The sequence below is a fragment of the Actinomadura rifamycini DSM 43936 genome, assembly GCF_000425065.1.
GTDB lineage: Bacteria > Actinomycetota > Actinomycetes > Streptosporangiales > Streptosporangiaceae > Spirillospora > Spirillospora rifamycini.
Genome location: NZ_AULB01000014.1, coordinates 115,022 through 172,391 on the forward strand (window position 1 = coordinate 115,022; position 57,370 = coordinate 172,391).

Here is a 57,370-nt window from a genome sequence, read left to right on the forward strand (position 1 = left end):
CGGGAGGAGGTCGACCCGGACGTCGAACTGCGGCGGGCGGTCGCGCCCGAGCTCACCCGGCGCGAGGTCGATGTGCTGACCTCGCTGTGCCGGCCCGCCCTGTCGGACGAGGCGTTCGTCGCGCCCGCCACCGCCCGCGACATCGCCGGTGATCTCGTGGTGACGGAGGCGGCCGTCAAGCAGCACCTGCTGCGCCTGTACCAGAAGTTCCGTATTCCCGAGGGTCCCAACCGCCGCACCCGGCTCGCCAACGAGGTCATCGCGATGGGCCTCGTCCGGCCGCTGCCGCCGGTGCACGTCCCGCAGGGCCGCCCGCCGATGGACGGCGGACGCCCGCCGGGCGTCCGGCCCGAGGCGCGCCGCCCGGCGCACGGCACCGCGCACGTCACCCGTCCGGCACCCAGCGCGGCGGGGAGGCGCGCCAGCTAGCGTTCACGGCCGCCCTCCACCGGCAGCGCAGCGCGGAGGGCGGCCGTGTTCCCGATCAGAGGGAGCGTTCCGCGGCTTCGACGACGTTCGCGAGGAGCATGGCGCGGGTCATCGGGCCCACGCCGCCGGGGTTGGGCGCCACCCAGCCGGCGACCTCGCGGACGTCGGCGGCGACGTCGCCGGCGAGCTTCCCGTCGACGCGGGAGACCCCGACGTCGAGGACGGCGGCGCCGGGCTTCACCATGTCGGCGGTGATCAGGCCGGGGACGCCGGCGGCGGCGACGACGATGTCGGCGGCGCGGGTGTGCGCGGCGAGGTCGCGGGTGCCGGTGTGGCAGAGGGTGACGGTCGCGTTCTCGGTGCGGCGGGTCAGCAGCAGGCCGAGGGAGCGGCCGACGGTGATGCCGCGGCCGACGACGGTGACCTCGGCGCCCTTGAGCGGGACGTCGAAGCGGCGCAGCAGCTCGATGATGCCCTTCGGGGTGCAGGGCAGCGGGCCGTCCTGCATGAGGACGAGCCGGCCGAGGTTCGTGGGGTGCAGGCCGTCGGCGTCCTTGGCGGGGTCGATGCGTTCGAGGACGCGCTTGTCGTCGAGGCCCTTCGGCAGGGGGAGCTGGACGATGTAGCCGGTGCAGGCCGGGTCGGCGTTGAGCTCGGCGACGGCGCGCTCCACCTCGTCCTGGGAGGCGTCGGCCGGCAGGTCGCGGCGGATGCTCTCGATCCCGACCTCGGCGCAGTCGCGGTGCTTCATGTTGACGTAGGAGTGGCTGCCGGGGTCGTCCCCGACGAGGACGGTGCCGAGCCCCACCGACACGCCCCGCTCGCCGAGCGCCGCGACGCGCTCGGCGAGGTCCGCGCGGATCTCCGCCGCGGTCGCCTTGCCGTCCAGAATCTGTGCCGTCATGCGTGTGCCTCCGCGCTGATCTCGGCTGATCTCGGCCACCCAGGCGCGCGGTGTCCGGACTGTCGATCGCTCCCCGGTGGTGATCCACCTTGCCCGCGCCAGTCGCGAACACCCATGGTAACGGGCCATTGGGGCACGGAAATCGCCGCCGAGTGGCTCTCGCGGCGGGGGCGCGCGACGCCTAGCGTCCGAGGCATGGAGTGGTTCGACGTACCCGTTCTGACCGGACGCCACGTGCGGCTGGAGCCGCTGGCGATGGAGCACGCGGACGGGCTGTTCGCGGCGTCGGGCGACCCGGAGGTCTGGCGGTGGCAGAGCGCGCTGCGGCCGCGCGACGCGGCGGACATGCGGGCGCTGGTGCGGCGGGCGCTGGACGGGCGCGACCGGGGCCTGCGGCTGCCGTGGGCGCAGATCGACGCGGCGACCGGCGAGGTGGCGGGGACGACGTCGTACTACGAGGTGTCGCCGAAGGACCGGGGCCTGTGCATCGGGTACACGTGGCTCGGGGCGCGGTGGCAGCGGACGGGGATCAACACGGAGTCGAAGCTGCTGCTGCTGGAGCGGGCGTTCGAGGAGCTGAAGGCGATCCGGGTGGGGTGGCACACGCACGCCCGGAACGAGCGGTCGCGGGCGGCGATCGAGCGGCTGGGCGCGTCGTTCGAGGGCGTCCACCGGAAGCACCGGGTGCGGGCGGACGGGTCGGTCCGGGACACGGCCGTGTACGGGATGACCGACGACGACTGGGCCGTGGCGGGCCCGGCGCTGCGCGCGCGCCTGCGCGGTTAGGCGTTGCGGTCAGGCGGTGCGGTCAGGCGGTGCGGTCAGGCGTTCTCGTCTTCGGAGCGGCGGGCGATGACGCGGTCGGTGCCGTGCCAGCCGAGGCGGGCGGCGAGCATCGCGGCGAGCGCCGCGGCGACGAGCCCGATGACCTGCCGGGCGTCCAGCAGGAGGGCGTTCGCCTGGGAGACGGCGCTCAGCATGAGCATCGTGAGGGTGTCCATGGTGCCTTCCGTGGGGGGCCGGCAACGAGGCTACCTGCGGCGGAACGTAAAACGGCCCGGCGGCGGGGGCCGCCGGGCCGTTCGGTGCCGTCAGTGGAAGAAGTGCCGGACGCCCGTGAAGTAGAGGGCGATCCCGGCTTTCTCCGCCGCCTCGACCACCTTGTCGTCGTTGACGGACCCGCCGGGCTGGACGATCGCGCGGACGCCCGCGCTCGTCAGCACCTCCAGGCCGTCCGGGAACGGGAAGAACGCGTCGGACGCGCCGACCGCGGCGGCCGCGCGCTCCTCGCCCGCGCGCGACACCGCGAGCTTGGCGGAGTCGACCCGGTTGACCTGGCCCATCCCGACGCCGACGGTGGCGCCGTCGGCGGCCAGCAGGATGGCGTTCGACTTGACGGAGCGGACCGCGCGCCACGCGAACGCCAGGTCGCGCAGGGTGGCCTCGTCGGCGGCCTCGCCGGTCTTCAGCTCCCACCCGGACGGGTCGTCGCCGGGGGCGTCGACGGCGTCGACGCCCTGCAGGAGCAGGCCGCCGTCGATGCGGCGGTACTCGGTCGCGCCCTTCGGGGCGTCCGGGCAGACGAGGAGGCGGACGTTCTTGAAGCGGTCCTTGAGCACCGCGACGGCCTCGTCGTCGAACCCGGGGGCCACGACGACCTCGGCGAAGCTCTCGGTGACCTGCCGGGCCATCTCCGCGGTCACCGGGCGGTTCGCCGCGATGACGCCGCCGTACGCCGACAGCGGGTCGCAGGCGTGCGCCTTGCGGTGCGCCTCGGCGATGTCGGCGCCGACCGCGATGCCGCACGGGTTGGCGTGCTTGATGATCGCGACGGCGGGCTCGGCGAAGTCGTACGCGGACCGGCGCGCGGCGTCGGTGTCGACGTAGTTGTTGTACGACATCTCCTTGCCGTACAGCTGCTCGGCGCCCGCGAGGCCGGTCTCGCCCGGCGCGCGGTACAGGGCGGCGCGCTGGTGCGGGTTCTCGCCGTACCGCAGGGTGTTCGACCGCTCCCAGGTGGCGCCGAGGAAGTCGGGCCACGCGGTGTCGCGGGCGGTGTCGTCGGGCGCGTAGTCGCCGGCGAACCAGGACGCGACGGCGACGTCGTACGACGCGGTGTGCGCGAACGCCCGGGCGGCGAGGCGGCGCCGCTCGTCCAGGGTGAACCCGCCGGCGGCGACGGCGGCCAGGACGTCGGCGTACCCGGACGGGTCGACGACGACGGCGACGCTCGCGTGGTTCTTCGCGGCGGCGCGCACCATGGTCGGGCCGCCGATGTCGATCTGCTCGACGCACTCGTCGGGCTTCGCGCCCGAGTTCACCGTGTCGGCGAACGGGTACAGGTTCGCGATCACCAGGTCGAACGGCTCGACGCCGAGGTCGTCGAGCTGCTGCAGGTGGTCGTCCTTGCGCCGGTCGGCGAGCAGGCCGGCGTGCACCCTCGGGTGCAGCGTCTTGACCCGCCCGTCCAGGCACTCGGGGAAGCCCGTGAGCTTCTCCACTTTCATGACCGGCACGCCGGCGGAGGCGATGCGCCCCGCCGTGGAGCCGGTGGAGACCAGCTCCACCCCGGCTTCGTGCAGGCCCCGGGCGAGGTCTTCCAGCCCGGTCTTGTCGTACACGCTGATCAGCGCGCGCTTGATCGCCACCCGACTCACTCGGCCGAGCTCCCCTCGTTCATGGACGGACTGTCGGACGCGTCCCTGCATGTGGTGCATTTCATGGAGACCCGCCTGCCCTTCGCGGTCCAGCCGTCGCGGGCGAGGCGTCCGACGACGTCGACGATCAGCCTGCGCTCGACCTGCTTGATGCGCTCGTGCAGGGAGTCTTCGTCGTCATGCCAGCCCACCTGCACGGCCTCCTGGGCGATGACGGGTCCGGTGTCCACGCCTTCGTCGACGAAGTGCACGGTACAGCCCGTCACCTTGACCCCGTACGCCAGGGCGTCCCGAACGGCGTGGGCGCCGGGGAAGGACGGCAGCAGCGCGGGGTGCGTGTTCACGGTGCGCCCGCCGAACGCCGCCAGGAACCGGGGCCCGAGGATCTTCATGAACCCGGCGGACACCACCAGGTCGGGCTCGTGCCCGGCGATCGCCTCGGTGAGCGAGGCGTCCCACTCCACCCGGGTCGGGAAGTCGGCGACGCGGCGGACGAAGGTCGGCAGCCCGGCCCGTTCCGCGCGTTCCACGCCGCCCGTCCCGGGGCGGTCCGCGCCCACGGCCACCACCTGCGCCCCGTAGGCTGGATCCGCGCACGCGTCGAGCAGCGCTTGTAGGTTGGTCCCCGCACCGGAGACGAGGACGACGAGCCGGGCGGACACCATGACTCCCTGGGTGGACGGTGGGGTTGTTTCGGCCACCACGAAGCCTATCGGCCCTGTTCGATGCCCCAGGTGCGCGGCGCCCAGGATCGACAGCCCCCAGGCCAGGAGGAACGAGTGAGCGAGCAGCCGGGACCGCCGGCCCCTGAGGACGACCGTCCGGACGGCCGCCCCGCGGGCTCGTCTTCGGCGGGGGCCCCCGCCCCGGCGCCGGCCGGCGGCGAGCCGGGGGAGGCGGGGACGCCCGGACGGCCCGACCTGCCGGAGCGGGCCGGCGGCGCGAGCCCCTGGGGGGCGCAGGAGCAGCAGCAGGGGCACCCGCAGAACCCGTGGGGGCAGCCGGGGCAGCCGGGGCGGCCCGGAGGGCCGCAGGGGAAGCCGGGGCCGCGGCCGGGCGAGCGGAGCAGTTGGCGGTCCCTGTGGCTCGGCGGGCTCGCCCTGTTGACCGCGTTCTTCTTCTACCCCCTGGGCCTCGTGCTCGGCATCGCGGCGATCGCCGTGGGCGTCCGGTCCCGGCGGGCGGCCCGGCGCGAGCACGGTTCGGCGCCGGGGGCCGCGGCGGGGATCGTCCTCGGGTCGATCGGGCTGGTGCTGGCGTCGCTGTCGGTGGCGCTCACGGCGTTCCTGTGGACGGAGCTGAGCGGCTACCAGTCGTGCGTGAGCACGGCCAATACCGGCATCGACCGGCAGACGTGCCAGGACGAGTGGTTCCCCCGCATCGAGGACAAGATGGGGCTGCCCGAGGGCAGCATGGACGAGTACGGCGACCTGCTCTGAGTCACTCGGGGCGGGGGTCGTTGCGCAGCACGTAGATCGCGCCGCCCCGGTTCTCGGTCCGCTCGGGGACGGGTCCGGTCCCGGGCTCCGCGCGGGGCGCGGGGACGGGCTCGTCCGGTTCCTCGTCGACGATGTGGCCCTCGACGACGACCGTGCCCGGTTCGGGCGCGGCGGCGGGCTCGTCCGCGGGCGGTCCGGGGTCGGGCGCCCGCCGGCGGCGGCGCGGCGTGAGGACCGGTTCGGCCTCCTCGAACTCCAGCGGGCCGGGCGCGTACGGGGAGCGCGGCGCGGGCTCCGGCGGCGCGGCCGGGACGTCCGGCGCGTCCTGGACGGTCGGGGCGGGCGCGGCCGGCGGGGCCGCGGCGGCGGCCGCGGCGGGCACGGCGGGCACGGCCTTCGCCTTCGCGGGGCGGGCCGTCCGGCGGGGGCGGCGGCGCGGGACGTCGGCGGTGTCGGCGCGGCGGGTCAGCCGCCAGTTCGCCCACCACGCGACGATCGCGGCGGAGATGCCGACCTCGAGCGTCGCCATCAGCCCCACCTGCCACGGCGAGGGGCCCACGGTCGCCATCCGCTCGCCGCCGAGGGGGCCGCCGGACAGCGCGGCCAGCAGCGCCGCCACGGCGCCCGTGAGGGCGCCCGACACGAATCCCCACAGCGGGGCGGCCTCGTTGGCGTCGCTGGGCGTCGACCGGACGGTCAGCGCGCCGCCCACGGCGCCCGCGACGAACGGGGCGGCGAGGGCCAGCAGGGACGCCGCCGGGGCGGGGCCGGGCTCGGGCAGCGCGGCCAGCGGCGGGAACGCCGGGACGACGTCGAGGAACACGCCGGTCGGGGACACCGTCGTGCCCGCGCCGACCGAGAAGCCGGGCCCGACCGCGTAGGACATGCCCCAGATGACGGCGTTCGGGAGGAACGCGAGCTCGACGAGCAGCAGCAGCGCGCCGCCGACGATGCCGGGGCCGAGCATGTCGTACAGATGCTCGGCGTCCTCCAGGTGCAGGGCCAGCGACACCGCGACGAGCAGCGCGCCGGACGCCAGCAGCACCGCCGTCGAGCCCGCGACGCCGATCACGAGGGAGCGGGCCCGGTCGGGCAGCAGGCGCAGCAGCGCGCCGAGCCCGGAACGGACGCGGCGCCCCCGGGCCTCGGCCGCGACCTGCGCCGCGACCACGGCCCGCGCGGCGCCCAGCCCGCCCGCGACGACCGCGACCGTGAAGCACGCGACGAGCGCCTGCCAGGCGGACGGGCGCAGCGCGGGGCCGGTCGCGGCCAGGGCGAGCGCCCCGGCCAGCGCCGCGTAGGGCGCGGCGAGCGACAACGCGACGCGGGCGACCGCGACGCGGGGCCGGTCCGGCAGCCCGATCCCGCGGATCATCCACGCGCCGCCCCGGTACAGCAGCGCGCCGGGCACGATCAGGACGCCGAGCGGCAGCAAGCCCACGCGTCCGTGCCCGGTGGAGAACCCGGCGTGGTGGGAGATCAGCCAGAAGTTCACGGCCGTCCGGAACACGCCGGGGAGCCCGTCGCCGAACGCGGTGCGGGGCGCGGCGATCCAGCCGACGAGCGTGACCGTGGTGAGCACCGCGAGGCCGATGCCGATGCACCACAGGGCCGCGACGAGCCCGGACACCGGCAGCGGCCGCCCCGTCCCGCCGCGCTGCCGGTCCGTCCCGCCGCGCCGCTTCTCCGGCCCGCCCCGGGCTTGCCGCCGTTCCGCTGCCGGGCGCGCGCCCCGGGACGTCGCGCCGCGCTCTCGGGCCCTCGCATCGCTCACCCGCCCATGCTGGCACCCCCGCCGCGCCGCCCCCGCCCGTCCGCCCGGCGTGTCGCCTTTGTCGTCGGGGACGCGAAAGACGCCCGGGCCGCCGGGCGGCTCGGGCGTCTTTCGTGGTCCGATCGGGTGATCAGAGGTTCTTCATGATGTCCCGCATGAGGCGGGCGGTCTCGCTGGGGGTCTTGCCGACGCGGACGCCGACCTTCTCCAGCGCTTCCTTCTTCGCCTCGGCGGTGCCGGACGAGCCGGACACGATCGCGCCGGCGTGGCCCATCGTCTTGCCCTCGGGGGCGGTGAACCCGGCGACGTAGCCGACGACCGGCTTGGTCACGTTCTGCTCGATGTAGGCGGCCGCGCGCTCCTCGGCGTCGCCGCCGATCTCGCCGATCATGACGATGGCGTCGGTCTCCGGGTCGTCCTGGAACGCCTGGAGGGCGTCGATGTGGGTCGTCCCGATGATCGGGTCGCCGCCGATGCCGACGCAGGTGGAGAAGCCGATGTCGCGCAGCTCGTACATCATCTGGTACGTCAGCGTGCCCGACTTCGACACCAGGCCGATGCGGCCGGGCGTGGTGATGTCGGCGGGGATGATGCCCGCGTTCGACTTGCCGGGCGACGCGATGCCGGGGCAGTTCGGCCCGATGATGCGGGTCTTGTTGCCCTTGGACTCGGCGTACGACCAGAAGAAGGCCGTGTCGTGCACCGGGATGCCCTCGGTGATGACGACGCAGAGGGGGATCTCGGCGTCGACGGCCTCGACGACGGCGTCCTTGGTGAACTTCGGCGGGACGAACACGACGGAGACGTCCGCGCCGGTCTCGGCCATCGCCTCGGCGACGGTGCCGAACACCGGGAGGGTCGTGCCGTCGAAGTCGACGCTCTGCCCGGCCTTGCGGGCGTTGACACCGCCGACGACCTTGGCGCCGGAGGCGAGCATCCGGCGGCCGTGCTTGGTGCCCTCGGAGCCGGTGATGCCCTGAACGATGATCTTGCTGTTCTCGGTGAGCCAGATGGCCATGCTCATGCACCTGCCGCTGCGAGTTCCGCGGCGCGCTTGGCCGCGTCGTCCATGGTGTCGACCTGCTGCACGCCGTTCAGCGCCGCGTCCGTGAGGATCTCGCGGCCGAGCTCGGCGTTGTTGCCGTCCAGGCGGACGACCAGCGGGCGGTTGACGGTCTCGCCGCGGTCGGCCAGCAGCTTGTAGGCCGAGACGATGCCGTTGGCGACGGCGTCGCAGGCGGTGATGCCGCCGAAGACGTTGACGAACACCGACTTGACGTCGGGGTCGGACAGCACGATCTCCAGGCTGTCGGCCATGACCTCGGCGGACGCGCCGCCGCCGATGTCGAGGAAGTTGGCGGGCTTCTGGCCGCCGAACTCCTCGCCGGCGTAGGACACGACGTCGAGGGTGGACATGACGAGGCCGGCGCCGTTGCCGATGATGCCGACGCTGCCGTCCAGCTTGACGTAGTTGAGGTCCTTGGCCTTGGCGGCGGCCTCGAGCGGGTCCGCGGCGGCCTTGTCCTCGAGCTTCTCGTGCTCCTGGCGGAACGACGCGTTGTCGTCGAGGGTGACCTTGCCGTCGAGCGCCTTCACCTGGCCGTCGGCGGTGAGGATCATCGGGTTCACCTCGACGAGGCTGGCGTCCTCGTCGGTGAACACGGCCCACAGGCGCTCGATGAGCTCGGCGGCGCCGTCCAGGGCCTCCTGCGGGAGGCGGCCCTGCTCGGCGATCGCGCGGGCCTTGGCGCGGTCGACGCCGTCCTGCGGCGAGATCGGCACCATGGCGAGCCGGTCGTGCGGCACCTCCTCGATCTCCACGCCGCCCTCGACGGAGCAGATGGAGAGGAAGGTCCGGTTGGCGCGGTCGAGCAGGAACGAGAAGTAGTACTCCTGCGCGATCGCGCTGCCTTCCTCGATCAGGACCTTGTGGACCGTGTGGCCCTTGATGTCCATGCCGAGGATGCGGGTGGCGAGCTCCTGGGCCTCGTCGGCGGTGTCGGCCAGCTTGACGCCGCCGGCCTTCCCGCGGCCCCCGGTCTTCACCTGGGCCTTGACGACGACCTTCGAGCTCCCCGCGGCGAACAGCTCCGCCGCGATGGCCCGGGCTTCCTGGGGAGTATGGGCGACCTTGCCGGTGGGCACCGGTACCCCGTACTCGGCGAAGAGTTCCTTCGCCTGATGTTCGAACAGGTCCACGAGGCTTCCTTTTACGGATTGACAGCCAAAAGACCACACGAGTGGGGGTTACACGGGTTTCCGTGCGGCCGGCACTCTGCGGTCCGCTCCGTCGATGCAGCCTAGTCAACCCGCCTGCGTGGTGATGCCGCCGGGGCCATATGTCGGGGTTCGGGCGGTTGGCCGGGTGTGCTTCCTGGGAAGGAGGGGACGTCTGTCCCTGAGGAGGATGAACCGATTGACGTAGTTTGATGTACTTCTTTCGCCGCCCCGGGGAACCTTGCCCGACCGGGCGCGGACGACCGGGGGGAGACAGACGGCGATGTCGGACGAGCCGCGCGCGTTCGCGAGGACCGCGACGGCGCCCGGACGGCCCGGCTCCCGCGGGAGCCGCGCGGCGGCGCGGGCACCGCGCCGCTCCGGCGCCGGCCGGCTGCGCAGGCTGACGATCGGCGCGACCGTCGCCGCGCTCGTCGCGACCAGCGGCGCCGCCGCCGCCCCGGACGCCGTCCCCGCATGGTCCAGCCCCGGCCTCGTCGGCGGCGGAGGCGCGCCCCACACCGGCGTCCCGCTGCCCCCGCACGAGTCCCTCGGCGCCTCCTACCTGCCGGACAGCTCCGTCGTCCGGCTCCGGGACGGCCGGATGCGGCTGGTCCCGCCGGGCGGCGGCACCGCGGTCACCGTCCCGGCGGACGACCCGCGCGTGCGGGCGGCCGTGCGCTCCGACCGGGCGTGGCTGGCGTCCGGGACCGTCCCCACCGGCGGGCTCGGCGAGCGGTACGAGGCGATGTCGGCGCGCGCGCTGCTGGACCTGCGGCTGCTCACCCGGCCGAACGGCGCGTCCCAGGCGTCCTGGTACGGGATCTGGCGGTACAGCTGGCCGCGCGACTCCGCGTTCGCCGCCGCCGCGTTCGCCGTGTCCGGGCACCCCGCCGAGGCCCGCTCCGTCCTGGAGTTCATGGCCCGCGTCCAGGACCCCGACGGCACCTGGGCGGCCCGCTACCACGTGGACGGGAGCCCGGTCGAGGACGGCCGCGACCGGCAGCTCGACGCGCTCGGCTGGATGCTGTGGGCGACGTGGTTCGCGCGGGCCGCCGCGCCCGGCGAGGAGTCCGCCGCGGACCTGCCCGGCGGGCTGTGGACGATGGTGCGGCGCGCCGCCGACCACCTCGCGCTGTCGCTGGACGCCGAGGGCCTGCCGCCCGCGTCGTCCGACTACTGGGAGCGCGACCCCCGCACCGAGGAGGACCCGCGGCGGCCCACCCTCGGCGTCGTCGGGCCCGTCCTGGCGGGGCTGCGCTCCGCCGCCGCGCTCGCCGAGCGGGGCAGCGCCGAGGCGGCGCGGTGGAGCGGGGCCGCCGACCGGCTGTCGGACGCGCTCGGCCACCAGTTCGCGCCCTACGGGTACCCGCGCTCGCCGGTGAAGGGCGGCCGGATGGACACGTCCGTGACGTTCGTCGCACCGCCGTTCGCGCCCGGCGACGCCGGGGTGACCGCCGCGATCGCGCACGCGTTCGCCGAGCAGTCGCTCCCGAACGGGGGCGTCCTGCCGGGCGAGGAGTGGCCCGGCAACAAGCACATCGCCTGGACGCCCGAGGTCGCCCTGTTCGGCCTCGCCGCCGCCGCGTCCGGCCGCACCGAGACCGCCCTGGAGCGCCTCGACTGGCTGCAGCGGCACCGCACGTCCATGGGCGTCCTGCCGGAGAAGGTCGGGCCGACCGGGCACCAGGCGGGCGTCGCGCCCCTCGGGTGGACGGCGTCCATGGTGGTGCTGTCGCTGGCGGCGCTGGAGGAGCCGCTGCCGATCCCGCCCACCGCGCCCTGACGCCCGGGGCGTCAGCCGAACTGCTCCCAGCCGAGCTTCGCGACGAGCGCGGCCACCACGCACAGCAGGACGCCCCGGACGAAACCGGCGCCCCGGTTGATCGCCGTCCGGGCGCCGAGCTGGGCCCCGACGGCGTTGCAGGCGGCCATCGCCAGCCCGACCGCCCACAGCACGTGCCCCTGGACGGCGAACACCGCGAGCGCGCCGAGGTTCGTCCCCGCGTTGATGATCTTCGAGGTGGCCGAGGCGTTCACGAAGTCCATGCCGAGCAGGCCGGTGAACGCGATGACGAGGAACGTGCCGGTGCCGGGGCCGACGAGCCCGTCGTAGAACGCGATGAGCACGCCCGGGATCAGGACGGCCGCGGCGATCCGCCGCCGCGTGCGCAGGACGAGCCGCGGCGTCCGTCCGAGGTCGGGCTTCAGCACGACGAGCGCCGCGACGGCCAGCAGCACGATCATGATGACCGGCTTGAGGACGTCCGAGGAGATCGCCGCCGCGCACAGCGCCCCGACCGCCGCGCACGCCACCGCGAGCACGCCCGCCGGGACCGCGACCCGGGTGTCCGGCTTCGCCTTCCGCAGGTACGCGACGGCGGCGGACGCCGTCCCCGCGATCGACCCGAGCTTGTTCGTCGCCAGCGCCGCCGCCACGGGCTGGCCGGGCAGGGCGACGAGCAGCGCGGGGAGCTGGATGAGCCCGCCCCCGCCGACCACCGCGTCGACCCATCCGGCCGCCAGCGCCGCCGCCAGCAGCAGCACGACCTGCTCAACGTCCACCGCGGCCCCCGGGGGTAAGGAGTCAAAGCAAAAGAAACACCTGACCTTACCCGGTGGCCGGAGCGCCGGACCGTTCCAGGGTCAGCCGGCCGCCGGGGCCGTCCACTCGTCGTCGAGGATCGCCCAGACCTGCACGTCGCGGTGCGCCCCGTCGTGGTAGAACGCCTTGCGCTGGACGCCCTCCAGCGTCATCCCGAGCCGCTCGGCGACCGCGCCGCTCGCGGTGTTCCCGGGGTCGCACAGCCACTCCACCCGGGCCATCCCGCGCGCCCGGAACGCCCACTCGATCATCGCGCGGCAGGCGGTGGTGATCAGGCCGCGCCCCCGCACCGCCCGGTCCAGCCACACCCCGAGCTCGCAGACGCCGCGGCCCGCGTCGAACACGCGGAACAGCGCGCCGCCCATCAGGACGCCGTCCACCCAGATGCCGTAGAAGCGGCCCTCGTCGGCGGCCTGCCGGTCGGCGTACCGCTGGAGGAACGCGCGGGCGCTCGCCTCGTCCACGACGATCCGCCCGAACGGCACGTACTGCACGATGTCCTCGCGGACCCGGTCGACGTGCTCGGCGAACTCCGCGGCCTGCCAAGGCTCCAGGGGACGCAGCTCGGCGCCGTCGGCGAGCCGGTAAGCGAACATGGGGAACCTCCTCGTACCTTTTTCGTCCCACGCACCGTAACGGGCGTTACGGACGAACCAGGTCCGAGGTCGGCGCTCGTCCCCCGGCCGCGGCGGCCGTCAGAGCTTCTCGACCGGCGCGTAGCGCAGGACGAGCCGCTTCACCCCGTAGTCGCCGCCGAAGTCGACGCTCGCCGCGGCCTTGTCGCCCGCGCCGTCCACCGACACGACCGTGCCGAGCCCGAACGAGTCGTGCGTCACCTTGTCGCCCGGCGACAGCGACGGCACCGCGCGCGCCCCCGGCGACCGGACGCCCGGACGCGCCGCCATCCGCGTCGCCGCCGAACCCGACGCCGACGACGCCTCCCGCTCCCACTCGATGAGCGGCGTCGGCACCTCGCCCAGGAACCGCGACGGCGGGTTCACCTGCGGCGCCCCCCACGAGCTGCGCATCGTCGCCCGCGACAGGTACAGGCGCTGCCGGGCGCGGGTGATGCCCACGTAGGCGAGGCGCCGCTCCTCCTCGAGCTCCTTCGGGTTGCTCATGGCGCGCAGGTGCGGGAACACGCCGTCCTCCATGCCGGTGAGGAAGACGACGGGGAACTCCAGCCCCTTCGCGGTGTGCAGGGTCATCAGCGTGACGACGCCCTGGTCGGTCTCGTCCGGCTGCTCCCCCGGCGGGACGGGCGCGCCCTTCGCGCCGCCCGGGATCGAGTCGGCGTCCGCGACCAGCGCGACCTGCTCCAGGAACTCGGGCAGCCGCCCCTCCGGCGACTCCCCGTCGAGCCGCTCCTCGAACTCGCGGGCGACGGCCTCGAGCTCCTGCAGGTTCTCGATGCGCGTCTCGTCCTGCGGGTCCTTCGACGCCTGCAGCTCCGCCAGGTAGCCGCTCCGGTCGAGGACGGCCCCGATCAGCTCCGCGGGCGACACCGACGCGGCCGCCGCGCGCAGCTCGTCCAGCAGGAGGACGAACTCGCGGACCGCGTTGATCGAGCGGGTCGCCATGCCCGGGACGTCCTCGGGGGTGCGCAGCGCCTGCCAGAACGAGATCCGCTCGCGGGACGCGTACGCCTCCACGCACGCCTCCGCCCGGTCGCCGATGCCGCGCTTCGGGACGTTCAGGATGCGGCGCAGCGACACGGTGTCCTCGGGGTTGGCGAGGACGCGCAGGTAGGCGAGCGCGTCGCGGATCTCCTTGCGCTCGTAGAAGCGGACGCCGCCGACGACCTTGTACGGCAGGCCGGTGCGGATGAACACTTCCTCGAACACGCGGGACTGCGCGTTCGTCCGGTAGAACACGGCGACGTCGCCGGGCTTCGCGTCGCCCGCGTCGGTCAGCTTGTCGACCTCGTGCGCGACGAACGCGGCCTCGTCGTGCTCGTTGTCGGCCACGTACCCGGTGATCTTCGCGCCCTCGCCCTGGTCGGACCAGAGCCGCTTCGGCTTGCGGTCGGCGTTGCGCTCGATGACGGCGTTCGCCGCCGACAGGATCGTCTGCGTGGACCGGTAGTTCTGCTCCAGCAGGATCGTCGTGGCGTCCGGGTAGTCGCGCTCGAACTCCAGGATGTTGCGGATCGTCGCCCCGCGGAACGCGTAGATCGACTGGTCGGCGTCGCCCACCACGCACAGCTCCGCCGGGCCCACGCCCTCGACCGGCCGGGTCAGCTCCCGGACGAGCTCGTACTGCGCGTGGTTCGTGTCCTGGTACTCGTCGACCAGCACGTGCCGGAACCGGCGCCGGTAGTGCTCGGCGGCCTCCGGGAAGACCTGCAGCAGGTTGACCGTCATCATGATCAGGTCGTCGAAGTCCATCGCGCCGGCCTGCTGGAGCCGCGCCTGGTACATCTCGTACGCCTCGGCGAGCTTCTGCTCCATGTGGCCGGACGCCCGCGCCTTGCAGGTCTCGTAGTCGATCAGCTCGTTCTTCAGGTTCGACACCTGCGCGCTGAACGACTTCGGCGGGTACCGCTTCGGGTCGAGGTCGAGCTCCCGGCAGACGAGCGCCATGAGGCGCTGCGCGTCCGCCTGGTCGTAGATCGAGAAGCTCGTCGGGAAGCCCAGCCGCTTGGCCTCGCGGCGCAGGATCCGCACGCACGCGGAGTGGAACGTCATCACCCACATGGCGCGCGAGCGCGGGCCGACGAGCGCGTCGACGCGCTCCTTCATCTCGGCCGCGGCCTTGTTGGTGAACGTGATCGCGAGGATCTGGCCGGGGTGGACGTCCCGCTCGCCGAGCAGGTGGGCGATGCGGTGGGTCAGCACGCGCGTCTTCCCCGACCCGGCGCCCGCGACGATCAGGAGGGGTCCGCCGGCGTGGACGACGGCGGCGCGCTGCTGCTCGTTCAGGCCGTCGAGCAAGGGGTGGGCTTCTGTCTTCGACATCATGTGCGAGTCTACGGCGCCCCGGACCCGGGTTCGGCGCGTTCGCCGGGACCCGGGCCGGCGCCCGCCGGGCCGCGTCAGGAGCGTTTGCGGTGGTCCCAGGCGGCTTCGGCGGCGGCGCGGACGGCGGCGAGGTCGGCGCCCGCGGCGGCCGCCGACGCCGCCGCGACCGCGCCCTCGACGAGCGGCGCGTCCGCGAGCAGCACCGTGCCGTCCGGGGCGTCCTCGGCGACCATCCCGGCGGTGAGGACGGAGCTGCCGAGGTCGGCGAGCAGCAGCACCCCGCCGTCGCCGGACGCCGCCTCGACGGCGCGCTCGACGGCGTCGGGGCTCGTGCCGAGGCCGCCGTCGGGGTCGCCGCCGGCGGCCTCCACGACGGCCTCCCCGACGCCCATGGCCCGCGCGACCTCGGCGACGCCCTCGGCGAGCGCCCGGCTGTGCGCGACGATCACGATCCCGACCATCGGCCCTCCAACGTTTCGGCGAGCGCCCGCAGGACGAGCGCGGTGGACGCGGCGCCCGGGTCGAGGTGCCCGACGCTGCGCTCCCCCAGGTAGCTGGCCCGCCCCTTGCGGGCCCGCATCGGGACGGTGGCGTCCGCGCCCGCCGCGGCGGCGTCGGCGGCGGCCCGCGCGCAGCCGGGCGGCGGCGCGCCGTCCGCTAGGGCCGCCTCGTAGGCCGCGACGGCCGGGGCCAGCGCGTCCACCATCGTCTTGTCGCCCTCGGCGGCCTGCCCCAGCTCGCGGACGCCGTCGAGCGCGGCGCGCAGCGCGGCGCCGAGGTCGGCGGCGGGCGGGTCGTCGAGGTCGGCCAGGCGGCGGCCGGCGCGGCGCAGCATCGTCCCGTAGAGCGGCCCGGACGCGCCGCCGGTCTTCGACAGGAGCGCCCGCCCCGCCGCGACCAGCACCTTGCCGGCGGGGGCGTCCGCGGGCAGCGCCGCGACGGCGGCGGCGAACCCGCGGTCGAGGTTGTGGCCGTGGTCGCCGTCGCCGATGGCGGCGTCCAGCCGGGTGAGCCGTTCGGTGTCGGCGGAGACGAGCTCGGCGGCGCGGCGGATCCAGTGCCGCGCGGCGGGCCCGGTCAGCCCGGTCACCGGCCCCACCGCAGCGCGGGCGTCTCGACGGGCGCGTCCCACAGCCGGGTCAGGTCGGGCGTCAGCCGGCACACGCTGACCATGACGCCGGCCATCTCCAGGCTGGTCACGTAGTCGCCGACGAGGCACCGGACGGCCGTCGCGCCGTGCCCCGCGAGCCAGTCGGCGACCGCCCCGTACGCGACGTACTGCTCCAGCAGCGGGGTGCCGCCCATCCCGTTGACCAGGACGAGCAGGTCCTCGCCCGCGAGCGGCGCGTCCGCGTCGATCGCCGACAGGGCCGCGTCCACGATCTCGGCGGCGGTGCCCGCCGCGACTCGCTCCCGCCCGGGTTCGCCGTGGATGCCGATGCCGAGCTCCATCTCGCCGTCCGCCAGCTCGAACGTCGGCTTGCCCGCCGCCGGGACGGTGCACGGCGACAGCGCGACGCCGAACGAGCGGCTGCGCTCGTTCACCTCCCGGGCGACGGCCGCGACGGCCGCGAGGCCGGCGCCCTCCTCGGCGAGCGCCCCGGCGATCTTCTCGACGAACAGGGTGGCGCCGGTGCCGCGCCGTCCCGCCGTGAACGTGCTGTCCTCGACGGCGACGTCGTCGTCCACCACCACCTGGACGACCTCGATGTCCTCGTCCTCGGCGAGCTCGGCGGCCATCCGGAAGTTCATCACGTCGCCGGTGTAGTTCTTCACGATGTGCAGCACCCCGGCGCCGCCGTCGACCGCCATGGTCGCGGCGATGATCTGGTCGGGCACCGGCGAGGTGAAGACCTCCCCCGGCGCCGCGGCGTCGAGCATCCCCGGCCCAACGAACCCGGCGTGCAGCGGCTCGTGCCCCGACCCGCCGCCCGACACCAGGGCGACCTTGCCGGTGCGGGGCGCGTCCGCCCGCACGACCGTCCCGCCCGCCGGGTCGACCCGCAGCGACGGGTGCGCGGCGGCGAGCCCGCGGAGCGCGTCGGACACCACGGCCCCGGGGGCGTTGATGAGTTTGCGCATGCTCACAGCCATACCCGCGTCCGGCGCCCCGTCCCAGACCCAATCGTGATCACCGCGCCGGGTCAGGAGAACGGCGAGCCCGGTGAGGGCCGCGGCGGAGGGGCATGCCGATCCTTCGGTAAGCAAGGGTTTCGCAGCAAGAGCCCGCCGCGCGCCGGTTTGTTCGGGAAATCGCGATCCGGCACCTGCCGGACGCCCGCGTCCCGACCGTAGAGTTGGGGCGTGACGGGCGTACTGGAAGACAGCGGGCTGGAGCGGGTCCTCGCCGTGATGGCGCATCCGGACGACGTCGACTTCGGCGCCGCCGGGTCGGTCGCGGGCTGGACGGACGCGGGCATCGAGGTCGTGTACCTGATGGTGACCGACGGCGACGCGGGCGGGTTCGACGACGGGCTGACGCGGCCGGAGATGGCGGCGCTGCGGCGCGACGAGCAGCGCGCGGCGGCGAAGGTCGTGGGCGTGACGGACGTGCGGTTCCTCGGCTACCCGGACGGGCGCGTCGAGGCGACGCTCGACCTGCGCCGCGACATCGCGCGGGTGATCCGGCAGGTGCGCCCGGACCGGGTGGTCATGCCGAGCCCCGAGCGGAACTACGAGCGGATCTACCCGAGCCACCCCGACCACCGGGCGGTCGGCGCCGCCGCGCTCGACGCCGTCTACCCCGACGCGCGCAACCCCTACGCGTTCCCGGAGCTGCTGACCGAGGGCCTGGAGGCGTGGACGGCGCGGGAGGTGTGGCTGACCGGCGGCCCGACCGCCAACCACTACGTCGACATCACCGACCGGTTCGAGCGGAAGGTCAGCGCGCTGCGCGCCCACGCGAGCCAGACCGCGCACACGCCGGAGGAGGAGCTCCGGTCGATGCTGCACGGCTGGCTGTCCGCCTCGGCGTCCGCCGCCGGCCTCCCCGAAGGCCGCCTCGCCGAACCCTTCCAGGTCGTCAACACCACCTGACCCCGCCCGACGGCGGAGCGAGCTTTGCGAGCGTGGGCCGGCCGGTTCGGTCAGACGAGGCGGCGGGCGGCGGCCCAGCGGGAGAGTTCGTGCCGGTTGGACAGCTGGAGCTTCCGCAGGACGCTGCTGACGTGCGTCTCGACCGTCTTGACCGAGATGTACAGCTCCTTGGCGATCTCCTTGTAGGCGTAGCCGCGGGCGATCAGCCGGAGGACGTCCCGTTCCCGCTGGGTGATCTGGTCGAGTTCGGGGTCGACGGCGGGGGCGTCGGTGGCGGCGAACGCGTCGAGGACGAAGCCGGCGAGCCGGGGGGAGAACACCGCGTCGCCCTCGGCGACCCGGCCGATCGCGTCGGTCAGCTCGGGGCCGGAGATCGTCTTGGTGACGTAGCCGCGGGCGCCGCCGCGCACGACGCCGATGACGTCCTCGGCGGCGTCCGACACCGAGAGGGCGAGGAAGCGGGACGGGACGCGGCCGTGCAGGCGGCGCAGGACCTCGATGCCGCCGCCGCCCGGCAGGTGCACGTCGAGGAGCACCACGTCGGGTGCCGTGTCGCGGATCACCGCGACGGCCTCGTCGACGTCGCCGGCCTCGCCGACGATCTCGACGCCGTCGCCGAGTTCGGCTTTGACGCCGGTCCGGAACATCTGGTGGTCGTCGACCAGCACGACCCTCTTGCGCGGCTCGCTCACTGCTTCTCGATCTCCAAACGCACTTCGGTGCCCTCGCCCGGCGCGGTGCGGACGGTCGCCCGGCCGCCGTTGCGCTCCATACGTCCGATGATGGACCCCCGGACGCCCATCCGGTCGTCCGGGATCGCGTCGAGGTCGAAGCCGCGGCCCCGGTCCCGCACGAAGATCGCGATGGCCTTCCCCTCGACCTCGGCGAACACCGAGATGGAGGGGGCCTCGGCGTACTTCGCGGCGTTCACCATCGCCTCCCGCGCCGCCTGGACGGCCGCGGCGACGCGCTCGTCCAGCGCGGTGTCGCCCACGCAGACGACCTCGATGGGGACGCCGTGCAGGTCCTCGACCTCCCCGGCCGTCTCCTTGATCGCGGCGGCGAAGGTGCGGTCGGGGTCGTCGCGCCGCTCGTACAGCCAGGTCCGCAGGGTGCGCTCCTGCGACCGGGCGAGGCGCTGCACCTCGCGGGGGTCGTGGGCGTTGCGCTGGATGAGGGTGAGGGTGTGCAGGACGGAGTCGTGGACGTGCGCCGCGAGTTCGGCGCGCTCCTGGGAGCGGACGCGCTCCTGCCGTTCGGCGTCGAGGTCCTGCCAGAGCCGGACGAGCCACGGGGTGACGATCAGCGCGAGGCCGGTCAGGATGATCAGCATCGCGACGAGGACCGAGCGGATCTGGTTCGCCTCGACGTTCTGCGCGACGCCGCCGCCGATCCCGCCGACGACGAGCAGGAGGCCGAGCAGGGAGCGCAGCCACCGCTGCCGCAGCGGCAGCACCCAGCGTTCCCGCTGGGCGCGGTCGGCCTGCTGCCACAGCAGCGCGACGCCCGCGCCGCCGATCACGAACGGCCACAGCGCCCACTGGAAGGGGCTCGCGACGCCCCAGGGCATGGCGGCGAGGACGAGCAGGCCGAGCGCGACCGCGCCGTACGCGAGGAGCTGCCCCCAGTCGCGCCGTGTGCGCGCGGGGACGGACACGGACTCCTTCTGCGCGCGCGCCTGCGACTCGGCCCCGGGCACGAGGAGCCAGAAGGCGAAGTAGGCGATGATGCCGGGCGTCAGGATGACGAACGCGATCCGGACGAACAGCACGTCGACGCCGAGGTGGTCGGCGAGCCCCCGCGCCACACCGCCCAGCAGCCGCCCGTCCGCGGCGCGCACCAGCGGCGGCGGATCCGCCGTACGGCCGTCCACCGCGCCCCCGTTCACCGTCTTCCCCGTTCCCGCACGTCGACGATCGTCACACGGACGGACGGTGCCGCGCATCGGGGACGTACCCCGGTCCGGTCTCAGGGTCGGATTCAGGGACGTCCCCGATACCGCGCGGGGAGCGCCGCACGCCACGATGGACGGCATGGTCGACGAAGCGAACGACACCGGCGGCGGGGGCGTCGCCGCCGACGCCGGGGCCACCGCCGCGCGCGGCGACTACCCGCGGCTGGCGCGGGACGGGCGCAGCCGCGTGCTCGCCGGTGTCTGCGGCGGCCTCGGCCGGTACACGGGCATCGACCCGGTGGTGTACCGGGTCGCGTTCGGCCTGTTCGCGTTCGTCCAGGGCCAGGGCATCGTGCTCTACATCGCGGCGGCGCTGGTGATGCCGTCCGTCCCGCACGCGACGGCGCCCGCCGAGCGGGTGCTGCGCCGCTGGTTCGACGCGGCCGGCGTGCTGACGATCCTGGGCGGGCTGCTGGCCCTGTCGGCCCTGCTGGTCGTGACGTCCGGCATCGACATGGACGCGACGACGGCGGTGGTGTTCACGGCGCTCGCGGCGGCGACGGCCCACGCGCGCGGCGTCCGGTACAAGGAGGCGGGGCGGCGGGTGCCGGAGCGGCTCGCCGGGCACCGGGTGCCGCCGGCGGCGCCGGACGGCCCGGCGCCGCTCGCCGAGGACGCGCCGGACGGGTTCGGCGGCCTGCCGCCGGGCGCGATCGACCTCGCCGCGTTCAGCCCGCGCCCGGCGCCGCCCGCCCCGCCCGCGCCGCCGGCGCCGCCCGCGCCGCCCCGCCCGGCCCCGGCCGTCCGGCGGCAGCGGTCGCCGCTCACCCCGGTCACGCTGCTGTGCGCGGCCGCCGCCGGTGCCGCGGCGGTCCCCGCCGCGCGGGGGTACCCGGCGCCGGACTCGTGGATGATCGTGATGGCGACGGCGCTGGGCGTGGTCGGTCTCGGGCTCGTGCTCGGCGGCTGGTTCCGGACGCGCGGGCTCGCGACCGCCGGGACGGTGCTGTCGCTCGCGCTCGTCACGTCGTCCGTCGCGGCGGAGGCCCCGGAGTCGATGAAGTACCGCGAGGTGACGTGGCGGCCGACCGGCGACCCGGGCACCGGGCAGGAGTACCGCGTCACCGTCGGCCAGGGGACGCTCGATCTCACCGCGCTGCCGCTGCGCGCCGGGCGGCGGGTGACGATCGACGCGGAGGTCGTGCTCGGGGGCCTCGCGGTCACCGTGCCGAAGGACGCGCGGGTCGTCCTGGACGCCCGGATCCTGCTCGGCGACCTGCGCATCGACGGGCGGACGACCAGCGGCCCGAACGCCCGCGCCGAGCGGGTCTTCGAGCCCGCGTCCGCCGCCGGGGACCCGCCGACCATCGTGCTGCGGCTGCGCGGGAAGATCGGTGACGTGGACGTGGACGTGGCCCCGTGACCGACCGCCCCGCCGACCGGCCGCCGGCCCGGCGCCGCTTCGATCCGGCCGGGCCGGTCACCGGGCTGTTCTTCCTCGCGCTGGCCGGGCTGTTCCTCGCCGAGGGGGTCACGGCGGAGCGGCTGCTGAACCCGGTCGTGGCCGTCCCGCTCGTGCTGATCGGCCTGGGCCTGGTGGGCGCGGTGCGGATCGCGACGCGGGGGCGCCGCCGCGACCGTGACCGAGACTTGAGGCAAAAGTGAGGTAGATCACACTTTTGCCGGGAAGATCCCTGGACGCACCGGCGTTGATCGGCCCGTGAGGTTCTCCGTGAAGAGCGTTTCGCTCGTGGCCCGGCTGCACGTCGACCTGTGCCGCCTGGCCGCCGTGCTGTGTAGCCGCTGACCCGTCCGCCAGCCCTCTTCCCACCCCCGAACCCCGCCCGGCCGGCGCGTGCCGCCCGGCGTCCAGGAGAACCTCTCGTGACCTTCCGTGTGTGGAAATGGCAGTTCTGGCAGCAGATCGTGCTGTCGCTCGTGCTCGGCGCCGCCGCCGGCGTCCTGATCAACAACTTCGCCGGCGGCGCGGGCACCGCCGAAGACTGGCTCGACCCGTTCGGCGACGTCTACGTCAGCCTGCTGAAGGTCGTCGTCATCCCGCTGGTGTTCGCCGCGATCGTGGTGAGCGTCGGACGGCTGCGCGGCGTCGGCAGCGTCGCCCGGCTGACCGGCAAGACGCTCGGCTGGTTCGTCGTCACGTCCGCGATCGCCACCGCGATCGGCCTCGTCGTCGCGCTGCTGATCAAGCCGGGCGAGGGCCTCGGCGACCTCGCGGGCGAGACCACCGAGACCGAAGCGGTCACGTGGACGCAGATCCTGCAGAACCTGTTCCCGTCCAACATCGTGCAGACGATGGCGGACGGCAACGTGCTGGGCGTCGTGACGTTCGCCGTCCTGTTCGGCGCCGCGCTGGTCGCGATCGGCGAGCGCGGCGAGCGGCTGACGGGCATCATCGACGACCTGTACGCGGTCATGCAGAAGGCCGTGTGGTGGGTGGTGCGGCTGACCCCGATCGGGTCGTTCTTCCTGATCGCCTCGGTCGTCGCGTCCTACGGCCCGTCGTCCCTCGCGCCGCTGGCGAAGTTCACCGGCGCGATCTACCTCGGCCTCGCGCTGATGCTGCTCATCGGGTACCCGGTGCTGCTGCGGGCGTTCGGGCGCGTGAACCCGCTGCGCTTCTACCGCAACTCGTGGCCCGCGATCCAGTTCGGCTTCGTGTCGTCGTCGTCCCTCGCGACGCTGCCGATCGCGCAGCGGGTGTCGATCGAGCGCAACGGCGTCCAGCCCGAGTACGCGAGCTTCGCGCAGCCGCTCGGCGCGACGATCAAGTTCGACGGCTGCGGCGCGATCTACCCGGCGATCGCCGCGGTGTTCGTCGCCCAGTACACCGGCGTGCAGCTCGGCATCGGCGAGTACGCACTGATCGCGCTCGCCGCCGTCATCGGGCAGATCGGCACCGGCGGCACCCCGGGCCCCGCGCTGGTCGCGCTCACCCTGACGCTGACCACCGTGGGCCTGCCGCTGGAGGCCGTCGGCTACCTCATCGCGATCGACAAGGTCATCGACATGGGCCGCACCGCGACGAACGTCACCGGCCAGCTCGCCGTCCCGGTCCTGGTCGCCCGGTCCGAGGGCATCCTCGACGAGGAGGTGTTCAACGGGCACAGCCGTCCGCTGGACGCGCCGCCGTCCGAGGCCGCGGCCGGCGAGGACACCGCCGACGACCCCGAGCGGGACCGCTCGTCGGCGCCCCAGCCCGCCTGATCCCGGTACCGCGTCCCCGGAGCGGCACGAGCCCGCTCCGGGGACGGCGAGTAACCTGACCCCGACGGCAAGTGACCGGAGGGGGCGATGACCGAACCGACCCGCGGACCGGACGCGCTGCCCGGGTCCCGCTCGGCCCTCGACCCGCGCCGCGCGATCAAGCCCGGCCGGCACGGGCTCTCCCCCGAGACCGTCGCGGGCATCCAGCGCGGACGCCTCATCGACGCGCTCGTCGAGGTGGTGTCGGCGCGCGGCTACCCGCAGACGACCATCAGCGGCGTCGCGGGTGCCGCCGGGGTCACGAAGAAGACCTTCTACGAGCACTTCGACGGCCTCGACGCGTGCTTCCTCGCCGCCTACCGGCGCGGCATGGACATCCTGCACCGCCGCATGGCCGACGCCCACGAGGCCGCGCCGTCCTGGCCGGAGGGCGTCCACGCGGCGCTGCGCACGATGCTCGCGCTGCTGGCCCGCGAGCCGCGCTTCGCCCGCGCGGCCCTCATCGAGGCGAACGCCGCGGGCCCGGACGTCCGGCTCGCCCGCATCGACGACCTCGCCCGGTTCCGCGCGTTCTTCGCGGCGCCGGGCCTCCCCCCGGTGCCGGACGCCGTCGCGGACGCGGTCGTCGGCGGCGTCGTCGGGGCCGTCCGGGTCCGGATCGAGACCGGCGACGACGACCTCCGGGCCCTGCTGCCGTCCCTCACCTACTTCGCCGTCCTCCCGGTCCTGGGCCCCGAAGCCGCCACCCCGTACCTCACCCCCGCCCACCCCGGCCCCCCGCACTCCCGGTAGGCCCCGTCCACGGCACCTTGCAGCAGCACGCGAGGATCGTTCCGCGACCGGCGGGCGTTCCAGGGGTCGCCCCCTGGGCGACTACGCGTGGAGGCTCACGGCGTAGGCGGGGCCGGGGTTGGTGAAGGCGCGGGACTCGGCGTGCACGCGGACGCGGTTCGCGCGCAGGGGGCGTTCGGTGACGCCGTCGGGGGCGATCAGCACCTCGGTGAGCTCGCCCGCGATGAGGGTGCTGACGCGGGCGTCGACGGTGGCGCCGTGGCCGGGCGGCCAGGTGGTGAGCCAGACCGGGACGCCGCCGTCGGTGCCGAGCGGGACGCGCACGGGGCCCGCGTCGTCGAAGCCGATCAGCCGCCACCACTCGGCGGGACGGGCGGCGAGCGCGTGCACGCGGGCGGCGAGCAGGCCGACGGTCGGGGGGCGGGCGGTGACGGCGCGGCCGTGCGGGTCGTCCTGGCCGCGCATGGTGAGATCGGGAACCATGTCCGAAACGGGTCCTTCGTGTGATGGGCCGGATCCGGGGCACCCACCCCGGGGATGAACGGAGATCAGCGGCAACACGAAGGACACAGCGCGCTGGCCACGCGGCGGAGCGCCACGGGGCCGTTGAGAGAGATGCGCGCTGGCATACGGCCCAGCGAACACGCAGGGGCCGTCCGCTGTCAAGTCGATCACACCCCGCCGAGCGCGGGGTGTTCCCCCAGGTCAGTACAGACTTCCCGCACGGGTGCAGTCATGTGCTTTCCCGTGAAAACCCTGATGGACGGGGCGAACCCCCGTTACCGTCGGTTGTACGCCGCCCACGCGGCGCGGGGGCCGGACCGCAGGAGCAGCACGCAGCAGGAGGAACATGACCCCCGAGAATGAGAGAACGGACGCCGCCGAGGCGGCGAATATGGACAAGGTCGACGTCCATTGGGGCGTCCACAACCCCACCGAGCCGGACGAGGAACAGGTCCTCGAACGGCTGTACGGCGCGCCGGAGGCCGACGGAATCTTCCGCCTGGCCGCGTCGACCGCGCCGCCGGCCGCCGCCGCGGCGCCGTCGGGCGCGCAGGCGCTGATCGCCGAGGCCCGCAAGTCGCTCGGGATGTCGGGACGGCCGAACACGATCACGCGGGAGTACGCGTCGCGGCACGGGGACGAGTTCCTGCGGGCGCCGTGGTGCGACATGGCGGTGACCTACTGGGCGCGGCACAGCGGGACGGCCGCGGCGGTGCTCCCGGCCGGGGACCGCGCCTACACGCCCTGGCACGCCGCCGACTTCCAGAAGCTCGGCACCTGGCACACCGGGACGACCGCGCGGGTCAACGCCGCGAAACCGGGCGACATCGTGTTCTTCGACTGGGGCGGGACGGACGGGATCGCCGCGATCGACCACGTCGGCGTCGTCGAGAAGGTGCTCGGCGGCGGACGGGTCCAGACGATCGAGGGCAACACCGGCGACGCGTGCAAGCGGCGCGTGCGCGGCTCGGGAGTGATCGCCGGATACGGACGGCCCGCATACAAGGAGGTAGACGACATGCCGGACTACGTGAGCGTCGGGGTGAGCACCCCGCAGGAACTGCCCCCGAACACGTGGGTCACCGTCGAGTGGGGCACGGAGTACGCGGACGCGGAGCACCACCACTGGGACAAGGGCGGCTCCTCGCTGATCATCGGGTCGTGCCGCTACTCGCTGACCGCGAGCGTCCAGATCAAGGGCCTGCCGAAGGGCACCGAGATCCAGGCCCGGACGGTCGAGGTCGAGGAGGCGGGCGACCGCCGGGACGGCGGCCCGATCGCGGAGTACACCGCGAGCGACGGCGACACGTTCCTGCTCTACTCGCTGCCCGCGGACACGGTCGGCGACGGCTTCCGGGTGCGGTTCCAGGTGATCCACTACGGGACGGCGACCGGCCAGATCACCGCGGGCAGCGCGAAGGCGTTCGCCTGGCCGACCTGAGGCGGCCCGCCCGGTCCGGCGCGCCGGACCGGAAGGCCCGTCCGACCATGGCCGGAAATCGGGAAAATCGGGTCTAGTCCAGATTTCAACGTCGGCATACGTTCGTTGGGTCGCCTTCCACGGAGGCCCCGATGGCGTGGTCGACCCGGCAGCGCGCCCCTCCCGGGGACGTCTCGCTCACGAGCCCACCCCCGAGACGTCCCTGGGAGAACGCATGCCACGTATCCGTGTCGAGGTCGATGGGGCGACGTACGAGGACGACGTCGAACCGCGCCTCCTGCTCGTCCACTATCTGCGCGAACGGCTGGGGAAGGTCGGCACCCCGGTCGGCTGCGACACCACCAACTGCGGAGCGTGCACCGTCCTGCTGGACGGGCTGAGCGTGAAGAGCTGCTCCGTGCTCGCCGTCCAGGCGGACGGCCGCGACGTGACGACGATCGAGGGGCTGGGCGCGGGCGGCCCGCACCCGCTGCAGCGCGCGTTCCACGAGGAGCACGGGCTCCAGTGCGGCTACTGCACCCCCGGCATGATCATCGCCGCGCTCGACCTGCTGCGCGACAACCCCGACCCGTCCGACGAGGAGATCCGGGAGGGGCTCGAAGGGAACCTGTGCCGCTGCACCGGCTACCAGAACATCGTGCGCTCGGTGCGGCGCGCGGCCGGCGACATGCGCCGGCCGGCGCGGGAGCAGGAGGTCGCGCCGTGACCGCGACGGACGACCGGCCGGCCGAGATCGGGACGCCGCGCCGCAGGTCGGAGGACGCGCGGCTGGTCACCGGCCGGACGCGCTGGACCGACAACATCGCCCCCGCCGGCACCCTGCACGTGGCGTTCCTGCGCAGCCCGCACGCGCACGCGCGGATCGAGCGGGTGGACGTCGCGGCGGCGCGGCGCGCGCCGAACGTCGTGGCGGCGTTCTCCGGCGCCGACCTCGCGGACGAGCAGGGCTCGCTGCCGTGCGCGTGGGTCGTCACCGAGGACATGCGGCACCCCGAGCATCCGCCGATGGCCGTCCGGGAGGTCCGGTACGCCGGCGAGCCGGTGGCGTGCGTGGTGGCGCGCGACCGGGCCGCGGCCGCGGACGCCCTGGAGGAGATCGACGTCGACTACGCGCCGCTGCCCGCCGTCGTCGACATGGAGGCGGCCGTCGCGGACGGCGCCGACCTCGTGCACGACGCCCTCGGGACGAACGAGTCGTACACGTGGGTGTTCGAGAACGGCGACCTGGACGCGGCGATGCGGGACGCGCCGGTCGTCCTGGAACGCCGGTACGTGCAGCAGCGGCTGATCCCGACGGCGATGGAGCCCCGGTCGGTGGTGTGCGTCCCGGAGGGCGACGAGTTCACCGTCTACTCGGCGACGCAGATCCCGCACATCCTGCGGCTGATGCTCGCGACCGTCACCGGGATCCCCGAGCACCGCCTGCGGGTGGTGGCGCCGGACGTCGGCGGCGGGTTCGGCTCGAAGCTGCAGGTGTACGGCGAGGAGGTGCTCGCGCTGCTGCTGGCGCGGCGGCTCGGCCGCCCGGTGAAGTGGACGGAGTCGCGCAGCGAGGGCAACATGACCGTCCACCACGGCCGCGACCAGATCCAGCGGCTCACCCTCGCCGCCGACGGGGACGGCCGGATCCGCGGCCTCAAGGTGGACCTGCTGGCCGACATGGGCGCCTACCTGATGCTGGTGACGCCCGGCATCCCGCTGCTCGGCGCGTTCATGTTCAACGGCATCTACAAGATGGACGCGTACTCGTTCACCTGCACGGGCGTGTTCACCACCAAGACGCCGACGGACGCCTACCGGGGCGCGGGACGCCCCGAGGCGACGTACGCGATCGAGCGGCTGATGGACGAGCTCGCCGCCGAACTCGGCCTCGACCCGATCGAGGTGCGGCGCCGCAACTGGATCGGGCACGGCGAGTTCCCGTACGACACGATCGCGGGCCTCACCTACGACAGCGGGAACTACGAGGCCGCGACCGAGCAGGCGCTGCGGCTCCTGGAGTACGACAAGCTTCGCGCCGAGCAGGCCGACCGCCGCGACCGCCGCGACCCCGTGCAGCTCGGCATCGGCGTGTCGACGTTCACCGAGATGTGCGGGCTCGCGCCGTCCCGCGTCCTCGGGTCCCTGTCGTACGGCGCGGGCGGCTGGGAGCACGCGGCGGTGCGGGTGCTGCCGTCCGGGAAGGTCGAGGTCGTCACCGGGTCGTCCGCGCACGGGCAGGGGCACGAGACGGCGTGGGCGCAGATCGCCGCGGACCGGCTCGGCGTCCCCTTCGAGGACGTGCGGGTCCTGCACGGCGACACGGCCGTGTCGCCGAAGGGCATGGACACCTACGGCTCGCGGTCGCTCGCCGTCGGCGGGATCGCGCTGTACTCGGCGTGCGACAAGGTCGTCGAGAAGGCGCGGAAGGTCGCGGCGCACCTGCTGGAGGCCGCGGAGGACGACCTGGAGTTCACCGCCGGACGGTTCGGCGTGCGCGGCGTCCCCGGCGCCGGGGCCACGATCCAGGAGGTCGCGACGGCCGCGTTCGCCGCGCACGACCTGCCGGACGGCGTCGAGCCGTCCCTCGACTCCGACGCGACGTTCGACCCGGACAACTTCTCGTTCCCGCACGGCACGCACCTGTGCGCCGCCGAGGTCGACACCGAGACCGGGATGGTGCGGATCCGCAAGTACGTGGCGGTGGACGACGTCGGGAAGGTCGTGAACCCGCTGATCGTCGAGGGGCAGGTGCACGGCGGGCTCGCGCAGGGCATCGCGCAGGCCCTCTACGAGGAGGCCGTGTACGACGCCGACGGCAACCTCACCACCACCACGATGGCCGACTACCTGATCCCCTCGGCCGCCGACCTGCCCGAGTTCGTCACCGACCGCACCGAGACGCCCGCGACGTCCAACCCGCTCGGGGTGAAGGGCGTCGGCGAGGCGGGCACGATCGCGTCCACCCCGGCGGTCGTCAACGCGATCGTGGACGCGCTGCGCCCGTTCGGCGTGTCGGACGTCCCGATGCCGTGCACGCCCGAACGGGTCTGGCGGGCGCTGCGCGCGACCGAGGGAGGCGCCCGATGATCCCCGCGAGCTTCGGCTACACCCGTCCGGCCACGGTCGGCGACGCCGTCGCGGCGCTCGCCGACGCGGGCGAGGACGCGAAGGTGCTGGCCGGCGGGCAGAGCCTCATGCCGCTGCTGCGGATGCGGCTCGCGTTCCCCGAGACGCTGATCGACCTCGACCGCGTCGACGGCCTGCGGGAGATCCGCGACGACGGGAACGCCCTGGTCATCGGCGCGATGGCCACCCACCACCAGGTGATCCGCGACCCGCTCGTCCGCGCGCACGCGCCGCTGCTCGTCCGCGCCACCGAGACCGTCGCGGACCCGGCCGTGCGCCACCGCGGCACGTTCGGCGGCGCGCTCGCGCACGCCGACCCGGCCGGGGACCTGCCCGCCGTCGCGCTCGCGCTCGACGCGGTGCTGCTCGCCCGGTCGTCCCGCGGCGAGCGCGAGATCCCCGCGGCCGAGTTCTTCGTCGACTGGATGACGTCCGCGCTGGAGCCCGACGAACTACTCACGGGCGTCCGGGTGCCCAAGCTCGGCGACGGCTGGGGCGTCCACTACGAGAAGTTCCACCGGACGGCCCAGGCGTGGGCGATCGTCGGCGTGGCGTGCGCGGTCCGGCGCGCGAACGGCACCGTCGAGGAGGCGCGCGTCGCGCTCACCAACGTGGGCCCGGCGCCCGTCCGGGCGTCCGCCGTCGAGCGCGCCGCCGCGGGCCGTCCCGCCGCGGCGGACGCGCTCCGCGCGGCGGCCGAACCGGCCGCCGACGGCATCGACCCGCCCGGCGACCTGCACGGCTCGGCGGAGTACCGGGCGCACCTGGCGCGGGTCCTGACCGCCCGCGCGCTCGCGGCGGCCGCCGCCGTGTGACCCCCGGCCGCGCCCCGGCCGCCCCGACTGGCGGGCGGCCGGGGCGCGGCCGTAAGGTCACCGGTACATCTCCGGACGATAAGGACGATTATCTATGGAGCTCGACCACGAGTTCAGCGTGCCGGTACCGGTGGACCAAGCCTGGTCGGTCCTGCTCGACGTGGAGCGCATCGCCCCGTGCATGCCGGGCGCCACCCTCGACGCGGTCGACGGCGACGAGTACCGCGGCCGGATGAAGGTGCGCGTCGGCGCGATGACCATCACCTACCGCGGCACGGTGAAGATCGTCGCGGCGGACGAGGCGTCCCGCGAGGTCGCGCTGGAGGCGTCCGCGAAGGAGGCGCGCGGCTCCGGGACGGCCGCCGCCACCGTGCGCGCGACCCTGCGGGAGTCCGACGGCACGACCCACGTCGCCGTCCGCACCGAACTCAACGTGACGGGCCGCCCCGCCCAGTTCGGCCGCAACATCCTCGCCGAGGTCGGCACCAAGATCATCAACCGGTTCGCCAAGAACCTCGCCACCGAGATCGAGTCCCCCACCGCCCCCGCCGAGCCGGACGCGCCCGCGGACCTCCAAGCGGCCGCGAACGCCAAGGCCGACGCCGACGCCAAGGCCACGGCCGACACCGACACGACGACCGAGGCGAGCACCGACACCGAGGCACCCGCAGACCTTCAGGCCGCCGCGAATGCCAAGGCCGACGCCGACACCGGGACGACGTCCGAGGCAGGCGCCGACACCGGCGCCGGGACGGCGACCGAGGCGGGCGCCGACACCGAAGCGCCCGCAGACCTCCAGACCGCCGCCAACGCCAAGGCCGAGGCCGCCGCCAACGCCAAGGCCGACGCCGATGCCGAGGCTCCGGCCGTGGCCGGGGCGGAGGTCGCGCGGCCGGTGACGGGCGTGCCGGCCGGGGCGGACGACGCGGCGCGGCGGCCCGTGCCGCCGGCGCCGAACCGGTTCGACGACGACGCCATCGACCTGCTGGAGGTCGCCGGGCCGTCGCTGGCCAAGCGGGCCGTCCCGGCGGTGGGCGCGCTCGTCGCGGTGCTGCTGCTCCTCCGGTTCCTCACGCGGCGCCGCCGGGGCTGAGCGCGGGTCAAGAGCGCGCCAACGATCCGTACGGGAACGGCGGCGCGGGTGGATCGCGGGCGGCGGGATGCCGTCGGGTGGTCCCGTGGACACGATCGGGCTTCAGCGGGTCCCGGACCTCGCGGACGGCAACTGGTGGCATCGGGAGCGGCGCACGGTCCTGACCGGTGAGCTGCTGCGGTTCAGCGCGCCCGGCGCGGCGGTGGACGTCGGCGCCGGGACGGGCGCGGCGGCGCGGCTGCTCGCCGAGCACGGCTGGTACGCGACGGCGGTCGACCTGAGCCCGGACGCCGTCGCGGCGGCGCGCGCGCAGGGCGTCGAGGCGTACGTGGGGGACGCGCGTTACCTGCAACTTCCCGGGGGCGGGTTCGACCTCGCGCTGGTCCTGGACGTCCTGGAGTTCATCGAGGACGACGCGCGGGCGGCGGCCGAGGTCGCGCGCGTCCTGCGGCCGGGCGGGACGGCGCTGGTGTCGGCGGCGGCGGACATGGCGCTCTGGTCGGCGCGGGACGTCGCGGACGGGCGGGTCCGGCGGTACGGGCGGCGCGCGCTGGTGGAGCTGCTGGAGGGCGCCGGGCTGGTGGTGGAGCGGGTGTGGAGCCGGGGCGTGCTGGTGCGGCCGGTGCCGCGGCTGCTGCGGCACCGGATGTCGCGCCGGGACGACCTGGCGCCGCTGCCTCCGGCGCTCAACGGGGCGCTGCGGCTGTCGGCGGCGGTGGAGCGGCGGCTGCCGGTGCGGTCGTGGCCGGGGACGTGGCTGTTCGCGCGGGCCCGCCGCCCCGGCTGACCCGCCGGGGCGGTGCGGCCCGCGGGGTCAGCTCCGCAGGCCGGTGAAGACGCGGTCGAGGACGCGGCCGGTGGCGCCGCCGTCGTCGTGCGGGCAGTAGGTGACGAAGAACCGGTCGTAGGCGTCGGCGTGGTCGGGTTCGCTGTCGCGGGCCGCGCGGACGGCCTCGGCGACGTCGACCGTCCGGGCGACGACGGGGCCCGGCGCCTCCGCTTCCAGGTCGAAGTAGAAGCCGCGCACGTGGTCGCGGTACCGCTCCAGGTCGTGGGCGTAGAAGACCATGGGTCGGCCGAGGACGGCGAAGTCGAACGCGGCGGACGAGTAGTCGGTGACGAGGACGTCGGCGGCCATGTAGAGGTCGGTGATGTCGGGGTAGCCGGAGACGTCCATGACGAAGTCGTCGGACGGGGGCAGGTGCCGGTCGGTCACGAGGTGGTGCGTGCGCACCAGGAGGACGTGGTCGTCGCCGAGGACCTTGCGCATGGTCTCGACGTCGAGTTCCATGCGGAAGCCGCGGCGGCCGCGCGTGTAGGTCTGGTCGTCCCGCCACGTGGGGGCGTAAAGGACGACCTTCTTGCCCTCGGGGATGCCCAGTTCTTTGCGGACGTGCGTGCCGAGCGCGTCGGTGTCCGGTGAGCTGAGGATGTCGTTGCGCGGGAACCCGGTCTCGAGGATCTCGCCGCCGTACCGGAACGCCCGCCGCATGATCTGCGTGGCGTAGGGGCTGGGCGACAGGAGGAAGTCCCAGTGCGGGACCTCGTGCTCCATCCAGTCGTGCTTCTCCGCGCGCTGGTACGGCATCTCCGTCAGGTCGTACCCGAGGCGCTTGAACGGGGTGCCGTGCCACGTCTGCAGGTACGTCTGACCTGGACGCTTCGTGAACCAGCGGGGCACGCCGTAGTTCGTGACGATGTACCGTGCGCGCGCGAGGAGCCGGTAATGCTCGCGGCTGCCGTACTGGACGATCCGGGCCTCGCCGTCGACGGTGAACTGGCCGTCGCGCGACACCCACACGCATTCCGTCTCCGGCCGACGCCGCGTCAGCTCCTCGAAGATCGCCCGCGGGTTGCAGCTGTACGACGAGCCCGCGTAGCCGTCGAACACGGCGACGTCCGCGAGCGGGCTGCGCAGGTAGACCGGGTAGTCGCGGGACCGCAGCACGCGCTGCGCGTAACCGCCGCGCTCGTCGTCGGCGAGGGCGGGCCGGGTGCGGAGCCGCAGCGCGTCCGTCTGCTCCACGCCGAGCTCGTACTCCCGCCCGCCGACGGCGTGCCGGCCGGGCAGGGACGGGACGGCGGAGCGTTCGGCGACGACGGCGACGTCCCCGGCGCGGGTCGGCGCGAGCACCTCCCACGTCCCGGCGGCCAGCGGGACGTCGCGGCCGAACGCGGCGGTCTCGGCGGGCGAGAACGTCGCGACGAACCGGCTCCCGTCCCAGGTCACCGGGATCCGGTGGGTCTCCCCGGTCTCCGGGCGGCGGACGAGGAAGTGCGCGGGCGGGTCCTGCGGGTCGGCGAACTCGCCGGCGAGCGCCAGGTGCCCGGACCCGTCCCAGCGGGCCGCCGTGACGACCGGGCGCGGGGTCCGCTCGATGCCCCGCAGGTTCCCGAACGACGTCCGGGTGAGGACGTACTCGCGTTCCCGCCACAGGAACCTGGCCTCGGTGAGGGCGGGCGCGACGGTGAGGCGCAGCGGGCCGCCCTCCCCCGTCAGCCGGACGTCCCAGTCGAGGACGTCGCGCAGGTGCGCCCGGTACGGTCGGGCGGGCGCGTCGGCGGGCATCAGGTCGGCGAGCGGCAGCGTCGCGGTGAACCCGAAGCCGGTGCCCTCGACCGTCTGCAGGACGGCCGCCGGGCGCAGCGTCACCTCGCCGCGGACCTCCGCGCCGCCGTGCCGGCGGAACGCGACGACGGACGCGTTCGTCCCGAGCGCCCGCTTCGTCCAGCCGGTGAGCAGCAGCGTGTCCCCGGACCGCCGGTACTCGGTCACGACCGCCTTGGACCGCTTCACGTGCACGACGAACCCGCCGTCGTCCCCCGCGGGCTGCACCGCGACCAGCTCGTCGACCTGCCGCGCCGCCGTCCACCGCACCGCCGGCTCCACCGCGTCGAGGCGCTGCACCGCGCGGCGTCCCGCGGTCGCGACCTCCGCGAACAGCTCCCAGGTGCCCGAGCGCCACTCGTCCCCGTCCAGCAGGTACTCGGGCTCGATCCGCACCGCGAACCCCGCCCAGTCGACGCACACCCGCGACTGCCCGGACCGCGCGGTCGCCTCCGGGCGCCGCACCCGCTCGACGGGGAGCCCCACCTCCCGTCCGGTCTTCACGTTGCGCATCCACACCCGGATGCGGGAGTCGCGGACGTCCGACACCTCCAGCCGGTCGAAGTGCGCCCAGCCCCCGACGATCAGTGTGTCGCCGTCCCACGCGACCCGGTCGACGTCCGCGCGCAGCTCGACCTCGTCGGTGACGTCGTACACCTCGTCGGGGATCGCGCGGTCCGGGTCGCCGAAGAACGGGTACCGCGCGTACCAGCGGGGCCGGAACCGGCCGCGCGCCTCCACCGGGACGTCCGCGAGGCCGCCCTCCTGGAACGCGAGCACCTCCAGCAGCTCCCGCGGCATCCGCTCGCGCAGCAGGTGCAGTTCGAGGCGGCGGATCGCCGCCAGGCCCTCGACGGCCGCCGGGCCGGCCTCCGCCACGAGCCGCGCGCCCAGGTCGACGAGCCGCTCCCGCTCCTGGGGCGGCGCGGCGGGCAGGGCCCGGACGAACGCGTGCATGTCGACGTCGAGGATCTGCGCGTGGAACGCGGGCAGCAGGCCGGGCGCGTGCTCGGCGAACAGCCGCTGCACGATGTCGAGGGACGCGTGCCGGTCGTTGAGCAGCGCCGGGTCGGCGGCGCGGTCGGTGAGCGAGCCGGGGCGGCGCCGCCAGAAGTACACGGTCGCGTCGAGGACGTCCACCGCGGACGCCAGCGCCTGCGTCGCCATCGCGACCGGCAGGTCCTCGAACAGGCCCGGCGGGAACCGGAACCGGTTCGCGTCCCAGAACGACCGCCGGAACACCTTGTTGCCGATCGTCCGGTCCCGCAGCAGCTCGGGCCGCCGCGACACGTGCGTCGCCCGGACCGCCTCCGCGTACACGTCCGCGTGCGGGCGGGACGGCTCGACGCGCTCGCCGTCGAGCCGCTGCAGGTTCCCGCCCGCGATGTCCGAACCCGTCGACTCCAGCGACCCGACCAGCAGCTCGTACGCGTACGGCGGGACCGCGTCGTCCCCGTCGACGAACGCGAGGTACCGTCCGGTCGCGTGCTCCGCGCCGAGGTTGCGCGCGGGCCCCGGGCCCTCGCCCTCACCCCGCACGAGGACGAACCGGTCGTCGCGGGCGGCGAAGTCCGCGGCGGTGTCGGCGCCGCCGTCCGCCGACCCGTCGTCGACCATGACGACCTCCAGGTCGCGGAGCGTCTGCCCGGCGATCGACTCCAGGCACTCGGCGAGGTACCCGCCGACGTCCTTGAACGGCACGACGACACTCAGCACGACGTCCTTCGCGGCGCCCTGCGCGGCGGTCTTCCCGGCGGTCTTCGCAACGTCCTTCGCGACGTCCTTCGCGACGTCCTTCGCGACGTCCTTCGCGGCGTCCTGCGCGACGTCCTTCGCGGCGTCGTTCGCGGCGTCGTTCGCGGCGTCCTGCGGGGCGGCCGCGGCGTCGGTGCTCGGGCCGGCTGCGGGGTTGGTCTCAGGGGACACGGATCGCTCCCGGTCGGTGGTTCAGTGGGCGGGCTTGCTGAGGACGCGGTCGAGGACCCGGGAGGCGGCGCGGCCGTCGTCGTGCGGGCAGTACCGGGCGGCGAACGCGGCGCGGGCGGCCCGGTACCCGGCGTCCAGCGCGGCCGGCTCGCCGAGGGCGTCCACGACGTCCTGCGCGGTGGGCAGCAGCGGCCCGGGGGCCTCCGCCTCGAAGTCGAAGTAGAAGCCGCGCACGTGGTCGCGGTACCGCTCCAGGTCGTAGGTGAAGAACGCCATCGGGCGGCCGGTGACGGCGAAGTCGAACATGGACGACGAGTAGTCGGTGACGAGGACGTCGCTGATCAGGTACAGCTCGGAGATGTCCGGGTACACCGAGACGTCGATGACGCAGTCGCCCGGCGTCCACTTCGGGCGGTCCGTCACCAGGTAGTGGGTGCGGAGCAGCAGCACGTGGTCGCGCCCCAGGGCCCGCCGGAAGCGGTCCACGTCGAACTCCAGGCGGAACGCGCGCTTGCCGACGGCGAGGTGGAAGTCGTCCCGCCAGGTCGGCGCGTACAGGACGACGCGCTTGCCCTTCGGGATGCCGAGCCGGCGCCGGACGGCCGCCGCGATGTCGTCCCGGTGCGGGCTGCTCAGGATGTCGTTGCGCGGATAGCCGCTCTCCAGGACCTCGCCGTCGTACCCGAACGCGCGCCGGAACAGCGGCACGGAGAACTCGTTCTGCGACAGCAGCAGATCCCAGCGCGGGACGTCGTGCTCCATCCAGTCGACGCCCTCGGTCCGCTTGAACGGCATCTCCTTGACGTCGTAGCCCAGTTTTTTCAGCGGCGTGCCGTGCCAGCACTGCACGTACGTCTGGTCCTCGCGCTTGACGAACCACGGCTGCTGGGACCAGTTCCCGAAGATGTACCGCGCGCGCGCCAGCGCCTCGTAGTACTCGCGTGTCCCGGACAGGACGACGCGCGCACCCGGGGGCCGTCCGAACTGGCCGTTCGCCGTCACCCAGACGCACTCGACGTCGGTGCCCCTGCGGCGCAGCTCGTCGTAGATGCCGCGCGGATTGCAGGAGTACTGGCGTCCCCGGTAGGCGTCGAACACCGCGAGCTCCCGCGCGGGCAGGTTCAGGTGGCGGCGGTAGTGCCCGGACCGCAACCGCCGCTGCGCGTACTCGCCGCGCTCGTCCTCGTCCAGCGCGGTCTCCACGCGGAACTGCAGCCGGTCGGTCCTGACCGCGCGGACGGTCACCCGGTGCAGGCCCGTCTCGTGCGGGTCGGGCAGGTCGCGCAGGGCGTGCCGGCGGACGACCACGGCCCGTTCGCCGTCGCCGGCCTCCACGAGGACGTCCCAGCGCCCCGGGACCAGCGGGCGCGACAGCCCCAGCAGCGGCATCCGGGCCGGCGCGAACGACGCGGTGAACCGGCCGTCCTCCCAGCGCAGCGGCACCCGGTGCTCCTCGCACGACCGCCGCCGCCGCAGCACCAGCGCGTCCGCGCGGCCCGCCGGGTCCGGGCAGCCGCCGTGCAGGGTGACGACGCCGTCGGGCGCCCAGGTCACCCGCTCGACCACCGGCACCGGTTCGCGGACCACGATCCGCAGCGCGCTCCGCCGCGTCCGCGCGATCTCCAGCTCGCCGCCCGGCACCCCGAACGCCGCGCCCGCCGCCTGCCGCGTGACGTGCGGCCGGGCGCCGCCCGGCAGCGCGACGTCCCAGTCCCCCGGGCGTCCGGCGAGCTCGCCGATCGGCAGCCGGACGCGGAACCCGCGGCCGTCCCGCCCGGCGTCCAGCACGCCCGCCACCGTCTCCCGGGTGCCCCTCGCGGTCGCGGTGACCCGCGCGTCCTCGCCGAACGGCTCGTGGCTCCAGCCGTCCAGCACCAGCTCGCCGCCCGCCGCGCGGCACCCGGTGATCGCCGCGGGCGTCCGCCGCACCTGGACGACGAACCGGTGCTTGCCCGCGACGCCCTGCACCCGCACGCCGGGCACGCACTCCAGGTCGTCCGGCCACAGCCGCCGCGTCTGCGCCGGGTTCGCGAACGTGCGGCGCCGCCGGACGCCCCGGCTGACGATCTCCACGCACGGGATCCAGTCGATGTCGCGCCATCGGCCGAAGATCCGCAGCTGGGACGGCTCGATCTCGGCGACGAACCCGGACCAGTCGTAGGACACCTCCGACTCCCGCGACCGCGCCGTCACGTCCGGGCGCCGCACCCGCCGGACCGGGACCTTCAGCAGCCCGCGCCGGTTCGCGGCGAGCAGCCACAGCCGGATCCGCGAGCCCTCCACGGTCGAGGAGTCCAGGTGCCGGATGAACGCGTGCCCCTCCAGCCGGAGCCGCCCGTCGACCCACGTCGCGCGGTCGATCGCGGCGACGGGCGCCAGCTCGTCGGTGACGTCGTACAGGTGCGCGGGCAGGCCCCGCGCCTCGTCCTCGAAGAACGGGTACTCGGCGAACCAGCGGTGCCGCAGCCCCCGCCGCACCCGCGGCGCGCTCCCCGGCCCGCCGAGCGCGACGAAGCGCAGCACCTCCTCCAGCTCCGGCAGCATCCGGTGCGCCAGCAGGTGCAGTTGCAGCCGCGACATCGCCGGGAGCCGCTTCAGCACCTTCGGCGCGATCCGCTCGGCCAGCGCGCCGCCCATCTCGACGAGCTCCGCGCGGCGGTCGTCGTCCGTCTTGGGGAGGGCCTCGAACAGCACCCGCAACTCGACGTCGACCAGCGCGTGCTCGTCGTAGGCGTTGAGGAGCTGCGGCGCGTACGAAGCGAGGCCGTCCCGCAGCGACCGCGCGGACCGCATCCGCTGGGAGATGTTGTCCCAGTCGTAGCGGTCCTCGGTGATGGAGCCCTGCCGCTTGCGCCACAGGTAAACGGTGTCCGGGAGAACGTCAACGGCCTTGGCCAGGGCGTGCGCCCGGACCGTCACAGGCGGATCCTCGTAGAAGCCTTCAGGGAACTCAAGGGCGGCGCCATCCCAGAACTCGCGCCGGTACACCTTGTTCCAGGGCGTCCGGTCGCGGATCAGAAGCGGCCGGGCGGACACGTGCGTCGACAGCTTCCGCTCCGCGAACACGCCGTCGTGCAATACCGACCGCCACGTGCGCTCCCCGTCCGTCCTCTCGACGTTCCCGCACGCCAGGTCCGACCCCGACCGCTCCAGCGCCCCGACCAGCCGCAGGTACGCGTCCGGCGCGACGACGTCGTCGGCGTCGGCGAACGCGAGGTACTTCCCCTTCGCCTGCCGGACGCCCGCGTTCCGCGCGGGCCCCGGGCCCTCCTGCTCGCGCGCGACCAGCCGGAACCGCCCGTCCCGCTCGCACATCTCCTTGGCGATCACCGCGCCGTTGTCGGTGGACCCGTCGTCCACCATGATCACTTCGAGGTCGCGGAACGACTGCCCGGCCAGCGACTCCAGGCACTCCCGCAGGTACTCCTCGGTGTTGTGGAACGGGACGACGACGCTCAACTTCGGGGACATGCGGCCTCCAGGTCGGGATGCGCGGGGCAGCCAGCGGGAAACCTCGCCTCACCGAGGATGGTGACGGGACGCGACGGACCGAACACGCATCGCCATCACAAGGCCGTCACCTGACGCAGACTTGACCCGACCTGGCCCGTCCTTGGCGAACCCGTGACCCTCGCCCGGCGATCAGCCGGACGTCCGGAACCCGGGCGTACCGTCCTCGATCGCCGCCCGCACGCTCTCCGCGAGCGCCTCGAACTCCGCCGCCCGCGGCGACGTCGCCCGGTACCCCAGCCCGATCCGCCGGAACGGCGCCGGGTCCCGGAACCGGTGCAGCGCCAGGTTCGGTGCCCGCCGCGTCTCCACCGGCAGCGCCGACTCCGGCACCAGCGTCACGCCCAGCCCGCCCGACACGAGCTGCACCAGCGTGGCCAGGCTCGTCGCGTACGTGGCCGCCACGGCCCGCGCCCCGACCTCCCGGCAGACGTCCATCGCCTGGTCCCGCAGGCAGTGCCCCTCGTTGAGCAGCAGCACGTCCAGCTCGCCCAGGATCTCCCGCGCGACGCCCTCGCTCGGCGCTTCGACGTCCTGCGACACGGGGGCGACGAGCACGAAGTCCTCGTCGTACAGCGGAACCTCGCGCACCCCCGCCACCGGCGACGGCAGCGCCATCACCACCACGTCGAGCCGTCCCGCCAGCAGCTCCGCCACGATCTGGTCGGTCTGCTCCTCGTGCACCGACAGCTCCAGCTCGGGGAAGTCCTTCGCCAGCCGAGGCAGCACCACGGGCAGCAGGTAGGGGGCGACGGTCGGGATGACCCCGACCCGCAGCGGCCCGACCAGCGGCCCCCGCACCGCCTTGACGTCCTCGACCAGCCGGTCCAGCTCCGCGAGCACGAACTCGGCGCGCCGCGCGACCCGCTCCCCCGCGGGCGTCAGCATCACCTTCCGCGTCGTCCGCTCCACCAACCGGGTGTCGAGCGTCTCCTCCAGCGCGGCCACCGCCCCCGACAGCGCGGGCTGGCTCATCCGCAGCGCCGCCGCCGCATCCCGGAAATGCAGATGCTCGGCAAGCGCCACAAACGCCCTGAGCTGCGCCACCGTAGGCCGACCGATCCCCACGCGATGAACTTACCCGAGCCCTTGACAGGCCCCGCACGCCCCGCCCGTCCCAGGGGACTCCGCCGCGCGAACGCAGAAATATCGCGCGGACGCGAACCCGGCGGGCCCGTCCGGACATCGAACGACATGGTGGCCGTGGTCGATCGGGGGACCACGGCCGCCCTTTCAGACCAGCAGGCCGCCGGTCGCGCGCAGGTTCTGGCCGGTGATCCAGGCGGCGTCCGGGCCCGCGAGGAACGCGACGACGTTCGCGATGTCGTCCGGACGTCCGATGCGGCCGAGCGCGGTGAACGCCGCGACCTGCTCGGCGGTGCCGGGCGGGTTCGTCTCCCGGAACAGGTCGGTGTCGGTCGTGCCGGGCGAGACCGCGTTCACGGTGATGCCGCGCGGGCCGAACTCGCGGGCGGCGACGGCCGTGAGCTGCTCCAGCGCCGCCTTGCTCGCCGAGTACAGGGCGTGCCCGGGCGCGGGCACCACCGTGTTGAGCGTCGACACGTTGACGATCCGGCCCCCGTCCGGCATCAGCGGTTCGGCGCGCCGCATGGCGAGCAGCGGGTACTTGGCGTTCACCGTCATGACGCGGTCGAAATCCGCGCCGGACGTCTCGGCGATCGGCCGGTGCGGGTTGATCGCCGCGTTGTTGACGAGGATGTCGAGCCGCTCCCCGACCGGCTCGAACAGCGCGTCGATCGTCCCGGGGTCCTCCTGGTCGGCGCGCACCGCGACGGCCCGCCCGCCGAGCTCCCGGACGAGCGCCGCCGCGGCCTCCTCGTCCTCCCGGTAGCCGAACACCACGCGCGCGCCGTCCGCCGCGAGGCGCGCGACGACGGCCCGGCCGATGCCGCGCGAACCCCCGGTGACGAGGGCCGTCCTGTCCTTGAGCGTCCTGTCCTTGAGCATCACGGCCCGGACGCTAGCCCGCGGACGCCCGCCCGTCTTGAACGAACGCGAACAGTTCGGTCGGCGTGAGCCCGCTCATCGCCCGCACGTCCCGGCTGAAGTGCGGCTGGTCGGCGTACCCGCACGCGACCGCGGCCGCCGGGTCGCCGAGCACCTGCACGGCGCGCTGGAACCGGCCGATGCGCGCGACCGTCTTCGGCGGCACCCCGATGTGCCGCCGGAAGCCCGCCTGGAGGTGCCGGAGGCCGACGCCCAGCTCGCGCGCCGTCCCGCCCACCGTTCCGGCGTGCGCCTGCAGCCGCCACCACGCCCGCAGGACGAGCTCGTCCGGCCGGGCCCGCGACGGCGCGAGCCACGCCGACAGCCGCTCGTCGAGAACGTCGAACCGCTCGTCCCACCCGGACGCCTCCGCGAGCCGGTCCGCGAGCCGCGACACCCGGGGGCCGAACACGTCGGCGGGCGCGGCGACCGTCCCCACCAGGTCGCGGATCGGGAGGTCGCACAGCGCCGCGACGCCCGCCGGGGTGAGCCCGACCGTCACCCCGCGCCGCCACGCCGCCGCGCCCGACACCAGCGGCGTCCCGCGCGGGCCCGTGACCGCCGAGCACGTGCCGTCGAAGTCGATGATCAGTGCAGCGAGGTTGAGCGGCAGCACCCGCCGCCGCAGCGGCCCCGGCGGCGCGGCCGTGCGGAACCCCGAATACCCGACGACGTACGGGCGCAGCCGGGCGTGCGCCGCCCGCACCACGACCTCGCACGGGCCGGTGTCGTCCGCCAACACGGAGTGGACGTTTGCCATAGGCCCATGACTACCGTCCGAGTTGGGTTCCGATCCAGGCTCCCCGGGGGATCAGCTGGGTCGCGATCCAGGCCAGGAACACGATCCCGAGAAGGACCCCGGGAATCCAGTCCGGATACGGAAGCCCGCCCATGTACACGTCGATTTCCATGAACCAGCAGAAGATCTGCGGCCACGTGACCGCGACGATTCCTTCGACGATCACGGCGGTCCTCATCCACGGCGGGCTCGGCCCGCCGGCCACCGCCTCACCGAATGACGAACGGTTCAATCCGGCGAACGCGAACATGAGCGCGACGGTGCCCGTCAGCCAGCTGATCACCATGCCGTGGTAGGGCATCACCAGATCGCGGAACAAGGGATGTTTGAGAATGCTCGCTACGAGCGCGACATTGATCAGCGCCACGACACCCAGAACCCGCCCCGGTCGATGGACCATCGTCCACAGTCCGGCCGACAAGAAAGTCGACACCACGAGAATCAGCAGCAGGGCGGGCGGGTTCACCAACTCCCATCCCTGTATCTGGTCTTTGGCTTCCCACGGAATCAGCAGGCTGAGGGCAACAGTGATCCACACGCAGACGAGAGCACCCCGGACGGCGACCGGGTGCCCGCGATCGCTCTCTCGCGCGGGGCTCGGCCGCTCCCCTGCGGACGGGCCCGGAGAACGGGCACCGCCGGGGATGTCCCGAGGTGCGGCGCCCGGCCGCTCTCCTGCGGACGGGCCCCGCGCAGGTGCACCGCTGGGGACGGTTCGGGGCGCGACAACGGGTGGAACGGGTGAGGGGTCGACGCGGGTCGCGGCCTCACCGGACGGTCGTCCGGTGCGGGCGGCCGCAGCGCCGAGCAGCTCGCGGACTCGGGCCGCGGACGGCCGGTCGGCGGGGTTCTTGCTCAGCAGGCCGTCCAGCGCCCTCGCGAGGGGGCCGCCGCAGCGGGGCGGGTCCGGGGCGCGGGTGGCGATGGCGACGAACAGGGCGCCGTGGGTGGGGGCGGTGAACGGCGGGCGGCCCTCCACGGCCGCGTACAGGGTGGCGCCGAGCGACCACAGGTCCGACGCGGGGGCGACGTCCCCGCCCTCGACCTGCTCCGGGGACATGTACGCGGGCGTCCCCAGGATCGCGCCCGTGCGGGTGAGGGTGGCGTCGCCCTCGACCGCCGCGATACCGAAGTCGGTGAGCAGGACGCGCTCGCCCTCCAGCAGCACGTTGGCCGGTTTCACGTCGCGGTGGACGACGCCCTTCGCGTGGGCCGCTGTCAGGGCGTCCAGCATCGCGAGCCCGATCTCGGCGGCGCGCCGCGCGGGCAGGGCGCCGTCGTCGGCGAGGACGCGGTCGAGCGACCGGCCCCGCACCAGCTCCATGACGATCCAGGGGCGGCCGTCGTCGCCCCGCACCCGGTCGTAGACCGTGACGATGCCCGGATGCCGCAGCCGTGCCGCGGCCCGCGCCTCCCGCTCCATCCGCGCGTACCAGACGGCCCGTTCCTGCTCGCCGACCTGCTCGGGCACCCACAGTTCCTTGACCGCGACCTCCCGGTCGAGGTCGGTGTCGTGCGCGCGCCACACCGAGCCCATGCCGCCGCGCCCGATGCGGTCCAGCCTCCGGTACCGGCCCGCCAGCACACCTTCGCCGTCCCAGCTCACGATCACGAACCTAGTGCGCCCGCCCCACGCCGGAGAAGGGCTTTCCCCTATCTGGCGAACGCCCGCGTCTGTACGACTCGCGGACCCGGCGTCCGGCGCTAGGGAGCGGGGGCGCGGTGCAGGCCGACCGTGATCGCGGCGAGGGCCGCGCCGGCCTCGGCGCGGGCCCGGACGGCGTCCGGTGCGGCGCCCGCGGCCATGGCGGCCTCGCAGAGGGCGCTGAACAGGAGGCGGGTGAGCATCGGGGTGGGGGCGGGGACGAGTTCGCCGGCGGCGGCGAGGTCGTCGAGGAGGGTCTGGAGGGCGGGCAGGCCCATCTCCTCGTCCAGGCGGCGGCAGCGGTCGGCGCCCAGGGCCGCGGGCGCCTGCTGGAGCAGGGAGCGGTGCGCGGCGTCGGTGACGGTTCCGTCGAGGTAGGCGTCCAGCGCAGCGGTCAGGCGCGGCCACGGGTCCGGGTGCCGCACGGCCGCCGCCGTGACGTCCCGCACCAGGCGCTCCTGGCGGTCGCGGAAGACGGCCTCGAACAGGTGCGCCTTGTCGGTGAAGTGGTAGTAGACCGAGCCCTTGGCGACGCGGGCGGCGCGGGCGACGTCGTCGATCGTGGCGGCCGTGAAGCCCTGGTCGGCGAACAGCCGCGCGGCGGCGTTCAGCACCGCGTTCCTGGTGAGTTCGCGGTTCTCCGCCCGCCGGCTCTTGACGGTCATGCCCACCAAGATACAGTTTCCGACTATGAGTCAGTTTTCGACCAGCAGTCAGAAATCCGGGAGCGTCACCGACCGTCCGGACCGGCCCGGCGGCTTCCCGGCGGGCGCCCGGTGACGCCCGGCGACTTTCCCGCGGTCTTCGCCGCCGGGTGGGCGCTGCCGAAGCCCGAGGGCTTCCTCGACCACTTCCGCCCGCTCGTCCACGCCGAGGCGACGTTCGTCCAGCCGATGTTCGCGGACGCGCGCGGCCCCGCCGAGGTCGAGGGCATGTTCCGGCGGCTCTTCGCCCTCTTCCCCGACCTGCGCCTCACCGTCGTCCGGGAGGCGGTCGCGGACGACACCGTCTACATCGAGTCGCGGTGCCGGGCGTCCCTCGGGCGCGGGCCGGTCGAGTTCGCGGTGTGCGACCGGTTCACCGTCGCCGGCGGGACGATCCGGGCGCGCCGGTCGTTCTCGGACCCGCTTCCCGTGCTGCTCACCGGCCTGCGCCGCCCCTCCTCCTGGCCCCGGCTGGTCCGCAGCCGGTTCGGCGGGCCGCCCGGCCGCTGATACCGAACAAGCGCCCGCTTGCGTATGCTGCGGGGCATGGGACTGCTGGACGGCCTGCGGGTGCTGGATCTGTCGATGTGGCGGCCGGGGCCGTACGCGACGCAGCTCCTCGGACGGCTCGGCGCGGACGTCGTCAAGGTCGAGCCCCCGGGCGGGGAGCCGATGCGCGCGTTCCGCGACCACTTCGACGTCCTGAACCGGCACAAGCGGAGCGTCGAACTGGACCTGAAGAGCGCGGACGGGCTGGCGCGGTGCCTGGAGCTCGCGCGGGACGCGGAAGTGTTCGTCGAGGGGTTCCGGCCGGGCGTCGCCGACCGGCTCGGCGTCGGGTACGCGCGGCTGCGGGAGGCCGCGCCCGCGCTCGTGTACTGCTCGGTCTCCGGGTACGGGGCGGAGGGCCCGCTGGCCGACGTGCCGGGGCACGACGTCAACTACCGCGCCTACGCGGGGGCGCTGGCGCGGGACGCGACGTCGGCGGGCGCCGAACTGGCCGTCGCCGACATGGCCGCCGCGACGATGGCGGCGTTCGCGGTCACCGCCGCCGTGCTGAAGGCGCGGGAGACCGGCGTCGGCGAGCGGATCGACCTCGGGATGGCCGACGTGCTCGCCGACTGGGTCGAGACGTCGCCCGACATGTCCGGCGCCGACGCGCCCGTCCCGGGCTACGGCGTCTACCCCACCAAGGACGGACGGACGATCACGCTCGGCGTCGTCTCCGAGGACCGCCTGTGGGCCGCGACGTGCCGGGCCCTCGGGCTCGAACGGCACGCGGACGTCCCGTTCCTGCAGCGGTTCGAGCGGCTGGAGGAGCTCGACGGGGCGGTCGCGGACGCCGTCGCGGGACTCACGCGGGACGAGGCGGTGGCGCGGCTGTCGGCGGAGGGCGCGCCGGTCGCGCCCGTCCTCACCCGCGCCGAGATGCTCGCGCACGAGCACTTCCGGGCCCGCGGGATCGGGGACGGGCCGGTCCGGACGGCGAACCACGCGGGCCCGCCGCCGGGACGGGTTCCGGAACTGGACGAGCACCGCGGCGAGGGCTGGCGTCTCACGAAGTGAAATCCGTACGGATTCGTCCGATGTGTTTGGCATGCTGGAGCGCGTGAGCACGCGCGCGATGAGCCCGGTCCTGGTCGGGCGGACGGACGAGTTGCGCCGGCTGGAGGACGCTCTCGCCACGGCGCCCGGGGCGGTGCTCGTCGGCGGGGAGGCGGGCCTCGGCAAGACGCGGCTGATCCGGGAGTTCGCCGGGTGCGTGGCCGACCGGGCGCGGGTGCTGGTCGGCGGGTGCCTGGAGCTGGGCTCGGACGGCCTGCCGTTCGCGCCGTTCACCACCGTGCTGCGCGGGCTCGTCCGCGACATCGGCATCGACGGGGTCGCGGGGCTGGTGCCGCGCGGCGACACCGGCGCGCTGGCCCGGCTGCTGCCCGAGTTCGGCGAGCCCGAGCGGGACGAGGCGTCCGGCGAGGAGCGGGCCCGGCTGTTCGAGCTGGTGCTGACGCTGCTGGAGCGGCTCGCGGAGCGCACCCCGGTCGTGCTCGTCATCGAGGACGCCCACTGGGCGGACCGTTCCACCCGCGACCTGCTCGCCTTCCTGACCCGCAACCTCGGCACCGCGCCCGTCCTCATCGTGGTGACCTACCGGACGGACGCGCTGACCCGCGGGCACCCGCTGCGGACGCTGCTCGCGGGCCTGGAGCGGGCCGAGCGGGTGCGCCGGCTGGACCCCGCGCGGCTGACCCGCACGGAGACGGCCGCGCTGGTCACCGCGCTGCTGGGCGACGAGCCGCCGGCGGGGCTGGTGGAGCGGATCGTCGAGCGCAGCGAGGGCAACCCGCTGTTCATCGAGGCGCTGCTCGACGACGACGGCACGCTGGCGTCCGAGCTGCCCGAGTCGCTGCGCGACCTGCTGCTGGCGGGGGTGCAGCGGCTGCCGGAGGAGACGCAGGAGGTGCTGCGGGACGCCAGCGGCGGCGGCACCCGCATCGAGCACGCGCTGCTCGCGGCGGTGTCCGGGCTGGACGACGCCGCGCTGACCCGCACGCTGCGCCCGGCGGTCGCCGCGAACGTCCTCGTCGTCGACGGGGACGGCTACGCGTTCCGGCACGCGCTGATCCGCGAAGCTGTCCACGACGACCTGCTGCCCGGCGAGCACACGCGGCTGCACACCCGGTACGCGGAGGCGCTGGAGAACGATCCGGCGCTGGTGCCGGACGGGCGGCTGTGGGTGGAGCTGAGCCACCACTGGAAGTCCGCGCACAACGCCGTCTGGGCGCTCGTCGCGTCGTGGCGGGCGGCGGGGTTCGCGCGCAAGGCGCTCGCGTACGCGGAGTGCCTGGCGATGCTGTCGCGCGTGATGGAGCTGTGGGAGCTGGTCCCGGACGCGTCCGAGCGCATCGGCGCCGACCTGGTGCGGGTCCTCGAGAAGGCCGCGCGGACCGCCGACCTGGCGGGCGAGTACGAGAAGGGCATCAAGCTGGTGTCCGCGGCGCTGCGCGAGATCGGCGACGGGGACGACGACCCGGACGTCCGGGAGCGGCGGGCGGAGCTGCTCGCGCTGCGGGGCCGGATGCGGTACCAGACGGCCCGCACCGGGTTCATCGAGGACGTCCGGGCCGCCGCGGAGGCGCTGCAGTCCGGCCGGCGCACCGTGCTGCGCGCCCGCGTCCTGTCCACGCTCGCGACCTACATGCGCTTCACGACGAACATCGACGAGTCGCGGGCCGCGGCGGCCGAGGCGTACGCGATCGCGCGGGAGCTGCACGACCCGGCGGCGGAGTCGCACGCGCTGTGCACGCTGTTCTGCACCGACATCGACTACGGCGACGGCTCGATGCTCGACGAGATCGCCGAGGTCACGGCCCGCAGCGGCGACCACGCCGCGCTGATGCGGCACGCGGTGCTCCGGTCGCACTTCCTGGAGGGCGCCGGGCTGCACGAGGAGGCCGCGGAGGTCGCGCGGCTCGGGAAGGAGACCGCCAGCCGGTTCGGGCTCGCCCGCACCGACGGGACGTTCCTGTGCATCAACGAGGCGGAGCCGCTCCTCTCCCTCGGCCGGTGGGACGAGGCGGTCACCGTGATGGAGCAGGCGATGGCGCAGGAGCCGTCCGCCACGACCCGCACGGGGCTGCTCGTCATGTCGGGCGAGATCGCGCTGTTCCGCGGCGAGCCGGAGAACGCGCGGGAGCTGCTGGAGCGCGCGAGCCAGGTGGTGAACGTGCAGGCGGCGTGGCTGAAGACACAGGACTACTTCTCCACCCAGCGGCTCCGGACGCGGCTCGCGCTGGCCGACGGCGACCCGGCCGCCGCGCTGGACGCCGTCCGCGGGGTGCTGGAGCGGCCGGGCCTGCCGGACGACGCGCGGTACGCGTGGCCGGTGCTGGTGCTGGGCGCCACCGCCTGCGCCGAGGCCGGCCCGGACGCCGACGGCGACCTCGCGCGCATCGAGGAGCGCGCGGCGGCGCTGCCGGTCCGCGGCCGGCTGCAGCAGGCGCACCGGCTGACGTTCGACGCCGAGCTGGCCCGCGCCCGCGGCGTCCTCGATCCGGCCGCGTGGGACGGCGCCGCCGCCGCGTGGGAGCGGATCGGCGAACCGTTCCCGCGCGCGGGCGCGCTGCTGCGGGCGGCCGAGGCCGCGCTGTCCGCGGGCGACCACGACGCGGCGTCCGACCGGCTGGGCACGGCCGCGGACCTCGCCGCCGGGCTGCGCGCCGAGGCGCTCGCCGGGCGCATCGCCGACCTGCGGCGCCGCACCCGGAGCCCGCAGCGCGCCGGGACGGCGCCGCTCGGGCTGACGCCCCGCGAGTTCGAGGTGCTGCGGCTCGTCGCCGAGGGCCGCAGCAACCGCGACATCGCCGAGGCGCTGTTCATCTCCGCGAAGACGGCGAGCGTGCACGTCTCGAACATCCTCGGCAAGCTCGGCGTCGCCAGCCGCGGCGAGGCCGCCGCGACCGCGCACCGGCTCTCCCTGTTCCGGGAGGCCGGCGCGGCGCGGTGACGGCTCCGGGACGGCTCCCGGGGGCGGCTGCTACTCGGGGACGCGCGCCACGCAGAGCACCGTCTGCCCGAACGGCGGCTTGACGAACCGCTCGATCGTGCGGGTGAACGGCACGACCGTCCGGTCGTAGATCTTCACCAGCCGGGGGTCGGGGTAGCCGGCGCCGCCGCGCCGCACCGCGAACCACCAGGCGATGCCGCCGAGGAAGTTGATCGGCTTGAGGACCTCGGGGACGAGCCCCGCCTCGCGCACCGACTTCTCCAGCGTCGTCGGGGTGTACCGGGTGACGTGCCCGACCTTGCGGTCGAAGTCGCCGTAGAGCTGCATGTACCCGGGGACCCAGATGACGATCCGGCCGCCGGGGAGGGTCACGGCGGCGAGGTCGCGCAGCGCCTGGACGTCGTCCTTGATGTGCTCCAGGACGTTCATCATCACGACGGTGTCGACCTTCTGCCGGATCTCGATGTCGGCCGGCAGCGCCAGGTCGATGACCTCGACGTCGTCGTTGCCCTCGTAGCGCTTGCGCAGCTCACCGACGCAGTAGGGGTCGTTGTCGCTGACGACGAGGTAGTCGAGCCGGCCCGCGAACTGCTCGGAGAAGTGCCCGAGCCCGGACCCCACCTCCAGCATGGAGCGGCCCACGTGCGGCGCGACGGTGTCGTACTCGTACTTGCGGTAGTTGCGGGCCTCATCCCCGCCGAGGTGGTTCTCCAGCGCCCCCTCGCCGGCGGCGGGCTGGACGACGTCGCCGTCCCGTGCCGGCGGCGGCGCCGCGGGCGACCGCTTCGGGCCGCTGCCGATCAGGTTGAGGAGGGTTCCGGCAATGGACTTCTTCTGACCAGGTTGCTGCATACTTCCCGCTCGCTGGGTGCGTTCGCCGTAACGGCTGTCGTTTCGCCGGATCCTGGGACCTGCTCCGCAACGGGAGGGCCTGATCTCGGGCGCGAATTCCGGTCAGTGTATCGACACCAAACGTGGCCGCGCGTCCTAGACGTGCCGGTGGACGGACTCGGCGCCGCTGGGGCCCGGCTCGGACGGGGCGATCCACGGCCCCGGGATGGACGGGTCGAGGACGCCTTCCTCGACCCACGTGAACGCGCCGTCGAGCACGGCCCGCGCGAGCCGCACGTCCGGTGCGTCCGTGTTGCGCCACAGTCCGTCGAACAGCCCCTCCACCCGCACCCGGGACTGCTTGCAGAAGGCGTCCGCGAGCAGGAGCGCCGACTTGCCGGGGCCGCGCCCGTTCGCGTTCGCGCCGCCGTCCTGCAGCGGCCCCTTGCCGGACGCGTCGGCGTGCGCGCGCACACAGACGGCGCTCATCGCGTACAGTTCGGCGCCGATGTCGACCATTCGCCCGAGGAAGCCCTGCTTGCGTTCCAGGCCGCCCTGCCACCGGCCCGCCGCGTAGAAGACCGACCGGGCCAGCTTGCGGGACGCGCGCTCCACGTACCGCAGGTGCTTGGCGAGCGGGCCGAACTCCGCGTACGAGCCGGGCCGCCGCCCCGGGCCCGTGACGAGCGTCGGCAGCCAGCGCGCGTAGAACCCGCCGGCCCGCGCCGCCGCCCGCGCCTTGTCCCCCGCCGACGCGTCGGGGTCGATGATGTCGCCGGCCACCGACAGGTGCGCGTCGACCGCCTCCCGCGCGATCAGCAGGTGCATGATCTCGCTGGAGCCCTCGAAGATCCGGTTGATGCGCACGTCGCGGAGCATCTGCTCGGCCGGGACGCCCCGCTCGCCGCGCGCCGCGAGCGACGCGGCCGTCTCGTAGCCGCGGCCGCCGCGCACCTGCACCAGCTCGTCCGCCACCCGGCACGCCATCTCCGACGACCACAGCTTCGCGAGCGCCGCCTCGATCCGGATGTCGTTGCGCGCGTCGTCCGCCAGCCGGGCCGACAGGTCGTGCACGGCCTCCATCGCGTACGCCGTCGCCGCGATGAACGCCACCTTGCGGGCGACCGCCTCGTGCCGCCCCACGGGGCGGCCCCACTGCACCCGCTCCGCCGACCACTCCCGGGCGATCTTCACCGCCCACTTGCCGTTCGCCGCGCACATCGCCGGCAGCGACAGCCGTCCGGTGTTGAGGGTCGCCAGCGCGATCTTCAGCCCGGCGCCCTCCTTCCCGATCATGTTCGCCTTCGGGACGCGCACGTCGTGGAAGCGCGTCACGCCGTTCTCGATGCCGCGCAGCCCCATGAACGCGTTCCGGTTCTCGACCGTGATGCCGGGAGTGTCCATGTCGACGACGAACGCGGAGATCCCGCCCCGGTGCCCGTCCGACTCCGGGACCCGCGCCATCACCACGACGAGGTCCGCCACGACGCCGTTCGTCGTCCACAGCTTCACGCCGTTGAGGACGTAGTCGTCCCCGTCCGGGACGGCCGTCGCCCGCAGCCGCGCCGGGTCCGAGCCGACGTCGGGCTCGGTCAGCAGGAACGCCGTGATCCGCGTCGCGCAGCGCGGCAGCCACGCCTCCTTCTGCTCGTCCGTCCCGAACATCGCCACCGGCTGCGGGACGCCGATCGACTGGTGCGCCGACAGCAGCGCCCCGATCGCCGGGCTCACCGACCCCGCGACCATCAGCGCGCGCCCGTAGTGGAACTGGCCGAGTCCGAGCCCGCCGTACCGCTCGGGGACCTTCATCCCGAACGCCCCGAGGTCGCGCAGGCCCCGCAGCGTCTCGTCCGGGATGCGGGCGTCCCGCTCGATCCGCGCCGGATCGACCTCGTTCTGGCAGAACTCCGTGAGCTTCGCCAGGAACGCGTCGCCCCGCGCCCGGTCGTCCGCGCCGGGACGCGGATGCGGATGCACGAGGTCGAGCCGGAACTCGCCGAGGAACAGCCGCCTGCCGAAGCTCGGCAGCCGCCATTCCGCCTCCCGCGCCTCCTCCGCCGCCTTCCGCGCGGTCCGCTCGTCGACGTGCTCGTCCGTGCGCATCGGCTGACTCATGCCGGCTCCTCGACCTGACCCGTCCGTCCCCTTGGGTGCTCACTCCCCGGATCCGGCCGGAGTACTCCCTTTCCGCAGGTCGCCGCGGCCGTCGGCGCGGCGCCGCGCGATCTTCCTTGACGGGTCTCGGCAAAGCCCTTGACCGGCCTCGGCGGGCAGGGTTCGCTTTGCGTGATGGACGAGACACGCGGACCCACACTCATCGCCTCGGTGCAGCGTGCTCTGCATCTGATGGAGGCGGTGTCGTCGCACCCCAGCGGGGCGCCCGCCAAGCAGCTCGCCCGCGAGGCCGGTCTGCCCCTCGCCACCACCTACCACCTGCTGCGCACCCTCGCGCACGAGGGCTACGCGACCCGGCTGTCGGACGGCGTCTGGGTGCTCGGCGAGCGCGTCGCCAGCCTGCACGGCAAGAGCCGGGCGCAGCAGCTCCTCGCCCGCATCCGCCCCGCCCTCGTCGCGCTGCGGGACGAGCTCGGCGCCGCGGCGTACTTCGCCATGCACGTCGACGGCGAGATCCGGCTCATCGACATCGTCGACGGCCCCCGCACGCCCCGCGTCGACGTCTGGGTGGGCTTCGACGAGGCCCCGCACGCCACCGCGCTCGGCAAGTGCCTGATCGCCCAGCTCGACGAGGACCGCCGCCGCGACTACCTCGACCGGCACCGGCTCGCCGACCTCACCCCGCACACGATCACCGAGCCGCACCGGCTGCTCCGCACGCTGCGCTCGTCCACCGGACTGTCCATCGACCGCGAGGAGTACGCGCTCGGCACCGGGTGCGTCGCGGTCCCGGTCACCGACGCGACCGGCACCGTCCGCGCGGCCCTCGCGCTCTCCTGCCGCCCCGCGAAGCTGCCCAAGATCGAGCGCGCCGCCGACCGGATGAAGGCGACCGCCGCCCGCCTCCAGCGGACGATCACCCTGCCGGTGCCCTGACGGGCCCGCCGGCCTCCCTAGCGGCCGCGGAAGTCGGGGGCGCGGTTCTCCAGGAACGCCGCGACGCCCTCCCGGGCGTCCTCGCTGCCCGCGAGCCGCACCAGCTCGCCCAGCAGGTGCTCCACCTGGTTCTCCAGCGGGCGGCCCTCGATCGCGAAGAACGCGTCGCGGCCCCGGCGCAGCCCGAGCGGGCTCTTCGCCGCGATCGTCCGCGCCAGGTCGTCCACCCGCGCGTCCAGCTCGTCCCGCGGCACCACCTCGGTGACGAGGCCGATCTCCCTGCCCTCCGCCGCGGTGATGCGGGCACCCGTGTAATACAGCTTGAACGCCTGCTTCGGGACGACGTTCCGGTTGATGATCGCCATGATCATCATCGGCCAGAGGCCCACGTTCACCTCGGGCGTCGCCAGCTTCACGTCGTCCGCCGCGACCACCAGGTCGCACGCCGCCGCGAGCCCGAGCCCGCCCGCCACCGCGTGCCCCGCCAGCCGCGCGATGATCGGCTTGCCGAGCTTCGGGAACGCGGTGAACAGCCGGAACGGCGCGCTCTCCCGGATCGCCGCGGGGTCCGCCACGGACCGTCCGTCCGCCTGCTGCGCGCCGAGCCCGCCGAGGTCCGCGCCCGCGCAGAACGCCCGGTCCCCCGCGCCCGTCAGGACGATCACGCGGACGTCGTCGTCGTGCTTCGCCCGCTCGAACGCGTCGAGCAGCCCGTCGATCATCCGGTCGCTGAGCGCGTTCCGCGCGTCCGGCCGGTTCAGCGTGATCCGCGCGACCCGCTCGCCGACCGTGTACAGCACCGTCTCGTCCATGTCCGCCTCACCGTCCGCACCGACTACGACTCCGACGCACCGAGGATCCCACCCGTCCCCGGAAGCGCGTGCGGCCCCGGCTCCGCGCCGTCGGGCGAGGAGTCGGGGCCGCACACAGGTGGCGTGCCGTCAGGCCGCCGATCCGCGGATCAGAGGCGCTCGATGATGGTGGCGTTGGCCTGTCCGCCGCCCTCGCACATCGTCTGCAGGCCGTAGCGGCCGCCGGTGCGCTCCAGCTCGTGCAGCAGCTTGGTCATCAGGACGCCGCCGGTGGCGCCCAGCGGGTGGCCGAGCGCGATGGCGCCGCCGTTGGGGTTGGTCTTCTCCAGGGACGCGCCGGTGTCGCGGGCCCACGCCAGCGGGACCGGGGCGAACGCCTCGTTGACCTCGAAGACGTCGATGTCGTCGATCTTGAGGCCGGCGCGGTCGAGGGCCTTCTCGGTCGCGGGGATCGGGCCGGTCAGCATGTAGACCGGGTCCGAGCCGGTGACGGCGAGGGTGTGGATGCGGGCGCGCGGGGTGAGGTTGTACCGCTTGACGGCGGCCTCGGACGCGATCATGACGGCGGACGAGCCGATGGAGATCTGCGACGCGACGGCGGCGGTGATGCGGCCGCCCTCCCGCAGCAGCTTCAGCTCGCCCATCTTCTCGAGGGTGGTGTCGGGGCGGGCGCCCTCGTCCTTGCCGAGGCCCGCGATGGGGGCGATCTCCCGGTCGAAGTAGCCGGCCTCGATCGCCTTGGCGGCGCGCTGGTGGCTCTCCAGCGCGAACTTCTCCAGGTCCTCGCGGCTGAGGTCCCACTTCTCGGCCATGAGCTCGGCGCCGCGGAACTGGGAGATCTCCTGCATGCCGTACCGCTCGGCCCAGCCCTCGCCGTAGGGGAAGTCCATCCCCTTGACGATGCTGGAGCCCATCGGGACCTTCGCCATCTGCTCGACGCCGGCGGCGACGACCAGGTCCTGGGTGCCGGACATGACGCCCTGGGCGGCGAAGTGGATCGCCTGCTGCGAGGACCCGCACTGCCGGTCGATGGTCACGCCGGGCACGCTCTCCGGCAGGCCCGCCGACAGCCACGCGGTGCGCGCGATGTCGAGCGCCTGCGGACCGACCTGCATGACGCAGCCCATGATCACGTCTTCCACCGCGGACGGGTCGGCCCCGGTGCGGTCGACGAGCTCCTTGAGCACGTGCGCCCCGAGGTCGGCGGGGTGCACGTCCTTGAGAGCGCCCTTCTTGGTGCCGACGGGGGTACGGACCGCGCCGACGATGTACGCCTCGGCCACTACGCCTCCAACTGTCTGGGTTCCGTCCCGAAACCGAGTGTGATTCGGTCAGTCAGTATGAGATTACAGGGCCGATGGCGCAACGGCATGTGACGGGGGTTACCCGGCGGCGGCGGTCGCGCCGCGCATCGTCCCGCCGTCGGCGTCGTCGCCCAGCGACGCGCGGGCGAGGCGGGTCAGGACGTCCGCGAGCTCGGGATGCTCCTCGGGGGCCCAGCCCTCCACGTGCGCGGCCAGCCCCTCGCGGCGCGCGGCGAACAGCCGCTCGGCGACGTCCCGCCCCGCGTGCGTGATCGCCAGCACACCGTCGCGGCGCTCCACGAGGCCGTCGCCGACGAGACGGTCGACGAACGGGCGCCCGGTCTCCACCGGCACGCCCGCACGGGCCGCGAGGTCCTCGCCGCGGACCGTCCCGTCCTTGGCGATCCGGCACAGCGCCCACAGGCTGCCCGCCGGGAGGTCCACCCCGGCGAGGGCGCCCAGCCGCGCGTACAGGTCCCGGGCGCGCGGGTCGCGGCGCATCAGCTCGCTCAGGCACCGCTCCATCTCGTGCCGGGACGACCGGACGGTCGGCGCCGCGCCGAACCCCTCGCCGTAGTCGCGCGTCCGGGACGTCTCGCGCAGCGGCGTCTCCCGCAGGAACAGCGCCAGCAGGAACCCCACCGCGGCCACCGGGACCGCCCAGAAGAACACGGTGTCGATGGAGTCGGCGTACGCGTGCAGCACCTCGTTCCTGACCTGCGCGGGGAACCGGTCGAGCAGCGTCGGGTCGCCCTGGACGGCGCCCGGGTCGAAGCCCGGCGGCAGGTCCCGGGCGATCGCGTCGACGTTGCTCGCGAGCGTGTTGCTGAACACCGCGCCGAACACGGCGACCCCGAACGAGCCGCCGATCTGCCGGAAGAACGTGACGCCGGACGTCGCCGCGCCCAGGTCCCCGTACGGGACGGCGTTCTGCACGGCGATCACGAGGATCTGCAGGACCATCCCGAGCCCCAGCCCGAGCAGCGCGAACCGCAGGCTCATCGCGAGCGTCGAGGACGTCTCGTCCAGCTGCGACACCAGGTACAGCGCGACCGCGATGATCGGCGTGCCGAGCACCGGGAAGACCTTGTACCGGCCGGTCCGGCTGACGATCTGGCCGGACCCGATCGAGGTCACCAGCATCCCGAGCATCATCGGCAGCAGGTACACGCCCGACAGCGTGGGCGACACGCCGTGCACGATCTGCAGGAAGATCGGCAGGTACGTGAGCGCGCCGAACATCGCGAACCCCACCACGAACCCGACCGCCGACCCGATCGCGAACACCGGGTGGGCCAGGAGCTTCGGCGGCAGGACCGGCTCCGCCGCGCGCCGCTCCACCAGCACCCAGACCGCGATCAGCACCGCCGACGCCCCGGCGAGCCCGATGATCTGCGGGGAGACCCAGTCGTAGGTCGTCCCGCCCCAGGTCGTCACCAGCACCAGGCCGACCGCCCAGCCGACGATCAGCAGCGTCCCGGCGTAGTCGATGCGGTGGCGCTCCCGCTCGCCGTGCGCGCGCAGCACCACCGCGATCACCGCGAGCGCCACGACGCCGATCGGCAGGTTGACGTAGAACACCCACCGCCACGACAGGTTGTCGACGAACCAGCCGCCGAGCAGCGGCCCGCACACGCTCGACACGCCGAACACCGCGCCGAACAGCCCCTGGTACCGGCCCCGCTCGCGGGGCGGCACGACCTCCCCGACGATCGCGATGGCCAGCACCATCAGCCCGCCGCCGCCGAGCCCCTGCAGCGCCCGGAACAGGATCAGCTCGGTCATCCCCTGCGCGATGCCGCACAGCGCCGACCCGATCAGGAAGACGACGATCGACGTCTGGAACAGCCGCTTGCGGCCGTACTGGTCGCCGAGCTTGCCCCACAGCGGCGTGGACGCCGTCGCGGCCAGCAGGTACGCCGTCACCACCCACGACAGGTGGTTCAGCCCGCCGAGATCGCTGACGATCGTCGGCAGCGCGGTCGACACGATCGTCTGGTCGAGGGCCGCCAGCAGCAGCGCCAGCATGAGCGCGCCCAGCACGGCGTACAGCTCCCTGCCCGCCGGCATGGCCGGTTCGGCCGGTTCGTCCCGCGCCGCCGTCATGCGCCCCCCTGCCCGTCCGTGACGTCAGGGGCCTACCCACGAGCCCGGCGGGATCACGTCACCGCAGCACGTCCCGCGCCACCTTCGCCGCGCCCAGCGCCGCCGCGCTCCCGGACACCGCCAGCGCGCCCGCCGCCGCCCACAGCGGCACGCGCTTGCGGCCGCTCAGCCCCGTCACCACGTCGAGGGAGTCCACGCCGAGCCCGAGCCGCGCCCACAGCTTCCGGCCGTCCTCCCCGCTCAGCAGGTAGCCGGCGCCGAGCGCGATCTCGCGGGCGGCGAACATCCGGGTGACGAAGTCGCGGCCGCCGTCCGCGCCGCGCCCCATCCCCATCGCCCGGACGGTCAGCCCGGGCGCGGCGAACGCGGCGACGCCCAGCGCCACCCGACCCCGCGCGAGCTGCACCATCAGCTCGTCGATCTTGTCCCGCTCGTCAACTTCATTCACATCTGCCACAACCGCGAGGGTAGCGGGCCGACCCCGCGCCCCGACTCCCGGGTAACCCGCTACTTACACGTCTATCGTTCTAGGGAGGCGGCACTCCCCCGGTGGAAGGTGACCATGACAGGCATCATCGCCCTCATCGTGACGGCCCTGCTCGTCTCGTTCGCGATCCGCTGGGCGGCGGTGAAGATGCGCCTGCCCATGCCCACCCGGATCGCCGTGATC

General features: G+C 74.3%; 49 protein-coding genes and 1 riboswitch (2 of these 50 cut by a window edge). Of the genes, 20 read left to right on the top strand and 29 right to left on the bottom strand.

The genetic code is table 11. The features are described from left to right. Positions 1-429 carry the 3' portion of an FHA domain-containing protein gene (locus tag H505_RS0114725; protein ID WP_245592521.1) on the top strand. The gene continues 273 nt to the left of window position 1, outside the view, so 429 of the gene's 702 nt are visible here — the last part of the coding sequence; the start codon falls outside the window, past its left edge; it ends in the stop codon at positions 427-429. Positions 430-484: 55 nt separating this feature from the next. Here H505_RS0114725 and H505_RS0114730 read toward each other — a convergent pair whose 3' ends face one another. Then, positions 485-1,333, bottom strand: a complete 849-nt coding sequence (locus H505_RS0114730) for a bifunctional methylenetetrahydrofolate dehydrogenase/methenyltetrahydrofolate cyclohydrolase (RefSeq protein WP_026402621.1) — start codon at positions 1,331-1,333, stop codon at positions 485-487. A gap of 30 nt (positions 1,334-1,363) precedes the next feature. Continuing rightward, positions 1,364-1,449: riboswitch (ZMP/ZTP riboswitch) on the bottom strand. Positions 1,450-1,528: 79 nt separating this feature from the next. Between H505_RS0114730 and H505_RS0114735 the strand changes: the two genes are divergently transcribed. Next, entirely contained in the window at positions 1,529-2,119 is a 591-nt protein-coding gene (locus tag H505_RS0114735; RefSeq protein ID WP_026402622.1) for a GNAT family N-acetyltransferase, read from the top strand. 35 nt (positions 2,120-2,154) lie between these two features. Here H505_RS0114735 and H505_RS0114740 read toward each other — a convergent pair whose 3' ends face one another. The 3 genes from H505_RS0114740 to purN all read right to left on the bottom strand — a co-directional run bounded on the left by H505_RS0114740 (position 2,155) and on the right by purN (position 4,655). Further along, positions 2,155-2,334, bottom strand: a complete 180-nt coding sequence (locus H505_RS0114740; protein WP_026402623.1) for a hypothetical protein — start codon at positions 2,332-2,334, stop codon at positions 2,155-2,157. 90 nt (positions 2,335-2,424) lie between these two features. Continuing rightward, positions 2,425-3,990 (bottom strand): bifunctional phosphoribosylaminoimidazolecarboxamide formyltransferase/IMP cyclohydrolase, encoded by a 1,566-nt coding sequence (purH, locus tag H505_RS0114745; protein ID WP_026402624.1) that lies wholly within the window; start codon positions 3,988-3,990, stop codon positions 2,425-2,427. After that, complete coding sequence (purN, locus tag H505_RS0114750; RefSeq protein ID WP_034517950.1) at positions 3,987-4,655, bottom strand: phosphoribosylglycinamide formyltransferase; 669 nt, start codon at positions 4,653-4,655, stop codon at positions 3,987-3,989. Before purN ends, purH begins: the two co-directional genes overlap by 4 nt. Positions 4,656-4,769: 114 nt before the next feature. Between purN and H505_RS0114755 the strand changes: the two genes are divergently transcribed. Then, positions 4,770-5,429, top strand: coding sequence for a DUF4190 domain-containing protein (locus H505_RS0114755; RefSeq protein WP_026402626.1), 660 nt, complete (start codon positions 4,770-4,772; stop codon positions 5,427-5,429). 1 nt (position 5,430) lies between these two features. On the opposite strand, the gene H505_RS0114760 is transcribed toward H505_RS0114755, so the two are convergent. The 3 genes from H505_RS0114760 to sucC all read right to left on the bottom strand — a co-directional run bounded on the left by H505_RS0114760 (position 5,431) and on the right by sucC (position 9,402). After that, positions 5,431-7,203 (bottom strand): cell division protein PerM, encoded by a 1,773-nt coding sequence (locus H505_RS0114760; protein ID WP_245592522.1) that lies wholly within the window; start codon positions 7,201-7,203, stop codon positions 5,431-5,433. Between the two features lie 130 nt (positions 7,204-7,333). Further along, the gene (gene sucD, locus H505_RS0114765) at positions 7,334-8,221 is read right to left on the bottom strand and encodes a succinate--CoA ligase subunit alpha (protein ID WP_026402628.1); all 888 of its coding nucleotides are present in this window, start codon (positions 8,219-8,221) and stop codon (positions 7,334-7,336) included. Positions 8,222-8,223: 2 nt separating this feature from the next. Then, entirely contained in the window at positions 8,224-9,402 is a 1,179-nt protein-coding gene (gene sucC / locus H505_RS0114770) for an ADP-forming succinate--CoA ligase subunit beta (RefSeq protein ID WP_026402629.1), read from the bottom strand. 301 nt (positions 9,403-9,703) lie between these two features. Here sucC and H505_RS41870 point away from each other — a divergent pair, with 301 nt between their 5' ends. Beyond that, on the top strand, positions 9,704-11,206 hold the full coding sequence (locus H505_RS41870; protein ID WP_245592523.1) for a glycoside hydrolase family 15 protein: 1,503 nt from the start codon (positions 9,704-9,706) through the stop codon (positions 11,204-11,206). Positions 11,207-11,217: 11 nt separating this feature from the next. On the opposite strand, the gene H505_RS0114780 is transcribed toward H505_RS41870, so the two are convergent. The 6 genes from H505_RS0114780 to dhaK all read right to left on the bottom strand — a co-directional run bounded on the left by H505_RS0114780 (position 11,218) and on the right by dhaK (position 17,067). Next, a complete protein-coding gene (locus H505_RS0114780; protein WP_026402630.1) occupies positions 11,218-11,985 on the bottom strand; it encodes a sulfite exporter TauE/SafE family protein in 768 nt (255 codons plus the stop codon). A gap of 81 nt (positions 11,986-12,066) precedes the next feature. After that, entirely contained in the window at positions 12,067-12,621 is a 555-nt protein-coding gene (locus H505_RS0114785; protein WP_026402631.1) for a GNAT family N-acetyltransferase, read from the bottom strand. 99 nt (positions 12,622-12,720) lie between these two features. Then, positions 12,721-14,982: a DNA helicase PcrA gene (gene pcrA / locus H505_RS0114790; RefSeq protein ID WP_199748136.1), complete on the bottom strand. Its 2,262-nt coding sequence runs from the start codon at positions 14,980-14,982 to the stop codon at positions 12,721-12,723. Between the two features lie 77 nt (positions 14,983-15,059). Next, positions 15,060-15,446, bottom strand: a complete 387-nt coding sequence (dhaM, locus tag H505_RS0114795) for a dihydroxyacetone kinase phosphoryl donor subunit DhaM (protein ID WP_026402633.1) — start codon at positions 15,444-15,446, stop codon at positions 15,060-15,062. After that, a complete protein-coding gene (gene dhaL / locus H505_RS0114800; protein WP_026402634.1) occupies positions 15,431-16,075 on the bottom strand; it encodes a dihydroxyacetone kinase subunit DhaL in 645 nt (214 codons plus the stop codon). The genes dhaM and dhaL overlap by 16 nt, the downstream gene beginning before the upstream one ends. Beyond that, a complete protein-coding gene (gene dhaK, locus H505_RS0114805; protein WP_026402635.1) occupies positions 16,072-17,067 on the bottom strand; it encodes a dihydroxyacetone kinase subunit DhaK in 996 nt (331 codons plus the stop codon). Before dhaK ends, dhaL begins: the two co-directional genes overlap by 4 nt. Before the next feature lie 270 nt (positions 17,068-17,337). Here dhaK and H505_RS0114810 point away from each other — a divergent pair, with 270 nt between their 5' ends. Continuing rightward, complete coding sequence (locus H505_RS0114810; protein ID WP_051300706.1) at positions 17,338-18,021, top strand: PIG-L deacetylase family protein; 684 nt, start codon at positions 17,338-17,340, stop codon at positions 18,019-18,021. 50 nt (positions 18,022-18,071) lie between these two features. On the opposite strand, the gene H505_RS0114815 is transcribed toward H505_RS0114810, so the two are convergent. Together H505_RS0114815 and H505_RS0114820 are read right to left on the bottom strand one after the other, a co-directional pair. Then, positions 18,072-18,713 carry a response regulator gene (locus H505_RS0114815; protein ID WP_026402637.1) on the bottom strand — a complete coding sequence of 214 codons (642 nt, stop codon included), beginning with the start codon at positions 18,711-18,713 and terminating at the stop codon, positions 18,072-18,074. Beyond that, positions 18,710-19,894, bottom strand: a complete 1,185-nt coding sequence (locus H505_RS0114820) for an ATP-binding protein (RefSeq protein WP_026402638.1) — start codon at positions 19,892-19,894, stop codon at positions 18,710-18,712. The genes H505_RS0114815 and H505_RS0114820 overlap by 4 nt, the downstream gene beginning before the upstream one ends. Before the next feature lie 160 nt (positions 19,895-20,054). Between H505_RS0114820 and H505_RS0114825 the strand changes: the two genes are divergently transcribed. The 4 genes from H505_RS0114825 to H505_RS41880 all read left to right on the top strand — a co-directional run bounded on the left by H505_RS0114825 (position 20,055) and on the right by H505_RS41880 (position 23,932). Then, on the top strand, positions 20,055-21,338 hold the full coding sequence (locus H505_RS0114825) for a PspC domain-containing protein (RefSeq protein ID WP_026402639.1): 1,284 nt from the start codon (positions 20,055-20,057) through the stop codon (positions 21,336-21,338). Then, a complete protein-coding gene (locus H505_RS0114830; protein ID WP_026402640.1) occupies positions 21,335-21,580 on the top strand; it encodes a hypothetical protein in 246 nt (81 codons plus the stop codon). The genes H505_RS0114825 and H505_RS0114830 overlap by 4 nt, the downstream gene beginning before the upstream one ends. A gap of 219 nt (positions 21,581-21,799) precedes the next feature. Beyond that, positions 21,800-23,140, top strand: a complete 1,341-nt coding sequence (locus tag H505_RS41875) for a dicarboxylate/amino acid:cation symporter (RefSeq protein ID WP_051300687.1) — start codon at positions 21,800-21,802, stop codon at positions 23,138-23,140. Positions 23,141-23,227: 87 nt separating this feature from the next. Next, positions 23,228-23,932 (top strand): TetR/AcrR family transcriptional regulator, encoded by a 705-nt coding sequence (locus H505_RS41880; RefSeq protein ID WP_051300689.1) that lies wholly within the window; start codon positions 23,228-23,230, stop codon positions 23,930-23,932. Positions 23,933-24,013: 81 nt separating this feature from the next. Here the strand turns inward: H505_RS41880 and H505_RS0114850 are convergent, their stop codons facing one another. Further along, positions 24,014-24,415: a cupin domain-containing protein gene (locus H505_RS0114850; RefSeq protein WP_026402641.1), complete on the bottom strand. Its 402-nt coding sequence runs from the start codon at positions 24,413-24,415 to the stop codon at positions 24,014-24,016. A gap of 367 nt (positions 24,416-24,782) precedes the next feature. Between H505_RS0114850 and H505_RS51035 the strand changes: the two genes are divergently transcribed. The 6 genes from H505_RS51035 (at position 24,783) to H505_RS0114880 (ending at position 31,680) form a co-directional block, all read left to right on the top strand. Continuing rightward, the gene (locus tag H505_RS51035; protein WP_084550259.1) at positions 24,783-25,877 is read left to right on the top strand and encodes a CHAP domain-containing protein; all 1,095 of its coding nucleotides are present in this window, start codon (positions 24,783-24,785) and stop codon (positions 25,875-25,877) included. Positions 25,878-26,091: 214 nt separating this feature from the next. Then, positions 26,092-26,583 carry a (2Fe-2S)-binding protein gene (locus H505_RS41890; RefSeq protein ID WP_034517954.1) on the top strand — a complete coding sequence of 164 codons (492 nt, stop codon included), beginning with the start codon at positions 26,092-26,094 and terminating at the stop codon, positions 26,581-26,583. Further along, entirely contained in the window at positions 26,580-28,946 is a 2,367-nt protein-coding gene (locus H505_RS0114865; RefSeq protein WP_026402642.1) for a xanthine dehydrogenase family protein molybdopterin-binding subunit, read from the top strand. Before H505_RS41890 ends, H505_RS0114865 begins: the two co-directional genes overlap by 4 nt. Then, complete coding sequence (locus tag H505_RS0114870; RefSeq protein WP_026402643.1) at positions 28,943-29,800, top strand: FAD binding domain-containing protein; 858 nt, start codon at positions 28,943-28,945, stop codon at positions 29,798-29,800. The genes H505_RS0114865 and H505_RS0114870 overlap by 4 nt, the downstream gene beginning before the upstream one ends. Before the next feature lie 94 nt (positions 29,801-29,894). After that, complete coding sequence (locus H505_RS51635) at positions 29,895-30,893, top strand: SRPBCC family protein (protein ID WP_051300690.1); 999 nt, start codon at positions 29,895-29,897, stop codon at positions 30,891-30,893. Positions 30,894-30,978: 85 nt separating this feature from the next. Continuing rightward, positions 30,979-31,680 carry a class I SAM-dependent methyltransferase gene (locus H505_RS0114880; RefSeq protein WP_026402644.1) on the top strand — a complete coding sequence of 234 codons (702 nt, stop codon included), beginning with the start codon at positions 30,979-30,981 and terminating at the stop codon, positions 31,678-31,680. Between the two features lie 27 nt (positions 31,681-31,707). Here the strand turns inward: H505_RS0114880 and H505_RS0114885 are convergent, their stop codons facing one another. From H505_RS0114885 to H505_RS0114915, 7 genes are all read right to left on the bottom strand, one after another. Continuing rightward, a complete protein-coding gene (locus H505_RS0114885; protein ID WP_051300691.1) occupies positions 31,708-35,427 on the bottom strand; it encodes a bifunctional glycosyltransferase/CDP-glycerol:glycerophosphate glycerophosphotransferase in 3,720 nt (1,239 codons plus the stop codon). A 21-nt stretch (positions 35,428-35,448) separates the two neighbouring features. After that, complete coding sequence (locus H505_RS0114890) at positions 35,449-38,898, bottom strand: bifunctional glycosyltransferase/CDP-glycerol:glycerophosphate glycerophosphotransferase (RefSeq protein WP_026402646.1); 3,450 nt, start codon at positions 38,896-38,898, stop codon at positions 35,449-35,451. 171 nt (positions 38,899-39,069) lie between these two features. Beyond that, positions 39,070-40,005 carry a LysR substrate-binding domain-containing protein gene (locus H505_RS0114895; RefSeq protein WP_026402647.1) on the bottom strand — a complete coding sequence of 312 codons (936 nt, stop codon included), beginning with the start codon at positions 40,003-40,005 and terminating at the stop codon, positions 39,070-39,072. Positions 40,006-40,170: 165 nt separating this feature from the next. After that, the gene (locus H505_RS0114900; RefSeq protein WP_034518016.1) at positions 40,171-40,905 is read right to left on the bottom strand and encodes an SDR family NAD(P)-dependent oxidoreductase; all 735 of its coding nucleotides are present in this window, start codon (positions 40,903-40,905) and stop codon (positions 40,171-40,173) included. A gap of 13 nt (positions 40,906-40,918) precedes the next feature. Continuing rightward, complete coding sequence (locus H505_RS41905) at positions 40,919-41,704, bottom strand: AraC family transcriptional regulator (protein WP_034517956.1); 786 nt, start codon at positions 41,702-41,704, stop codon at positions 40,919-40,921. A 10-nt stretch (positions 41,705-41,714) separates the two neighbouring features. Next, the gene (locus tag H505_RS47660; RefSeq protein WP_245592524.1) at positions 41,715-43,349 is read right to left on the bottom strand and encodes a serine/threonine-protein kinase; all 1,635 of its coding nucleotides are present in this window, start codon (positions 43,347-43,349) and stop codon (positions 41,715-41,717) included. Between the two features lie 98 nt (positions 43,350-43,447). Then, positions 43,448-44,053 carry a TetR/AcrR family transcriptional regulator gene (locus tag H505_RS0114915; protein ID WP_026402649.1) on the bottom strand — a complete coding sequence of 202 codons (606 nt, stop codon included), beginning with the start codon at positions 44,051-44,053 and terminating at the stop codon, positions 43,448-43,450. Positions 44,054-44,164: 111 nt separating this feature from the next. Between H505_RS0114915 and H505_RS50595 the strand changes: the two genes are divergently transcribed. Genes H505_RS50595 through H505_RS52375 form a run of 3 tightly spaced genes read left to right on the top strand, consistent with a single transcriptional unit; the run spans position 44,165 to position 48,596 of the window. Then, a complete protein-coding gene (locus H505_RS50595) occupies positions 44,165-44,602 on the top strand; it encodes a nuclear transport factor 2 family protein (protein ID WP_051300695.1) in 438 nt (145 codons plus the stop codon). A gap of 36 nt (positions 44,603-44,638) precedes the next feature. Beyond that, complete coding sequence (locus H505_RS41920) at positions 44,639-45,658, top strand: CaiB/BaiF CoA transferase family protein (RefSeq protein WP_169528827.1); 1,020 nt, start codon at positions 44,639-44,641, stop codon at positions 45,656-45,658. Between the two features lie 43 nt (positions 45,659-45,701). After that, entirely contained in the window at positions 45,702-48,596 is a 2,895-nt protein-coding gene (locus tag H505_RS52375; RefSeq protein WP_281173444.1) for a helix-turn-helix transcriptional regulator, read from the top strand. A gap of 30 nt (positions 48,597-48,626) precedes the next feature. Here H505_RS52375 and H505_RS0114935 read toward each other — a convergent pair whose 3' ends face one another. Both H505_RS0114935 and H505_RS0114940 read right to left on the bottom strand, forming a co-directional pair. Continuing rightward, the gene (locus tag H505_RS0114935) at positions 48,627-49,448 is read right to left on the bottom strand and encodes a class I SAM-dependent methyltransferase (protein ID WP_084550262.1); all 822 of its coding nucleotides are present in this window, start codon (positions 49,446-49,448) and stop codon (positions 48,627-48,629) included. Between the two features lie 135 nt (positions 49,449-49,583). Beyond that, positions 49,584-51,542, bottom strand: a complete 1,959-nt coding sequence (locus H505_RS0114940) for an acyl-CoA dehydrogenase family protein (RefSeq protein WP_026402652.1) — start codon at positions 51,540-51,542, stop codon at positions 49,584-49,586. Between the two features lie 174 nt (positions 51,543-51,716). On the opposite strand from H505_RS0114940, the gene H505_RS0114945 reads away from it, so the two are divergent. Beyond that, positions 51,717-52,478, top strand: a complete 762-nt coding sequence (locus H505_RS0114945; protein ID WP_026402653.1) for an IclR family transcriptional regulator — start codon at positions 51,717-51,719, stop codon at positions 52,476-52,478. Positions 52,479-52,495: 17 nt separating this feature from the next. On the opposite strand, the gene H505_RS0114950 is transcribed toward H505_RS0114945, so the two are convergent. The 4 genes from H505_RS0114950 to H505_RS0114965 form a co-directional block, all read right to left on the bottom strand. Next, complete coding sequence (locus tag H505_RS0114950) at positions 52,496-53,290, bottom strand: enoyl-CoA hydratase/isomerase family protein (RefSeq protein ID WP_026402654.1); 795 nt, start codon at positions 53,288-53,290, stop codon at positions 52,496-52,498. Between the two features lie 149 nt (positions 53,291-53,439). Continuing rightward, positions 53,440-54,573, bottom strand: coding sequence for an acetyl-CoA C-acetyltransferase (locus H505_RS0114955; protein WP_026402655.1), 1,134 nt, complete (start codon positions 54,571-54,573; stop codon positions 53,440-53,442). Positions 54,574-54,672: 99 nt separating this feature from the next. Beyond that, positions 54,673-56,700 carry an MFS transporter gene (locus tag H505_RS0114960; RefSeq protein ID WP_157432999.1) on the bottom strand — a complete coding sequence of 676 codons (2,028 nt, stop codon included), beginning with the start codon at positions 56,698-56,700 and terminating at the stop codon, positions 54,673-54,675. Positions 56,701-56,758: 58 nt separating this feature from the next. Continuing rightward, positions 56,759-57,157, bottom strand: a complete 399-nt coding sequence (locus tag H505_RS0114965; RefSeq protein WP_051300697.1) for a hypothetical protein — start codon at positions 57,155-57,157, stop codon at positions 56,759-56,761. A 105-nt stretch (positions 57,158-57,262) separates the two neighbouring features. On the opposite strand from H505_RS0114965, the gene H505_RS50600 reads away from it, so the two are divergent. Continuing rightward, positions 57,263-57,370 carry the 5' portion of a hypothetical protein gene (locus H505_RS50600; RefSeq protein WP_169528828.1) on the top strand. 54 nt of this gene lie beyond the right edge of the window, so only the first 108 of its 162 coding nucleotides appear in the window; its start codon is at positions 57,263-57,265; its stop codon lies off the right edge, out of view.

What these genes read in the sequence shown, in the direction of transcription:
- H505_RS0114730 (WP_026402621.1), bottom strand. Translation starts at nt 1,333, where the DNA reads ATGACGGCACAGATTCTGGACGGCAAGGCGACCGCGGCGGAGATCCGC.
- H505_RS0114735 (WP_026402622.1), top strand. Translation starts at nt 1,529, where the DNA reads ATGGAGTGGTTCGACGTACCCGTTCTGACCGGACGCCACGTGCGGCTG.
- H505_RS0114740 (WP_026402623.1), bottom strand. Translation starts at nt 2,334, where the DNA reads ATGGACACCCTCACGATGCTCATGCTGAGCGCCGTCTCCCAGGCGAAC.
- purN (WP_034517950.1), bottom strand. Translation starts at nt 4,655, where the DNA reads ATGGTGTCCGCCCGGCTCGTCGTCCTCGTCTCCGGTGCGGGGACCAAC.
- sucD (WP_026402628.1), bottom strand. Translation starts at nt 8,221, where the DNA reads ATGGCCATCTGGCTCACCGAGAACAGCAAGATCATCGTTCAGGGCATC.
- H505_RS41870 (WP_245592523.1), top strand. Translation starts at nt 9,704, where the DNA reads ATGTCGGACGAGCCGCGCGCGTTCGCGAGGACCGCGACGGCGCCCGGA.
- H505_RS0114785 (WP_026402631.1), bottom strand. Translation starts at nt 12,621, where the DNA reads ATGTTCGCTTACCGGCTCGCCGACGGCGCCGAGCTGCGTCCCCTGGAG.
- pcrA (WP_199748136.1), bottom strand. Translation starts at nt 14,982, where the DNA reads ATGTCGAAGACAGAAGCCCACCCCTTGCTCGACGGCCTGAACGAGCAG.
- dhaM (WP_026402633.1), bottom strand. Translation starts at nt 15,446, where the DNA reads ATGGTCGGGATCGTGATCGTCGCGCACAGCCGGGCGCTCGCCGAGGGC.
- dhaK (WP_026402635.1), bottom strand. Translation starts at nt 17,067, where the DNA reads ATGCGCAAACTCATCAACGCCCCCGGGGCCGTGGTGTCCGACGCGCTC.
- H505_RS0114810 (WP_051300706.1), top strand. Translation starts at nt 17,338, where the DNA reads ATGGCGCATCCGGACGACGTCGACTTCGGCGCCGCCGGGTCGGTCGCG.
- H505_RS0114825 (WP_026402639.1), top strand. Translation starts at nt 20,055, where the DNA reads ATGGTCGACGAAGCGAACGACACCGGCGGCGGGGGCGTCGCCGCCGAC.
- H505_RS41880 (WP_051300689.1), top strand. Translation starts at nt 23,228, where the DNA reads ATGACCGAACCGACCCGCGGACCGGACGCGCTGCCCGGGTCCCGCTCG.
- H505_RS0114850 (WP_026402641.1), bottom strand. Translation starts at nt 24,415, where the DNA reads ATGGTTCCCGATCTCACCATGCGCGGCCAGGACGACCCGCACGGCCGC.
- H505_RS51035 (WP_084550259.1), top strand. Translation starts at nt 24,783, where the DNA reads ATGACCCCCGAGAATGAGAGAACGGACGCCGCCGAGGCGGCGAATATG.
- H505_RS41890 (WP_034517954.1), top strand. Translation starts at nt 26,092, where the DNA reads ATGCCACGTATCCGTGTCGAGGTCGATGGGGCGACGTACGAGGACGAC.
- H505_RS0114870 (WP_026402643.1), top strand. Translation starts at nt 28,943, where the DNA reads ATGATCCCCGCGAGCTTCGGCTACACCCGTCCGGCCACGGTCGGCGAC.
- H505_RS51635 (WP_051300690.1), top strand. Translation starts at nt 29,895, where the DNA reads ATGGAGCTCGACCACGAGTTCAGCGTGCCGGTACCGGTGGACCAAGCC.
- H505_RS0114890 (WP_026402646.1), bottom strand. Translation starts at nt 38,898, where the DNA reads ATGTCCCCGAAGTTGAGCGTCGTCGTCCCGTTCCACAACACCGAGGAG.
- H505_RS0114900 (WP_034518016.1), bottom strand. Translation starts at nt 40,905, where the DNA reads ATGCTCAAGGACAGGACGCTCAAGGACAGGACGGCCCTCGTCACCGGG.
- H505_RS41905 (WP_034517956.1), bottom strand. Translation starts at nt 41,704, where the DNA reads ATGGCAAACGTCCACTCCGTGTTGGCGGACGACACCGGCCCGTGCGAG.
- H505_RS0114915 (WP_026402649.1), bottom strand. Translation starts at nt 44,053, where the DNA reads ATGACCGTCAAGAGCCGGCGGGCGGAGAACCGCGAACTCACCAGGAAC.
- H505_RS41920 (WP_169528827.1), top strand. Translation starts at nt 44,639, where the DNA reads ATGGGACTGCTGGACGGCCTGCGGGTGCTGGATCTGTCGATGTGGCGG.
- H505_RS0114935 (WP_084550262.1), bottom strand. Translation starts at nt 49,448, where the DNA reads ATGCAGCAACCTGGTCAGAAGAAGTCCATTGCCGGAACCCTCCTCAAC.
- H505_RS0114940 (WP_026402652.1), bottom strand. Translation starts at nt 51,542, where the DNA reads ATGAGTCAGCCGATGCGCACGGACGAGCACGTCGACGAGCGGACCGCG.
- H505_RS0114945 (WP_026402653.1), top strand. Translation starts at nt 51,717, where the DNA reads ATGGACGAGACACGCGGACCCACACTCATCGCCTCGGTGCAGCGTGCT.
- H505_RS0114950 (WP_026402654.1), bottom strand. Translation starts at nt 53,290, where the DNA reads ATGGACGAGACGGTGCTGTACACGGTCGGCGAGCGGGTCGCGCGGATC.
- H505_RS0114960 (WP_157432999.1), bottom strand. Translation starts at nt 56,700, where the DNA reads ATGACGGCGGCGCGGGACGAACCGGCCGAACCGGCCATGCCGGCGGGC.